Consider the following 57460-nt stretch of genomic DNA (forward strand, 5'->3'; position numbering starts at 1 on the left):
CTGGACGTCGACGGCGACGTGGTCGACGTGCTGCGGTTCCGTGCGTTGAACCGGCAGGCGCGCCAGGCGTCCGACGCCGGCCGCGCCGCCACGCTGTACGCGGAGGCGCTGGAGCTGTGGCATGGCGTGTGCGCGGCGGGCCTGGACGCCGATGTCCGCGCGCACCCGGTTTTCGCGGCGCTGGAACGGGAGTACCTGGCCACGGCGAGGTACGCCGCCGAGGCGGGTGTCCAGGCCGGGCAGGTGCATCGGCTGCTGCCGCTGTTGCGGGAGGCCGCGGTGCGGGCCCCGCTCGACGAGCCGTTGCAGGCGGGTCTGGTGCTGGCGCTGGCGGCGGCCGGTCAGCAGGCCGAGGCGCTCGCCGTCGTTCAGCGGGTCCGCGAGCAGCTGGCCGACGATCTCGGTGTCGATCCGGGCGCCGAGCTGACCGCGGCGTACGCGGCGGTCCTGCGGCGTGACGCCGGGCGAACGGATGCCGCGGTCGCGCCGGTGCAACGGCCGAGGCCCGCGCAGCTGCCGGCGGATCCGGCGTCGTTCGTGGGCCGCCGGACGGAACTGGCCCGGGCGCTGTCGTTGCATGCCGGCGGTGACGCGGCGGCGACGGTGGTGATCGGTGCCGTGGGCGGCATGGCGGGGGTGGGGAAGACGACCCTCGCGGTGCACTGGGCGCATCAAGTCGCCGATCAGTTCGCCGACGGCCAGCTGTACGTGAATCTGCGCGGATTCTCGGCGGAGCCGGAGGTCATGCGTCCGGAGCAGGCGCTGCGCGGTTTCCTGGACGCGCTCGGCGTCGCCCCGCAGAACGTCCCGGTCGAGGTGGACGCCCAGGCGGCGCTCTATCGCAGCCTGCTGACCGGCCGCCGGATGCTGGTCCTGCTGGACAACGCCCGGGACGTCGAGCAGGTGCGGCCGCTGCTGCCGGGGGCGGGTGGCTGCCTCGCGATCGTCACCAGCCGCAACGCGATGACGGGGCTGGTCGCCGCCGAGGGCGCGCAGTCGCTGACGCTGGACGTGTGGCCCGCCGACCAGGCCCGTGACTTCCTCGCCCGCCGGCTCGGCGCCGACCGGGTGGCCGCGGAGCCCGAGGCCGTGGAGCACATCGTCACGCTGTGCGCCGGGCTGCCGCTGGCGCTGGCCATTGTGGCGGCCCGGGCCGTCACGAATCCCGCGTTTCCCCTGGCCGTCTCCGCGGCGGAGTTACGGGAGGCGCACGGCAGCCTCGAAGCGTTCAGCGGCGCCGACGCGGGTACCAACGTGCGGGCGACGTTCTCCTGGTCGTACCGGACGCTCAGCCCCGAGGCCGCGCGGCTGTTCCGGCTCCTGGGCACTCTGGCCGGACCGGATGTCGGCCTGGCCGCGGCGGCGAGCCTGGTCGGTGCGCCGGTCCGGCAGGTGCGGCCGCTGCTCGCCGAACTGACCGCGGCCCACCTGCTCCTGCAGCCCTCACCCGGCCGGTTCGGGTTCCATGAGCTGCTGGCGGCGTACGCGGCGGAGCTGGCCGAGACGGTCGACGGGGTGGCCGAGTCGGATCTCGCCGGCCGGCGGATCGTCGAGTACTACCTGCGCGCGGTGTCGCGGGCGGACCACCTGCTGCTGCCGAAGCGGATACCCGCGCGGCTCGACCGGCCGCCGGTCGACGGTCACGTCGTCGACGAGCCGATGGCGGATCAACCCGCGGCGCTGGCCTGGCTGACCGCCGAGCGGGCCGTGCTGACCGCGCTGATCGAACGGACCGCCCGGGACGGCCGGCATGTCGAGACGCGGTCCCTCGCCGACCGCCTGGACGCCTTCCTGCACCGGCAGGGGCACTGGCACGACTGGGTCGCGGCCCGCCGCCACGCGCTGCTCGCGACCGAGCGCGGCGCCGACCGGGCCGCCCTGGCCGGCGCGTACCGCGGCCTCGGGCACGCGCTGACCCAGGTGCGTCGTCACGACGAGGCACGTGCCCAGTTCACGCTCGCCCTGGCCGGTTTCGACGGCACCGGCGACCGCACGGAGCAGGGCCATGTCTACCGCGGGATCGCGCGCACCTACGTGCACGAGGGCCGGTACGCCGAGATGGTGCGCCATTGCGAGCTGGCCGGCGACCTCTACCGGGCCGACGGCAACGACAACGGGTACGCCAAGGCGCTCAACGAGGCCGGTTTCGGGTACGCGCACCTCGGCGACTTCGCCACGGCGCTGCGGAACTGCACGGCGGCGCTGGCGATCTTCGAGCGGCTCGGCGACCGGCACGGCCAGGCGGCCACATTGGACAGTATCGGCTACGCCCACCACCGTCTCGGTGATCACCGGGTCGCCATCGAGTTCCTCGGCCGCGCGCTGCAGATGTGTCGCGAGGTTGGCGAACGGTACGGCGAGGCCGAGACGCTGATGCACCTGGGCGACGCGTGGCAGGCCTACGCGGACGGCAGGGCCGCCGCGGAGCACTGGCGGGCGGCGGAGGCGATCCTCGTCGAGCTCGGCCATCCCGATCTTGAGCGGGTCCGGGCCAGTCTCGCCGCGGCCGCGCCGCCCGCGTACCAGGGGGCATTGGTCACAGGCTCGTGATCAGGCCGCCGTCGATGATGAAGTCGGCGCCGGTCACGTTTCCCGCTCGGCCGCCGGCCAGCAGCAGGACGAGGTCGGCCACCTCCTCCGGTCGGGTGAACCGGCCGGTCGCGGACTGCCCGGCGGCCTGCCGCGCCACCGCTTCCGGGTCACCGCCGCCTGCGCGGGCGACGGTCGCCGCGACGCCCTCGGTGCCCAGCCACAGTGATGTGCTGACCGGCCCGGGGCTGACGGTGTTGACGCGGATACCGCGCGGCCCCACCTCCTTCGACAACGCCTTGCTGAAACTCAGCAGGGCGGCCTTCGCGGCGCTGTAGTCGATGACGAGCGGATCGGGCAGCCGCGAGTTCACCGAGGCCACCGTCACGATGGTCCCCGCGCCCCGGTCGAGCAGGACGGGCAGGGCCGCGCGGGTGGTGCGTACTGCGGCGAGGAGGTTGATGGTCAGCGTCGAGATCCAGTCGTCGTCGGTGACGGACAGGAACCCGCCGGTACGCGGCTGAACGGCGCCGACGTTGTTGACCAGAATGTCGAGGCCGCCGGTGGCGGAGGTCGCCTCGGCCACCAGGGTCGCCGGGCCGTCCGGTGTGGACAGGTCGACCGCCACCGGGTGTACGCGCCCGTCGGCGGCGAGCTGGGCCAGTTCGGGGGTGACATGACGGGCCCCCGCGGTGACGTGGACGCCCTCGCCAGCCAGCGCCTTCGTGATCGCGAGTCCGATGCCCTTGCCCGCGCCGGTGACAATCGCGGTCTTGCCGGTCAGCTGCAAATCCATGACGAGTCCTTCTCGGTTGCTTCTCGTGTCCTTCTCGTGGGCCGGCCGGCCCCGCGGTGGCGTCGCCATGCCGGGGCCGGCCGGTGGTGCTCGGTCGGTGCTGCTCGCAGGGTGCTGCTCGGACGGTGGATCAGAGTGGCGGGCGCTCAGGCCAGGAAGGTGAGCAGGAGCCGGGTGAGTTCGGCCGGGTGCTCCTCGTAGATCCAGTGGCCGGAGTTCGCGATCACGGCGCCGGTGACGTTGGTCGCGTACTGCCTGACCTGGGTTTCCTCGGTGTCGCGCAGGCTGCCGTCGGCGCCGATGGCCAGCACCGGCATGGTGAGCTTGACCTCGGCGTACGTCAGGTTGTCGGCGATGTCGGCGGGGAAGGCCCGGAACCATCCGAAGCTCGCCTTCAGATGAGCGGGGTCGCGCAGGTACCGGGCGAACTCGCGGACCTCGACCGGCCCGATGGCGTTCTTCTGGACCTCGAGCGAGTCGGTGAACCGGTCCACCCACACCTCCTCCCGGCCCTGGACGAGTTGTTCGGGCAGGCCGTTGGTCAGGGAGAAGAAGCCGAAATGCCAGGCACCCGGGCCCTTGTCCGTCAGGGACGGGAAGGTGTACAGGTTCGCGTCCGGGATGGGCGCCTCGCTGAGCACCAGCTTGGTCACCTCACCCGGGTGGGCGGCGGCATAGGCGTACGCGACCATGGTGCCGATGTCGTGCCCGACCAGCCGGATGTCGTGGTTCAGGCCGAGCTTCACGAGCAGGCGGTGGATGTCGTCCGCCATGGTCTTCTTGTCGTAGCCGCCGGCCGGGGCGTCGCTGCCGCCGGCGCCGCGCAGGTCGGGCGCGATGACCGTGTAGTGCTTGGCCAGCTCCGGCAGCAGCCCCCGCCATTCGTACCAGGTCTGCGGGAAGCCGTGCACCAGAACCAGCGTCGGGCCGCTGCCGCCGCGTACGTAGTTGATCCCGACGGTGCCGACGGAGACCTTCTGCTCCGTGAAGCCGTACGGCACGCGGCGTTCGCGGCCGTCGTGGGCGGCAGCGGCCGCGGGCAGCAGGAACACGAGGGCCGCCGCCATCGCCAGCCACCGCAGCCGGCCGTGCCCGGCGAGACGGGTGCTCACAGCGACTGCTCCTGGAGCCACGCCAGGCACGCGTCGGCGACGTCGCGCCAGCCGCTGTCGATGGTCAGCGAATGCGCCCGGTCGGGGAACTCCAGGATGTCGTTGACCGTGCTGGCGTGCCGGTACTGCTTCAGCGTGGCGCGGGTGACGGACTCGGGCACCGTGTGGTCCTTGCCGCCCATGATCAGCAGCAGCGGGCCGCGGGATTCGTTGGCGGTGTCCACCTTGGCCGGCGAGTGCGGGTTGAAGTTGGCCGCCGCCGCCTCGAACAGCGGCTTGCCGGGCGCGGGGATCGTCCACCGCTCGTACAGCTCCTGCGACTCCGCTTCGGAGACGGCGTTGCCGAACGCGAACCGGAACTGCTCCTCGGTCAGCGAGACGGCCTTGTGCAGGTTGCCGGGGTTCTTGAACACCGGCAGCGTCGCCCGCAACGCGGACAGCGGCAGCGGCAGGACGCCCTTGATCTGAGCGGCGTCGATGGCGATCGCGGCGGCGGCCAGGTCGAGGCCGAGCAGCTTCTGGGCGATCATGCCGCCGAACGAGTGCCCGATGAGGATCGGCTTGGTGTCGAGCTGCTCGATGATGCCCGCGTAGTGCTGGACCACGTCGTCGATGCCGTGGTCGGCGAGGCGTTCGGGGTGGGCGCGGGTCTCCTCGACGGTGTCGGCGTCGCCCGGCCAGCCCGGCGCGGCCGGAGCGTAGCCCGCTTCGCGGAACAGGTCGGACCATGGCGTCCACGAGGTGGCGTGCAGCCACAGTCCGTGGATGAAGATGACCGGTGTCGGCGTGTGCATGGTTCTCTCCCAGGTGAGCGTGGCGACGGTCAGGCCGTGGCGCGGGCGGCGGCGCGGACGAGGTCCACGACGAGGTTGGGGTGGGTGACGAAATACGCGTGCGAGGCGCCGGGGATCTCCACCGTGTGCGAGCCGGCCCGGGCGGCCATGGCGCGCTGGGACGCCGGCGGGATCGCCTGGTCGGCGCCCGACACCGCGTACCACGACGGGATGCCGCGCCAGGCGGGCTCTCCCGAGGGCGTGTCCAGCGCGGTCAGCGTGACGGGGCGCTGGGTGGCCGCCATCGCCAGCGCCTGCGCGGCGCCGACCTCGCTGATGAACGCCCGGCGGAACTCCTCCGGCCGGATGGAGAGCTCCACGTCGGTGCCGCCGCCCGCGATCGGGATCTGCGTGGCGGCGACCACGTCCGGCAGGGAGCCGCCGGCGCTGAGGGCGAAGGCGGACTCGCCCGCGTCGGGGACGAACGCGGCGATGTACACCAGCGCCTTGACGTTCGGGTTCCCGGTCGCGGCGTTGGTGATCACCGCGCCGCCGTAGGAGTGCCCGACGAGGACGACCGGGCCGGTGATCGAGGCGAGCACGGCCGAGACGTACGCGGCGTCGGTGGTCAGCGCGCGCAGCGGATTGGCCACCGCGACGACCGGGAAGCCGTCGGCCTGCAGGCGCTGGACCGCGCCGGTCCAGCTCGACGCGTCGGCGAACGCGCCGTGCACGAGCACGACGGTCGGCCGGGCGCGCCCGGCGGCACCGGGGCCGGCCGCGGCGGCCGCCTGCGCGGGGGCGGCGGACGCGACGATGCCCAGGCTCGCGGCGGCCGACACAGTGGCGAGTCCGGTCAGGACGGTTCTTCGTGATGCGGTGTTCATAGCGGTATGCCCTTTCAACGAAGAGTCCGCGCGGCCGTGATGATCACGTCCGCGACGGCGGTGGGCTGGGAGACCATGACGGCGTGCGAACCGGCCGTCTCGGTGATGTGCGATCCGGCGCGCCGGGCCATGTGGCGCTGGGCGTCGACGTGGATGGCCTGGTCGTCGGTGGCCACGAGGTACCACGACGGCAGCCGCCGCCAGGCGGGTACGCCCGAGGCGTCGGCGAAACCGGCCGCCGCGATCGGCCGCTGGCTCGCGGCCATGACCGCCGCGTCCGCCGGGGCAACGTCGGCGGCGAAGACCGCCGGGAACCGGGCCCGGTCGACGCTCAGGTCGACGGCCTTGCCGCCGTCCGCGGCGCGTACCACGGTCTGGCGCAGCGCCGGCCCCATGAGCGTCGCCGGGAACCGCTCGCCGATCGAGGCGAGGCTCTCGCCTTCCTCGGGGGCGAACGCGGTGATGAACACCAGCCCGACCGCCTGGGGGAGCTCGGCGGCGGCGTTGCTGATCACCGCGCCGCCGTAGCTGTGCCCGACCAGCAGTACCGGGCCTTCGATGTCGGCGACCATGTCCGCCACGTATCCCGCGTCCGCGGCCAGTCCCCGCAGCGGGTTGGCGACGGCCCGCACGTCCAGGCCGGCCGCGTGCAGCTGCCCGACGACGGCCGACCAGCTCGACGCGTCCGCGAACGCGCCGTGCACCAGGACGGCCGTCAGCCCGCTCTCGGTGCCCTGTGATTGCGTCACTGCTTCCACCTCCGTATCGATGTCGCCGTACGGTAGGCAGGAGCGGGTGCGGGATCAGTGACGAAAGAGTGACGACGCCCCGACCAGGGCAGACATGCCGGAGAGAGGGCGAGGCGGTCCGCGCCGAGGGCGGCAACCCCGGTGAGCCGGGCGGCTCTACGCGGTGAGGACGGGCAGCGTGTCCGTGCCGTGCTGGACGAATCCCCGGGCGCCGTAGCGGAACGCGAGCGGCCTGTCCGGGTCCAGTCTCAGCCCGGGGCAGGCGTCCAGCAGGACCGACAGCGCGGCTCTGGCTTCGATGCGAGCCAAGGGGGCGCCGACGCAGTAGTGGGCGCCGATGCCGAAGCCGAGGTGGGTGCCGCGGCGACCCATGATGAACGACTCGGGTTCGGCGAAGGCGTCCGCGTCGAAGTGCGCCGCCGCGATGGCCAGGTACACCATGCCGCCCGCGGCGATGGGCGTACCGGCGATCTCGGTGTCGCGCAGGACCAGCCGGTAGAGTCCGGCCGTGGGGCTGGCCCACCGCAGCGCCTCGTCGAACGCGGCGTCCATGGTGGACGGATCGGCGCGTACGCGTCGCATGGCCTCGTCGTGCAGCAGCAGCGACACCAGGGTGCCCGCCAGCAGCTGGATGGTCGTCTCGAAGCCGCCCAGCAACAGCCCGACCACCGCGACGGTGACCGCCTCGGGGGTGTAGCCGCCTTCGTCGAGGTGCGCCTTGATGATCTCGCCGAGCAGGTTGTCGCCGGGCGTGACGCGTTCCCGCTCGACCAGACCCGTGATGTAGTCACTCATCTCCTGGAACGCGCGCCCGCCGGGTTCGGCGAACTCCGGGTTCATCGGCGAGGCCAGCCAGGCCATGACCTCGCGTACCCAGATCAGGCCCTGGTGGCCGAGGTCGTCGGGGACGCCGAGCAGGTTGAGGAAGACGGTCATCGGGTAGTACGCGATGGCCTCGCTCATCAGCTCGGCGCCGGGGCGGCCGGCGAGCGGCCGGAAGGTGCGCTCGGCGAGCGGGCGGACCATCTCGGCGTAGCGGCGGCTGGCGCTCGCGCTGAAGAAGCGGTTGTGGATCCGGCGCTGGCGGGAGTGCTCCTCGCCGTCCTGGGAGATCATGACGCCCGCCATCGGGCCCATGCCGTAGAACCGCGTGCTGAAGGTGGCCGTGTCCCGCAGGGCCGCGGCCACGTCGCGGTAGCGCAGCACGAGGGGAGCGCCCATGGCCTCGTCGAACACGACGGGCTGCTGCCTGCCGAGGAGGGCCAGCGCAGAGCCGAACCCCGCCGGCGAGGGCGAGCTGTTCGCGAAGGGGCTGTCGGCGCTCGCAATCATGCGGCCAGTTTAGATTTGTCGATTGATGATCGGCCCTGCCGATCGGGCCGTGTCACTCTCCGGGGTGGTCGCGGGCGGGAAAGGCGATCTGGACCTCCAGCCCCCCGCCCGGCCGCGCGTACGCGGTGAGCCGTGCTCCATGGGCGTCGGCGATGGCCCGCACGATCGACAGCCCGAGCCCGTGCCGCCCGTCGTCGGCGACCCGGTGCAGCCGCTGGAACGGTTCGAAGAGCCGCTCGACCTCGGCCGCCGGGATCACCGGTCCTGTGTTGGCGATGCTGAGCAGCGCGGTCCCGTCGCCGGTCCGGGTACCGAGGGAGATCGTGCCCGGGGAGACGTTGTAGTGCAGGGCGTTGTCGTACAGGTTGGCGAGCAGGCGGGCCAGCAGCGCCGGGTCGCCGGGCAGCCCGGCCGGCTCCAGGCTGGTCGTGACCGTCAGGCCGCGCCGTTGCGCCTCGGCGGCGCGTTCGGCCACGACCGGCCGGGCGATCTCGGCGAGGTCGACCGGCTCCGTCGGGCCGCGCCCGTGCTCGCTGCCGGCCAGGGTCAGCAGCGATTCCAGCAGGCGGCCGCGCCGGCGGTTCACGACGAGCAGCCGCTCGAAGTTCGCCCGGTAGTCCTCGGCCGTCGCCTGCGGGTCGATGAGCGGTTCTTCGAGGAGCGCGTGTTCGACCGTCAGCGGCGTACGCAGTTCGTGGGCGGCGTTGGCGACGAACCGCTTGTGCCCGTCGAGGGCCGCCTCCAGCCGGCCGAGCAGGCCGTCGATCGTGTCGGCGAGATCCTTGAACTCGTCCCGCGGGCCGCTCATCGCGAGCCGCCGGTGGATGTTCGAGCCGGAGATCTGCCGCAGGTCGGCGGTCATCGTACGGACCGGCCGCAGCGTACGCCCGGCGAACAGCCAGCCGAGCAGGAGCGAGACGGGAGCCATGACGGCCAGGGCGATGCCGGGGACGACGAGCATGTCGACGCGGAACGCCCGGTACGCGGCCGGGACCGCCGCGGGGACGCTGCCCGGGCCGCCCGGCGGGGCGGGCGCGTCGGCGGGCGGCAGGTCGCGGGCCAGGAAGTAGACCAGGGCCAGCAGGATGACGGCGGACAGCACGGACATCGCGCAGTAGAGCAGGGTGAACCGCCGCCGCAGCCGGTGGGTGGGGGTGCTCATCTCAGATCCGGTAGCCGGCGCGGGCGACGGTCTCGATCAGTGCGGGCTCGCCGAGTCTGGCGCGCAGCCGGTTGATGGTCGCCTTGACGGTGGTGGTGAACGGGTCGGCGGCTTCGTCCCAGACCCGGTCGAGGAGTTCCTCGGCGGAGATCACCCGGCCCCGGCCGGCGAGGAGGTATTCGAGGACGGCGAACTCCTTCGGGCTCAGCGTCAGCCGCTCGCCGGCCCGGGTGGCCGTCCGCTGCGCGGGATCCAACCGCAGATCCCCGTGCACGAGGACCGGCGGGACCGCCAGGCGGGTACGCCGTGCGACCGCGCGGATCCGGGCGACGAGTTCGGCGTACGCGAAGGGTTTGGGCAGGTAGTCGTCGGCGCCCAGGCCGAGGCCTTCGACCCGGTCGGCGACGGTGCCCGACGCGGTGAGCATCAGGACGCGGGCGGGGGCCTCGGCGGCGACGAGGGTGCGGCAGACGTCGTCGCCGTGCACGCCGGGCAGGTCCCGGTCGAGGACGACGACGTCGTAGTCGACGACGCCGGTGCGTTCGAGGGCGGCGCCACCGTCGTACGCGACGTCGACGGCCATGCCCTCGCGGCGCAGCACCCGGGCGACCGAGTCCGCCAGCTCGGTCTGGTCCTCGACCACCAGCACTCTCATCGTCCGAGGTTAACCGGCCCGCCGTCACAGCCCGGTCACAGCCGGGCGGACCTTCCTGTGACCGTCCGCCCGCTAGAACTGGCCCGGCAACCAACGGCACGGCAACGAGAGGCAAGCCACTGCACAGGCAGGCGCCAAATCAGGCAAGTACCAGATCAGGCAAGCACCAGACTTGGAGGGGACGACATGACGCCGGTCATTGAGACGGCGGGACTGACCAAGCGCTACCGGCACACGACGGCGCTGGCCGACTGTTCGGTACGCGTACCGGCCGGGCGGATCGTGGGGCTGGTCGGGCCGAACGGGGCGGGCAAGACGACGCTGCTCGGGCTGACCTGCGGGCTGATCGCGCCGACGGCCGGGACGATCTCCGTTCTCGGGGACCGCCCGGCGGCCGGGGCGGCCCAGCTGGCCCGGGTCGGCTTCGTGGCCCAGGACGCCCCCGCGTACGCGACGCTGTCGGTCGCCGACCATCTGCGGCTCGGGGCCCGGTTGAACCCGCGCTGGGACATGCCGCTGGCCGAGGGGCGCGTCCGGCGGCTCGGCCTGGACCCGGCGCAGAAGGCCGGGCGGCTGTCGGGCGGCCAGCGGGCCCAGCTCGCGCTGACGGTCGCCGCCGCGAAACGGGCCGAGCTGCTCATCCTCGACGAGCCGGTCGCGGCACTGGATCCATTGGCCCGCAACGCTTTCCTGCGCGACCTGGGGGAGTTCGCGGCGGAGCTGGGGGTCACCGTCGTGCTGTCCTCGCACCTGCTCGGCGACGTCGAGCGGGTCTGCGACCACCTCATCGTGCTCGCCGCCGGACGGGTACAGCTCGCCGGCGACGTCGCCGACCTGCTCGCGGTCCACTACCGGCTGACCGGCGACCCCGCCGGCCTGCCCGCGGTCGCCGAGGTCGTCCACGCCGAGACCACCGGACGCGACCGGACCGCGATCGTCCGCTCACCAGAGCCCGTCCCCGGCGCCGAGCGCGCGTCGCTGGAGGACGTCGGGCTCGCGTACATGACCCGGGCACTGGAGGGACACCGATGATCTGGCTCACCTGGCGGCAGTTTCGCACCCAGTCCCTGGTCGCGCTGGGGTCGCTCGCCGCGCTGGCCGGCTACCTCGTGCTCCTCGCCCTGCAGTCCAGGCACGCGTACGCGACGGACATCGTGAACTGCGTACCGGCGGAGTGCGCGAGTGCCCGGCGGGCGTTCGCCGAATCGTTCGGCGGCCAGTTCACCGTTCTCGGCGGGCTGCTGGTGGTCGTGCCGGGGCTCATCGGGATCTTCTGGGGCGCCCCGCTCATCGCCCGGGAACTGGAGGAGAAGACCGACCGGCTCGTCTGGAACCAGAGCGTTCCGCGTACGCGCTGGCTCGCCGTGAAACTCGGCCTCCTCACGGTGGCCGCCGCGGCCGTCGCCGGGGTGTTCAGCCTCCTGCTGACCTGGAGCGCCAGCCGGTACGACCTGGTGATGGGCGAGCGGTTCGGCGTGCTCAACTTCGCCGCCCGCAACCTCGTCCCGGCCGGGTACGCGGCGTTCGCCTTCGTCCTCGGCGCGGTCGCGGGGCTGCTGGTGCGGCGTACGCTGCCGGCCATGGCGATCACCCTCGCGGTGTTCGCCGCGGCCCAGATCCTGATGCCGTCCCTGGTACGCGCCCATCTGATGCCCCCGGTGTCGGCGACGGTGACGTTCACCGAGGACACGATGGCGCGCTCCGATCTGATGGGCGTGAGCGACACCCGGGCGTGGATCGACGGGTACACGATGCCGGGCGCCTGGTCGCTGTCGTCCCGCAGCCAGATCTTCAACGCCGACGGCAGCGCCTTCACCGCGCAGCAGGCGCATCAGTGCGACGGGAACGGTCCGCAGGAGACCATGGCCTGCACCGCCCGGTTGAACCTGCACTTCGGCTACACGTACCAGCCCGCCGACCGGTACTGGCGGTTCCAGTGGATCGAGCTGGCGCTGTTCGGCGGGCTGACCGTGCTGCTGGCCGGGGTCGGGTTCTGGGCGATCCGCCGCTACTCCGGCTGAGGCGGGCGGATCGGGGCCGGCGTCGCGCGTACACCTGAGGCTGTTCGCTGCAGGACCACGACGCAGACGAGGACGATCATGGCCGTCACCACCGCCGCGGGGGTGACGGCCTCGCCCAGCAGCAGCGCCGACCAGCAGAGGGTGATCAGCGGCTGGGCGAGCTGGATCTGGCCGACCCGCGCGACGCCGCCGCGGGCGAGGCCGCCGTACCAGGCGAAGAAGCCCAGGAACATCGACACCCCGCTCACGTACGCGAACGCCGCCCACCCGCCGCCGCCGGTGTGCGGCGGGTGGGCGAGCGCGGAGGCGACCGTGATCGGCAGGCTGACCGGCAGCGCGACGATCAACGCCCAGCAGATGGTGCGTGCGCCGCCGAGGTCGCGGGCGAGCGCGCCGCCCTCGGCGTAGCCGAGTCCACACAGGACGTTCGCCGCGAGCAGGAACAGGTCGGCGCGGGTGAGTGACCCGCGGACGCTGCCCAGCAGGATCAGGAACGTCAGGACGGCCGCGACTCCGGTGAGGCTGGCCAGCCAGAACGGCCAGCGGGGGCGTTCGCCGGCGCGCAGCACCGCGAAGATCGCGGTGGAGGCCGGCAGCACGGTGACGACGACCGCGCCGTGCGCGGCGGTCTGCGTGGTCAACGCGAGCGACGTGAACAGCGGGAACCCGACCACCACACCGACCGCCACGATCGCGAGCCGCCACACCTGCGTACGCGTCGGCCGCTGGGCCCGCACGGCGAGCAGGTAGGCCGCGGCGAGGCCGGCCGCGACGACGGCCCGGCCGAACGCGACGAACCACGGGTCGAGATCGCGTACGGCGACCCTGGTCATCGGCAGGCTCATGCTGAAGGCGAGCACGCCCAGCAGGCCGAGGAGCAGGCCCGCCGTTATCGCCGGCGGCGCGGTAACGTTACTCTTGGCTCTCATGAATGACGGTAACGCACGGGACCGCGTTATCCAAGATCTCCGTACGCGGGTGGCCGGGTCCGGCGTCGGCGCGCGCCTGCCGTCGGTGCGGGAGCTGACCGCCCGGCATCAGGCGTCACCGGTCACCGTGGCCGCGGCGATCCGGCAACTGGTGGCCGAAGGCCTGGTGGAGGCACGCCCGGGCCAGGGAACCTTCGTCTCCGGTGCCCCAAGCCCCGGCCGGTCGGGTACGCCGGAGTTCTCGTGGCAGACCGTCGCGCTGGGGGAGCGGCGGGCGGGCGAGGACGAACTGCGCGCGTTGCTCGCGTTACCGCCCGCCGGAGCGATCCCGCTCTCCGGCGGCTACCTGGACGTCGAGCTGCAACCGACCGCCGCGCTGGGCGCCGCGCTCGCCCGGGCCGCGCGGCAGCCCGCCTCCTGGGCCCGCGGTCCGGTCGAAGGGCGGCCCGACCTGCGCGCCTGGTTCGCGCGCTCCACCGGCTCCGCCGCCGCTTCCGGGGGCGCGGGCGGCCTGCGGGAGGACGACATGCTCCTGTGCGCGGGCGGCCAGGCAGCGCTGTCCACCGTGGTGCGGGCGCTCACGTCCCCCGGTGACACGCTGCTCGTCGAATCGCCCACGTATCTCGGGATCCTCGCCCTCGCCCGCTCCGCCGGGCTGCGGGTCGTCCCGGTGCCGGCCGACGCGGACGGCGTACGGCCCGATCAGCTGGAGGCCGCCCTCGCGTACACGGGGGCGCGGCTCTTCTACTGCCAACCGTTGTACGCCAACCCTTCCGGGGCCACCCTCGCGCCCGGCCGCCGGGCCTCGGTCCTCGCAGCGGTACGCGCGGCCGGCGCCTTCCTCATCGAGGACGACTACGCCCGCGACCTGACGATCGACGGGGAGGCTCCGCCACCGCTGGCCGCCGACGACCCGGACGGGCACGTCATCCACATCCGGTCACTGACGAAATCGGCGGCGCCGGGGCTGCGTATCGCCGCTCTGGGCGCGCGCGGCCCGGCCGGTGCCCGGCTGCGGTCGGCCCGGCTGGTCGACGACTTCTTCGTGGCCGGGCCGCTGCAGCAGGCGACCCTCGAACTGGTCACCTCGCCGGGCTGGGACCGGCACCGCCGGGCGTTGCGGGCGGCTCTGCGTACGCGCCGGGACGCGCTGGCGTCGGCGCTGGCCCGCCACCTTCCCGACCTCGTCCCCTCGGTGTTGCCCCGGGGCGGACTGCACCTCTGGGTACGCCTTCCCGACGGCACCGACGACATCGGACTCTCGGCCGCCGCGGCAGCGGAAGGAGTGATCGTCTTCCCCGGCAGGCCGTGGTATCCCGCCGAACCGCAAGCGCCCCATCTCCGCCTCACGTACGCGGCCGCGGCCCCGGACCTCATCGAGGAAGGAGTACGGCGGTTGGCCCGCGCCATGGCGAAGACGTCATGATCAAGGCCCGCCCGGCGACGGTGAAGGATGCGTCGCCCCACTCACCTGGCAGTGGAGGCTCCGGAGCGAAGCGGAGAAGCCGGAACGGTCTCCCGCGCGAGGAGCGGAGGTGAGATCGACGAACCCGGGACATGATCTTGATCTTGATCGATTTTCACTGCCCGAATTGGCCAGGGTCGAGGTCGGCGGCGAGTTCGGCCGGCGCTCTCATCCGCCAGGCGTCGACGACGAGTTCGGCCAGCCGCTCCTCGCTGAGCCGTTCCAGCCGGGCCAGGACGAGCGGCAGCCCGTCGTAGGACTCGGTGGTGAAGAACAGTTCCGGCTCGCCGAGCAGCAGCGCCTGCTTCTCGGCCTCGTCCCCGACGTAGAGGACGGCGATGTCGGTGCGGATGACCCGCGGCTTGCCCGGATGCCGTTCGGGATACGACCAGACGAACCCCTTGTCGCCGACCCGGAAGTCGAAGCCCTCGCTGTCGATCTCGACGACGTGGGGCAGGGCGAGGGCCAGGCGGCGGACGTCGTCGGCGTCAGCCATGGCGGCCTCGTCGGTGGGTCGGCGGATTTCGCACGCCGTCCAGGGTACGGGCTGACGCCCTGCCTGCGCGGCAGCAGGCGGCAGGCGAACTCAGACGCCGCGACGCCCGCCGGCCGGTACCGCCGGAGCGTACCGATCGGCGGCCGCCGCACCTCTTCACCCCCGGGCCGACAGCAGGTCGCCGAGCCGCTGGAACATGTCCGGGACCTGCTTGCCCAGCTGCGCCTTGACGAGGTGCTCGGCGAGCTTGGGCACCCCGTCGAGTTCCAGCCGGAACGTCAGCCGGCTGCCGTGGGCGCCGTCCGGGCCGACCGCGTACGCCTGGGTGACGGCGGGCTGCGCGCCGGGGTCGGTCCGCAGGGTGATCCGCTCGCCGGGCGCGTAGTCGGTGACGGTGAGGGCGACCTCGGTACGCCGGCCCATCACCTTGCGGGTCTGGATCAGCCGGGTGCCGATGCCGACCGGCGCGGTGTCCAGGCCGGACACTTCGAGGACGTCCTTCTGCCAGGCGGGATAGCCGGCCAGGTCGGTGAGGGCGGCCACGACCGTCTCCGGATCGCTGAGGTACGTGGTGTCGTGCTCGACGACGATCATGTGCGGGCTCCTACCTGGTGGCGTACAGGAGTTGGGCGGTGAGGGGGTTGAGCTCGACGGGCGCGTCGTCGCCGATGACGACGGTGCCGCCGAGGTTCGCGAGCCGGCCGTTGACGACGGCGTTGGGTTCGAACGCGAAGGTCATGCCGGGGGCGAGCGGGAGTTCGCCGCCCATGGTGGGGACGTCGAACAGGCGGCCGTAGGCGCGGGCCTCGGGCATGCGGCGCAGGCCGGAGCCGAAGCCGCAGACGGGCCCCATCGGGTTGAGCGAGTGGATCAGCGGGTGGACGTTCCACGCGCCGGCGTCGCGCAGCGGTGCCTGCATCGCCTCGACGATGTCGCCGAACGTGTTGCCGGGCCGGGCGACGGCGAGTCCGGCGTCGTAGCCGGCCCGGGCGATCTCGGCGGCGGCCTTGATGTCGGGGTGGGGTTCGCCGACGGCGATCGCGACCTGGTGCTGGGTCTCCTTCATCCCGAACCGGCAGAACACCTCGGCCATGATCACGTCGCCGTCGGCGAGGACGCGCGGGGCCTGCGGGCGGTAGGACCAGACGGGCGGGCCCCAGGAGATGAAGCCGGGGCCGGTCGACAGCAGCATGCCCGGCGCCGCGACGCCGAGGCGGAACGCGGCCGCCATCCCGGCTGCGTAGACGTCGGCTTCGCTGACGCCCGGCCCGGCGGCGGCGCGCATCGCCTCGGCCATCGCGTCGCCGGCCGCGGCCGAGTACCGGATCACCGCGAGTTCCTCGTCGGACTGGCAGACGGTGGCGAACAGGTAGCCCAGGCCGACCGGTACGAAGGTGGCCTCCGGCAGCTCGGCGAGCACCTCCGTCCACATGCGATAGGGCAGGATCGGGTTGATGTGGAACGGGGGGTAGGGGTCGAGGCCGAGGACGCCGACGGAGGCCGCCTCCAGCCGGTGCTCCCGCAGCACCTCGACGAGGCCGGCGGCGTTCTTCGCGACCCGGATGCGGTCCGGGGCGATCCACAGGTCGTCGCCGCGCCGGGCGGCCTCGATGTGGTCGGTGATCGGCAGGTTCGACCAGGTGAGCTGGATCGGGTCGGCGTCCCGGCAGAAGACGACGATGGAGCCGGGGCGGTCGTTGGTGAAGTACGCGTCGGGCGCGAACGGGGCGAGGTCGGCGCATTCGTGCTCGCCGTAGGCGATGAGCGCGTCGAGCCCTTCGGCGGCCATGATGTCGCGGGCCAGGGTCCAGCGGCGGTCCCGCTCGGCCAGGCTGTACCGGGGTACGGAACTGATCATGTGGTCGACGGTAGGGATCGGCGGCCTGCCGGCGCGTCTGTCGCGTGACGGTACGCCGGTCGCGCGGGACGGGCCGCGCTTAGGTCATCGGCTCCGCCCGTATCAGTACCGCCGCGAGATCGGCCCTCGAAGCGACGCCGAGCTTCGGGTACGCCTTGTACAAATGGTAGCCAACCGTACGCGGGCTGAGGAACAGCTGGGCGGCGATGTCGCGATTGGACAGTCCGTTCGCGGCCAGCCGGACGACCTGCCGTTCCTGCGGTGTCAACGCCGTCAGCGGATCGGCGTTCGCGTCGCCTGCGGATCGCGGGGCGTACCCGGCGGCGCGCAGCTCGTCCCCGGCGCGGGTCTGCCAGCCGGCGGCCGCGAGCCGGTGGAACATCTCGTCGGCGGCGGTCAGCTGGACGGCCGCCTCGGCCCGCCGTTGCCGCCGCCGCAGCCATTCGCCGTACAGCAGGCGGGTACGGGCGTGCTCGATCGGGTACGCGTCGGCCGCGTGCAGCGCGAGCGCGCGTTCGTAGTGCGGTTCGGGGTCCGCCGCGAGCAGCGCCGCGCAGCGTTCGGCCACGGCCAGCGCCCACGGCTGCCGTGTCGCCTGCGCCCAGGCGGTGAACGTGGCGGCGGCCTCGCCCGCCTGTTCGGGGCGGCCGAGGCGGCCGGCGGCTTCGACGAGGTCGGGAAGCGTGTACAGCTGGAGGCTGACGCTGTGCCGGGCCGGACCGCCGGCCGCCGCCAGCAGACGGTCGAGCGCGCTGTCGTAGCGGCCCTGCTGCAGGTCGAGAATGGTCAGGGCGTGTTCGGCCCAGCCGGTGGCGGAGGCCCACTGCCGCTGCCCGGACGCGGCCAGGGCCTGCCGGGCGGCGGTCCGGGCGGCCTCGTCCCGGCCGTGGACGGCGTGCATCCAGGCGGTCAGCCCGGTCAGGTGGCCGCGGCGGTGGTGCTGGCGGGTGTCGGTGGCGATGCGCAGGGCTTCGTCCCGGGCGGCGAGGGCCTCCTCGGGTTCACCCAGCAGCTGGTGGGCGACGGCCAGCAGGCCCAGCGGCTGGGGCAGCAGCGTCGCCCGGCCGTCCCGGTAGCAGTCGGCGACCAGGACGGTGGCGAGCTCGCGGACCCGCCGGTGGTCGCCGAGCAGCAGAGCGGCGTGGGCGGCGGCCAGGCGCTGCGGCACCGGCACCCGCGGGTCGTCGGCCGCGTCCACATAGGCCGCCAGGTCGGCGACGGCGGCGGCCGGATCCCCGGCGGCGGCCCGGCGCAGACCGGCGACCAGCCCGGTCAGCGGCCCGCCGGCCGACTGCGCCAACCGGTCGAGGATCTCCAGCTGCTCGGAGCCGTGCGGGCCGCTCCAGGCGTACACGGCGGCGCGGGCGACGACCGAGGCCAGGAAGTCCGGCATCCCGGCGGCGGCCGGGACCGCGTCGTCGACGAGGATGCGCGCCGCGGCGAGGGGCGTGCCGCGTTCGAACTCCAGCAGTGCCCGGACCCCGGCCAGCCGCCGGATCGACGCCGGGTCGCCGTCGTGTCGGCCGGCCCGCCGGGCCAGCTCCTCGGACCGTTCCAGCTGGCCGGCCTCCAGCGCGGTGGCGGCCGCGTACCCGAGCCGCCGGAACCGGTCCACGGATGCGCCGGACAGGGTGGCGGCGCGCTCCGCCGTGGACGACGCGATGGACAGCGCCGCCCGCAGATCGGCCCGTTCGCACACCCCGTCGAGGGCCTCGGCCAGCTCGTCGTCGACACCGGTCGTGGCCGCGGCCCGGTGCAGCAGGCCACGGTCGCCGCCGGCGGTCTCGGCGAGCGCCCGGTGGGCGTCGACGCGTTCCTTGATGTCGGCGCCGACCTGGGCCGCGACCCGGACCAGCGGATGCCACAAGGCGATCCGCGCGTCGTCGGTCCGGATCAGCCGGGCCTGTTCCAGGAGCGCGAAGTCGTCGAGCGTGCCACCGGCCACCGCGGCAGCTGCCAGGATCGAGGGCCGGTCGTCGTCGCCCGCCACCGCCGTGACGAGCAGGCACCTGCGGGCCGCGGGCGGCAACGCCGAGATCCGGTCGCGGAAGCCGCGCAGCACCCGGCTGGGCAGCGTACCGGGTTCCACGAACGCCGGGGTCAGGGCCGCGAATCCGCCGGCCCGCTGCTCGGGGGTCAGCGACCGCGGCAGCTCCAGCAGCGCGAGCGGGTTGCCCTCCGCCTCCCTCAGCATCTGATCGCGTACGCCGAGCGCGAGGTCGGCGCTGTGTTCGGCGAGCAGCTGTTCGGCGGCGTCCGCGGGCAGTCCGGTCAGGTGCAGCTCGGGCAGTCCCGGCGTCTCGGTGAACCCGCCGTCGTCGCGGGCGGCGAAGACCACCGCGACCGGTTCGGCGTGCAGCCGGCGTACGGCGAACAGCAGCGCGTCGGCGGACTCGCGGTCCAGCCATTGGGCGTCGTCGACCAGGCACAGCAGCGGCCGGTCGGCGGACAGGTCGGCGAGCAGGGTCAGCACGCCCAGGCCGACCTGGAACCGGTTGGCGGCGTCGGCCGACAGCCCCAGCGCGCCGCGCATCGCCGTGCGCTGGGCCGGCGGGAGGGTGTCGATCCGGTCGAGGACCGGGCGCAGCAGCAGGTGCGCCGCGGCGTACGGCAGCTCCGCCTCGGTCGGCACGCCGGTGACCCGCAGCACGGCCAGGCCGGTCGCGGCGGTCTCGGCGAGGTCGTCGAGCAGGGCGGTCTTGCCGATGCCCGGCGCGCCGCGGACGACCAGGGCGGCGGACCGGCCGGCGCGGACGTCGCCGAGCACGGCCCGCAGCCGCGCACGTTCCTCGTCGCGTCCGCGCAAGGGCCCACCTCCAAGATCCGCGTGCGATGGTACGCGCCCGCGAGACCGGTTCGCGTTCCGCGGAAGACGACGCCCGGGCGACCGCGCATCCACTGTGGATGACGCGTCGGACCTGCGTGTTTGCGCGTTTCCCGGGTCGGGTCCGGGCATAATCCTCTGCGCGAGGTGACGCAATCGACTCCAGGGGGATGGATGCTCGCACGACGGGCGGTTCACGCGGCGGTCCTCGGGGCGCGGAAGCTGCTGTGGGGGACTCCGATCAGCCGCCTCGCGGTGACCGAGCGCCTCTACCGGGCGGCGATCCGGGCCATGTACGGCAGCGGTGAACGTGAAGCCCTCTACAAGGGACACCGTCTCACCGTCCCGTGCGCGGACGCGACGATCGTGCCGGGCATCCTCGGCGGCTACTACGAGTCGCTGGAGCTGGACATCTTCGCCGAGGCGTGCCGGGACGCGGCCACGGTCCTCGACGTCGGCGCGAACCTGGGCCTGTACGCGGTCCACGCCGCCCGCCACGCCCGCCCGGGTGCCCAGGTGCACTGCTTCGAACCGGTGCCGGCGAACGTGGAGCGGCTGCGGCGCAACCTGGCCGCCAACGGCGCGACGGCGATCGTCCACGAGGCCGCCGTCGGGGCGCGGCCCGGTTCGCTGGACCTGTTCCTGGCCCGCCACAACGTCGGTACCCATTCCGCGTCGGCGGAACTCAGCGGCGGTGCGGTCCGTTGCACCGTACCGATGATCACGGTGGACGGCGTGGCGGCCGATCTGCCCCGGGTGGACATCCTGAAGATCGACATCGAGGGCTACGACGGGTACGCGCTGCGGGGCGCCGCGGGCACGATCGAGCGGGACCGCCCGACCCTGTTCCTGGAGTACTCGCCCCGGGCGCTGCGCGCGTGCGGATTCGATCCGGCCGACTTCGCCGGGCCGCTGCGCGGGTACGCGTACTGCCTGGCGGTCGACGAGATCGGCCGGACCGTGCACGTGCTGGACGTCGACGGCCTGGACGACGTCCCGGCGCGGGCGGCGAATCTCGTGGTGACCGACGACGCCGATCTCGTCGGCCGGGCGCTGGCCCTGGCCGGATCGGCGCGGAAGGTGGACACGCCGATCACGCGGTAAGGATAGAAAAAACCCGTATTGCCCGATATCGCACCCGATTCCGCTACAGTACGTGTTGGTGCGAATACAGACAATACGGGGGTTTTCATGAGGCTCGGCCGCTCTGCGACGCCAGCTCACCGAAGTGCAGGATGGCAACCGAAGGTGGCCGCCGCGATGCTGTTCACCGGTGCCGCTCTGGTGCTGTCCGCGGCCCCGGCCGCCGCCCAGGCCGTCCAGCAGCCGGTCACCGGCGTGGCGGCGCTGGCTCCGGCGTACCCGGTGCAGAACGGCGACCTGGCGATCATCAGCGGCGCGCCCGCGTCCGGCAACACCATCACCGTACGCGGAAAAGGCTTCGCCCCCGGCTCGCAGGAGGAGCTCACGGTGGCGTCCCAGACGATCGCGCTGGGCACCTTCACCGCCAACGGCAGCGGGACCACGACCGCCACGGTCACCCTGCCGTCGCTGGAGGCGGGCACGCACACGCTGACGATGCAGGGCGCGCTCGCCGGCGGCGGCACCCTGATCCTGACCGCGGACTTCACGGTCGGGGAGTCCCTGCCGACGACCGGTTCCAACCTGCCGATCCGCCTCGCGGTGATGGGCGCCGGCCTGGTGGCCGTCGGCGCGCTGCTCGTGTCGCGGCGGATGCGGCGGCATGGCTGGTCCTGAACTGCTGGACGCCCGTACAAGTGACGACCGCCGGCCCGCGCCGGCGGTCGTCGCCACACCACGGTGCCCACCCGGCGGAGCGAAGCTGTTCTTCCTGATCTGCCTCGGCCTCACGGCCGTCGGCAACGCGGTCTTCCACGCCGTCACCAGCCGCGTGCTGGGCCCGGACGCGTACGGGGCCGTGGGTTCGTTCCTCGTCGTGATGGCCGTCCTGGCGGTGCCGGCCACCGTCGCCGAGACCCTGCTGACCTCGGCCGTGGCGCGCGCGTACCAGGCCGGGCGGCCGATCCGGGTGGCGCCTGCCGTGCTGCGGGCGGCCATCTGCGGCCTGGTGGTCGGCTCCGCCGTCTTCCTGTGCGCCCCGGTCCTCAGCTCCTTCCTGCACCTGGGCTCCCCGGCCTCGGTGTGGTGGCTGGCCGCGTACTGCGTACCGCTGGCCCTGGAGACCGTGCCGTGGGGCGTCCTGTGCGGACGGACGCGCTTCGGCGCCGCGGGCCTGGCCTCCCTCACCGGTACGCTCGCCCGGCTGGTCATCGTCGTCGCCCTGGCCGGGTTCGGGGTGCCCGGAGTCATCGCCGCGGTCGTGGTCGCCGACGTGATCCGGCTCGGCCTGCTGTGGCTGTACGCGCGCCGCCGCCCCGCCGCCGTGGCCGGCCCGGCCGAGACCCTCGACGTGCCCGCCGACCGCCTGCTGTCGGGCCTGGCCGCGCTCGGCGGCGGCTGGCTGCTGCTCGGCGCGGACACGATGCTGGCCCGGCACTGGTTCACTCCCACCGCGTCCGGCTGGTACGCGGCCGCGAGCACCGCCGCGCACGGCACCTTCCTGCTCGCCGGGATGGTGTGCCTGCTGGCCGTCCCGCAGTTCGCGGCCGGATCGCCGGTCGCGGCCCGCCGGACGTTGCGGCGTACCCAGGCGCGGGTCGTCGCCCTCGGCGCGGCCGCCGCCCTCGGCCTCGTCGTCGTCGGGCCGCTCGTCGTCGGCGCGGTCTTCGGGACTGGGTTCGCCGCGAGCCGTACGCTGCTGGCGCTGCTGGCCGTGGGGACCATGGGCATCAACGCGATCTGGTTGCAGGCCCAGTTCCAGCTGGCCCGGGCCGGCACCGGCACCCTGCTGCCGTGGCTCAGCCTCGCCCTGATCGCGGTCGGCGCCGCCGTCTGGCACGGTACGCCGACGCAGCTGGCGACCGTGGTCGCCGCCGGCTCGTGGGCCGGGGCGGCCATCGCCCTGCGGTACGCGTGGAGCGCCCCCGTCGAAGCCGTCCGGCCGCCCGCCACCGCGCCGGCGACCGTGGACCTGACCGTCGTCGTGCCGTACTACAACCCGGGTGATCTGCTGCGCCCCAACGTCGTCAACCTCCTGACGTCGCTGGGGGACTCCGGGGTCACCTTCGAGGTGATCACCGTCGGCGACGGGTGCACCGACGGCAGCCCGGCCACCATCGACGACCTCGACCCCGGCCTGGTCCGGCGGATCTCCCTGTCACGCAACGGCGGCAAGGGCAGCGCGCTGCGTACGGGGCTGCGGGAGGGGCGCGGGCGCTACATCGGGTTCATCGACGCCGACGGCGACCTCGATCCGCTGCACTGGCAGACGTTCCTGGAACTGATCCGGCTCTACCGCCCCGACATGGTCATCGGCTCCAAACGCCACCCGCTGTCCGAAGTGGACGCGTACCGGGGGGTGGCGCGGCGGCTGTGCTCGGCCGGCTACCAGGGCCTGGTCCGGGTGCTGTTCCCGCACCTGCCGGTCAGCGACACCCAGGTCGGCATCAAGGTCTTCCGCCGCGAACTGCTCGCCGAGGTCCTGCCGCGGACGGTCGAACGCGGCTTCGTGTTCGACCTCGAACTGCTCGTCGCGGCCCGCCGCGGCGGCTACCGGCGCATCCTCGCCGCGCCGGTCAGCGTCCGGCACAACGGCCGCTCCACGATCCGCTGGCACGCCGTGTGGCACATGGCCGCCGGCACCCTCGCCATCGCCCGGCGGCTCTACCTCGAAGGCCGCTACGACATCCCCCGACCCCCGGCCGCCGAGCGGCCCGCCGCCTCGCCGGCGCCGGCCGAACCCCCGTCCGCCGCCCGCCCCGACCTCCCGATGGGTACCCGATGAAGATTCTCATCCTCAACTGGAAAGACCTCGCCCACCCGGCCGCCGGCGGCGCCGAGATCTACACCCACGAGGTCGCCCGCCGCTGGGTCCGCGACGGCCACGCCGTCACCCTCGTCTGCGCCGCCGTCGCCGGGCGCCCGGAGTCCGAAGTGGTCGACGGCGTCCTGGTGCGGCGCATGGGCAGCCGCCTCGGCGTCTACGGCGCGGCCCGCCGCTGGTACGCCGACCACGGCCGGGGCCGCTTCGACGTGGTCATCGACGAGGTGAACACCAAGCCGTTCGGCGCGGCCACCTGGGCCGCCGGCACCCCCGTCGTCGGCCTGATCCACCAGGTGTGCCGGGAGATCTGGCACGCCCAGGTCAACCCGCTGCTCGCCCCGGTCGGCCGGTACCTGCTCGAACCCCGGTGGCTGAGCCGGTTCCGCGGCACCCCGGTGGTGACCGTCTCCCCGTCCAGCGCGGCGTCCCTGGCCGAGCACGGCCTGAGCGACATCACCGTCGTCCCGCCCGGCCTCGACCTGCGGCCGCGGCCCGACGTCACCCGGGCGGCCGCGCCGACGCTCATCTCGGTCGGCCGGCTCAGCCCGACCAAGCGGCCCGAGCACATCCTGGCCGCGCTGCGCCTGGTCCGCCGGTCCATCCCCGACACCGAGCTGTGGTTCGTCGGCGACGGGCCGCTGCGCGACCGGCTGACCCGCCACGCGCCGGCCGGCGTACGGTTCTTCGGCCGCGTCGGCGACGAGACCCGCGACGAGCTCCTCGCCCGCGCCCACGTCCACGTCATCACCTCGGTCCGCGAGGGCTGGGCCATGGTCGTCGACGAGGCCGCCGCCATGGGCACCCCCACCATCGGCTACGACCGGCCGGGCCTGCGCGACTCGATCCCGTCCGCCGCCGGCGTCCTGACCGCCCCGAACCCCGCCGCGCTCGCCGAGGAGATCACCGCCCGGCTGCCCGGCCACGTCGAGCAGCCCGCCCCCGCCGGCTGGCGCGGCGGCACCGCCGACTGGGACCTCGTCGCCGAACGGCTGCTGGCCGCGATCGCGTCGCGTACCGGGCTGGCCCTCACGCTGACCGGAGCCCGCCGATGAGCGCCGCCGTCACCGTCGTCGTGCCCACCCGCGACACCGCGCGTACGCTCGCCGCCTGCCTGGCCAGCATCCGCGCCCAGACCCACCCGGCCGTCGAGCTCATCGTGGTCGACAACTTCTCCACCGACGGTACGCCCGACGTCGCCGCCGAGTACGCGGACCTTGTCATCCACTGTGGACCGGAACGCAGCGCCCAGCGCAACGCCGGCCTGCGCGCCGCGACGGGGGAGGTCATCGCCTTCATCGACGCCGACATGGTCCTGGAACCGCCGTTGCTCGCCGAAGCCGTCGACCTGCTGGGCGCCGACCCGGCCCCGGGTGCGGTCGTGCTCACCGAACGCAGCTTCGGCACCGGATTCCTGGCGTCCTGCCGGGAACTGGAGAAGCGGCTCTACATCGGAGCCCGTGGCGTCGAGGCCAGCCGGGTCTTCCTGCGGGCGGCCCTCGACCAGGTCGGCGGCTTCGACGAGGAGCTGATGGCCGGCTTCGAGGACTGGGACCTCGACGACCGGATCGCCGCCGCCGGGTACGCCGTCGCGCGTACCACCGGCTTCGTCTGGCACGACGAAGGCCGGATCAACCTGCGCCACCAGTTCCGCAAGAAGCGGTGGTACGGCCGGACCCTGCGCGCGTACGCCGGCCGGCAGACCCGCCGGTCCCTGTCGCCGACCGCGCTGGTCTCGCAGCCCGGACTGCTGCTGCGCCGGCCGCACCACGCCGCGGGCCTGGCCGTCCTCAAAGGCGTCGAGTACGCCGGGCTGCTCGCCGGCGCCGCCCGCCGTGCCGGATGATCCGGCTGTCCGACCGGGCCCGCCTGCTCCTGACCGGCTACCTGCTGCCGGCCGGCCTGACGGTGGCGGCCTGCACCCAGTGGTTCGGCGGCGGCCGGTACATCGCCAGCGGCGACGTGGCCCCCTACGTCCGCGACGGTCTCGGCAGCGAACTCGCCAGCCTCTGGAACCATCAGAGCGTCCCGACCGGTTCGCCCTCCTACGCCGTCACCGCCGCCCCCGACGTGCTGCTGCTACGCCTGGCCGGCCTCGTCGGGCTGCCGGGCCCCGCCGCGCAGTTCCTCGCGTACGCGATCGTCTTCGCCTTCGCCGCCCTCGGCGCCAGCCACCTGGCCGCCACCTGGGTACGCCGCCCGTGGCCCGTCGCGTACGCCGGAACGTTCGGGGCGGTCAACGCGTACGTCCTGGTGAACCATCCGAACCTGCTGCCGGTGCTGGCGATCGGCCTGGCGGGACTGCTGGCCGGGCAGTTGCTGCGGGCCGCCCGCGGCGACGAGGTACGCGCGGCGCCGCTGGCGCTGCTGACCGTGGCGACCGCCTACCTGGCGCAGAACCCGCCGCTGGTGCTCATCGTCGCCCTGGTCGCCGTCGCGTGCCCGGCGGTCGGGGCATTGTGCTGGGGCCGCCCGGCGCTGCGCCGGACCGGCCGGCTGATCCTGCGGGCGGTGCCGCTCGCGATCGTCCTCAACCTCTGGTGGCTCGTCCCGTACGCGGTCACGCTCACCGACCCCGGCGACGGGCTGCGGTTCACCGCGCAGACCGACGTGGCGCTGTGGGCCTGGACGCACGTGCGGGCCAGCTTCGCCAACGTGCTGACCCTCAACGCCCACTGGGGCTGGGACTACCCCGAGTACTTCCCGTACGCGAAACTCCTCGACGCCGGGTGGTGGGCCTGGCTGCGCTGGATCCCGGCGGCGCTGGCCATCGCCGGAGCAGTGTCGGGCCTGGCCGACCGACGCACCGCGCCCCGCCGCGCGAACCTCGTCCTGGCCGTAGTCCTGCTCCTGGTGGCCGTGTTCGCCACCGGTACGCACGCCCCGTTCGGCCCGGTCAACCTGTGGATCTTCGAGCACGTCCCGGGAGCGTGGCTGCTGCGCGAGCCGATGAGCAAGCTCGGCGTCGTCATGGTCCTCGGCTACGGCGTCCTCGGCGCGCGCGCCCTCGCGTGGCTCGCCGACACCGTCCCGCCACGCTTCGCCACACCGGCCACCGCCTGGCGGTCGCTGGCCGCCGACACCGCCCTGCCGCTGGCCGTCCTGTCCGCCGTCGCGGCCGTCGCCTACCCGTGGCCACTGTGGACGGGAGCGGTCGTGCCGCAGACGCGGACCGGCCTGCCCGGCTCGCGGGTGGCGGTCCCGGCCGACTGGCACCGGATCGCGGACATCGTGAACAAGGCCCCCGATCAGGGGCGGGTGCTGGTCCTGCCGGTCAACGACTACTACCAGGTGACGACCAGCTGGGGATACCACGGCGTCGACCAGATCCCCGTCCAGCTCCTGCGCCGCCCCGCCCTCCAGCTGCTGCCCGGCGGCTACTTCGACGCGCAGCCGGCGGTCGGCGCGCTCGTGAACGCCGTCCAGGACGACCTGCTCGCGGGCGACTTCACCGGCGCGTACGCGGCGCTGGGCCGGCTCGGCGTCGGCCACGTCATCGTCCGGTCCGACGTCACCCCGGCCCTGGCCGCCCCGAAGATGCTGCCGCAACGGCTCAGCGACGCCCTTTCCCGACTGCCCGGCAGCGAACTCGAAGCCCGGTACGCGGTCGCCGACGCCTACCGCACGACAGCGGCCGACAGCCCGGTACGCGTAGCGCAGCGGTTCGCGCAGGTGCACGCGGATACGACCGGACGGGCGCTGCTGGGATTGCCGGCCGACACGGCGATCGTCGGCACCGGCGGTGGTTCGGCTTCTGCGGACTCCGGACCGCGTGGCGCGCAAGGGAACGTCGCCGCAAGTCTCGCCGACGGGTCTACTGCAGGTTTCGGCGACGGGGGAGAGGACGCCGGGCTCTTGCGGGGCGGGGTGTGGGCGATCGACGGCCAGGCCGGCACCGGCACCATCGACCTGCCCCGCGCCGGCGCCGTGACCCTCAACCGGCCCGCCGCCACCGATCCCGTCTACTGGGCCCGCACAACCGGCAAGACCCTCCGGCTCACCGACGCCGAGAAGGTCACAGTGGACGGACGCGCCCTGCCGGCCCGCCCACCGCTGACCATCCGGCTGCGCACACCCGGCGCGGTCGCGCTCGCGGTGAACGGCCTCCCGCAGCCGCTGCCCGCCGCCGGAACCCCGGTCCGGATCGGCGCCGCGACGACCGTGGGCGCGTACGCACCCGTGCCGCACGGCACCACCCAGGTCCGGTTCGGCCCGCTCGGCGACTGCGCCCGCGGCGCCGCCGACCCCCGGCTGTCGATGACCCGGCCCGACCCGCGCACCCTGCAACTCGCCGCCTCCGCGGACGCCGCCTGCGTCAGCGGCCCCGTCCGCTCGGTGGCGGGCGCGGCCGCGTACCGGGTCCGGCTCGACGTCCGCTCCGTCAGCGGCGCCCCGCCCCGCATCTGCCTGTGGCGCGACGACACCGGCTGCGTCACCACCGACCAGCCCGCGTACACGCCCGGCGACGGCTGGCGGCAGTTCCAGACCGTCGCCCTGCTCGCGCCGAGCGCGTCCCCGATGCAACTCTTCCTGTACGCCGACGGCGCGGGCACCCGTACCGTTGTGCAGTACCGCAACGTCCGCGTCGACGGCCTCGCCCTGACCGGCCGCGCCACCCTGACCGGACAGGCCGCCCCATCGAGCACCCTGCGGCTGCCCGCCGGCAGGCACCAGGTGACGTTCGGCGCCGAACTCGCCGGGCAGTCCCTGGGCGCGTTCTCCGCCCTGCAGGACTGCTTCGCCGACGGCAAGGCCGACCAGGGCCGCGCGTACTCCATCGTGGACGGTGCGATGCGGCTGGCCGCGCGTACCGGAACAGCGTGCGTCCGCGCGGGCATACTGGGCACGATCGTTGCCGGCACCTACCAGATCAAACTCGACTACCGCACCGCCACCGGCCAGCCGCCGCGCATCTGCGTCTGGCAGGAAGGCCCCGACCGCTGCGCGCCCACCCCGGCACTCACGCGCTCCACCGGCTGGCAACACCTCGACACCACCCTCCGCGTCGAGCCCGGCACCCGCCACCTCTTCCTCTACCTGTACGCCGACGGCGGCGCGGCCGACACCACCACCGTCGAATACCGCGCGCCGATCCTGCGACCGTCCCTGTCGACGGTGCTCGTCGCCGCGCAGACCGACACCATCGGCCCGACCTCGACGACCACCGTGACCCCCATGGCCGCCAGACCCGACCGCTTCCAGGTACGCGTCCGCGAACTCGGCGGCACCCGCGTCCTCGTCCTCGCCGACAGCTACGCCGACGGATGGCACCTCGACGGCCTGCCCGCCGGCTGGAAAGCCACCCACGTCGTCGCCGACGGATACGCCAACGGCTGGATCCTCACCGGCGACGGCGATGCCACGCTGACACTCACGTACCAGCCCGCGACCCTGGGATACCTCGCCCAACTCGCCTCGGCCACCGCGGCCCTGTGGCTCCTGGTCGCCGGCCTGGTTCGCCGGGTCCGCAGGCGCGTACCGTGACTTCGTGACCTTGGTCGATCCCGACGCCCGCGCGCTGGCCGAGAACCACTTCGCCTTCATGGCCGCCCAGCGGGGCACCCTCCGGCGTACGCCCGACACGGTCGAACTCGCCGGCCGGGCCGAGTTCCTGTCCTGGTGGACGCCCCTGACCGAGTCAGCCGAGATCCCGCCGTCGACGGGCTGCGTACGCGTCTTCCCGTGGAACTCCTCGTGGGCGTCCCGGCTACCCGATCTCGGCTTCCGCGAGGCCGGGCGCCTCTCATACATGACGGCGCCGGTTCGCGTCGTTGAGCTGCGGCTGCCGGAAGGGGTCGTGATCGAAGCCGTCGACTCCGACGAGGCAGCCGCTGTGTTCGCCCAGACCCAGGCCGCCGGATTCGCCGACCCCGGCGACTCCGCCGACGACGCGGCCTGGTGGGAAGAACTCTTCCGGCAGGTGGTCGTCGACAACTACGACGACCCCGAGCAGACCTTCTACCTGCTCCGCTGCGACGGTACGCCGGCCGCGGTCACCCTCACCGTCTCGACCGACCACGTCACCGGCGTGTACGCAGTGGCGACTGTTCCGGCGTACCGGCGCCGGGGGTTCGCGAATCTGCTGCTCCAACGGGTGCACGAAGACGCGTACGCGAGAGAGGATGCCTGGCTCACGTTGCAGGTGGAGCCGGGCTCGGACGCCGAGCGGCTCTACCTGGCGGCGGGTTTCACGGTGAGCTTCGCCTCCCAGCTGTACGCGCGGCGCGTGCTTGACGGCGGCGTGTGAGGCTTTGTCGCCTTGCGGTCATTGTGGGGGATAGCGGCGCCAGAAGGTGCTCTGACCTGCGGTGACGACTGTCCGCGACACGAACCGGATACCCGTTGTGCATGATCACCCGTGGCCGTGTACAGTAATCCCTCGTGCGGCTGAGCCGGACACCAAGGACATGATGTCCCTGGTGGGCGGGCAGTCGGACACCACCGGTCCGGGTGGCGGAATGGCAGACGCGCTAGCTTGAGGTGCTAGTGCCCTTAACGGGCGTGGGGGTTCAAGTCCCCCCTCGGACACTCACACACGGGATACACGCCGGTTTTACGAACCGCGTGTCCGAGCGCACTTGGACACGCGAGACCAGCACCAGGCACCCCTCTTGCGGGGCACAGGTCACCCTCCGGTGGCTGTCATGACCCGCTCACTTCCGAAGTTGGCGCCGCTGCTGCTCCCCTTTGGCGACACCGGCAGCGACCTCCGTGCACCGGGTGGCGAACTCGGTGCACCGAGTTCGGAGCGGCCGGAGCGGCCACTGGGACCGCCGCCCGCGATGGTTCCGCTCATCCGTACCGATACGAGTGGCGTTCGATACGACTTCGCCCATGCCGACCGGGACGGACGCCTTGCGATCCGAGCGACCGCTGAAACGCTGGGCTGGTCGGGCGACACTCGCCTGTCTGCCGACGCCTGCGACCTAGGGATCCTGGTCTCAACCAGTCCCTCCGGACGTCTCAGACTGCGCGCCGGCGGACGCCTACGGATACCAATCGCTCTGCGCAGGCGAAGTGGCTTGGCCAGCGGAGCACCAGCGCTTCTCGTCGCTGACTCCGGTCGCAACCGGTTGACCATCTACTCGATGACCGCCTTGGACGCCATGATCGCCAGTTGGTCGGCGGAGAAGGGCGGTGATCAGCGGTGACCGCAACACCCAGCGTCTCGGACATAGCTGCGGCTCGCATGCTTCTGGAGAGGCTCAACGTGAGCCTGGACGACCTCCTCGCCGACGTGGACGGCACGTCGGAGCGGAAGGCCGTTCCTACCTTCGCGGAGTTCATCCCCGACGCACGAAGAGCGACGAGCGCCGGTTCTCTCAAGGCATACGACACGTACTGGAAGAGGCTGGAGGAGAAATGGCCTGAGCGACGGCTGAGCGAGCCGTCGACCATGGAGTTCATCCAACTCGGAGAATGGTTGAAGGCCAACCGTACCGTTCGCCGCACAGACCGGGGAGGCGACGGAGTGATCGAAAACTTCGTAGGAGCGGTGCGCCGGTTGTACCGCCTCGCACGTGCCGCCGGTCACATCGAGGAGCGGCGGGATCCCTCCCTCGCGCTACGCAAGCCCGACCGTCCCGCCTCGCTTCGTCGACCGTTGGTACATGAGCGGCTGACGGCACTGGGCCACGTCGCGGGCTCGACTGGCGACGACCCCGAACTCGACGTCCTGATCATTCGGCTGCACAGTGAGACTGCCTGCCGACGAGGCGGAGCCCTTGCCCTGCGACCCAACGATCTCGACCCCGAACAGTGCCTCATTCTCCTGCGCGAGAAGGGCAAGTCCGACCGATGGCAGCCGATCTCCAGGTCTCTCATGGACGGGCTCCGGCATCACGCCACCACCAGGCACGCACCGTCCGACGGTCGTCTTCTGCGATACAAGGACGGATCGGCTATCACGCATCGTCGGTGGGACGGCTTGTTCGTGCGGCTCGGCAAGCACCTTCCATGGGTTCTGCGGGAGAACGTCAACTCGCACTGGATCCGTCACACGATCCTGCAATGGGTGGAACGCAACTTCAGCTACGCGATCGCACGTCGCTACGGTGGCCACGATCGCCGCGCCAGCAGCGATCGGTCGAGCATCGGCAGCACGATCGTGTACGTGAAAGCGACCCTGGAAGAGATCGCGGCAGCACTCTCAATCCTTACCGGAGAAGAGCATCCGCTGGCTGACCGGCGGCTCCTCGACCGATATAGGTCCGAGGCCCCACAAACGACCACTGTGTAGCAGGTCGCGCGTGCGGCGAGCTTACGACCGCCGCACGCGCGCCCCTGGCAGCGCATCTCATCGCCGTTCGCGCCATCTCCGGCTACGTCGGCCCCCGCCGAGCCCATCCAGCATCGTCGTGCGCCAACAGCGGGTGATGTTCCCGTGTCAGCGCGGAGAGCGCCGCCGCCACCTCGTAGATGTCCGCCCGAACGTAGGTCGTGGTCGTTCCGGCGTTACTACGGCGGTCGTTGTGGCCGGCATACGCTCTGGCAATGGCGTAGCTGAAGGTCCGCTCGACCCAGGTCAGCGTCGTCGTTCTCAGCCAGTGCGTACTGACTCCCTGAGCCCGCACCCACGGGATCTCCTTGCCGAGCCGGTTCCAGAGGTAGTCATAGCGCCGCCGAGTGATGGGCTTGCCGTTGCGCGTGCGAAGCAGCTGACCTTGCTCATCGGCGTTGCCGCGCTGCTGAGCATGACGCACGAGAGCGGCCATGAGCGTTGGCGACACCGGCTGATCACGTTCCGTTTCACCCTTCTCCCGCAGCCGGATCAAACACAGTTGCTGGTTGAGGTCAACCGGCCGCAAGGCCAGAGCCCCGCCGCGCCGGCACGCCGTTTCCTCGTGCAGGCGTAGCAGTAGGCTGTCGAGCTGTGGATCGTTTCCCGTCGCGGCCGCGACTTGGTTCACGTCGGCGAGTTGAGTGGGTGTGAGGGCGTACCTGTTACTGGGCAGACGTCGAGGCTTCTCCACACCGCCTGCCGGGTTATCCGCGGTAGCGAGGTAGCCGTCGCTGATTGCGAAGCTATACAGGCAGCGGAATGCGGCGACCATGTGTTCCATGGCCGTTCGCCCGCCTCGCGCGTTCCGACGAACCACCACCTGACTCTTGATGTCCAGGACGAACTGCTTGACTTCGGTGTGGGACGGCTCGTCGATAGTCCGGTGTCCCCACGCCAGTTTCAGCTTGCGCCAGTAGGTTCCGTACACACGGAGGGTGCTGGCCGGCACGGCGGTGGAGACGCGATCCACATACTCTGCGAACGTCGGCACGGTTCGAGGTGTCTTCGTGGACAGGAGCTGCTCGGGGCGGACTCCGAGCCGGTCTAGAAGCGCCTGGATAGCCTCGATGTCAGCGGCCGCGCCTTGGATTTTGTCCATCACTGACCCGTTTCGCGCTGCTCGTAGCCGTAGCGGATCCACCGCTGAACGGCGTAAGGCGCAAACGCCAGAAGCGCAGCACAATCTGGCGGAACGACCAACAAAAGTTGTGTGCTCACCGCGAGGTCGCATGCACGCCGCGTTGCAAGCGGCAGCCGCAGCAGCCCCTTCGCGGTTATTGCCTGCGGACCTCCGGCCGTCACAACGAGGGCGCCCGCCGGCGGGTCGGCCACGACGGTGACACGTCCAGTCGTCCACCCTAGATGGCGAGCAGCGGCGCGTACGGAGATCCGTCCATCGCTATCCATGATGACCGTCGACAACCAGATCGCGTCGCCGTCGGTTCTTGGAGTCACGTCGGCCACCGGAAGCGCACCAGGGATCGCATCGGCCGGCGGAGCCAGCCCCTCGACGAGCGACCTCGAACCCAGGACGTCGAACGTGAGCGCTGGCACGATCGCCGACGGTTCGCCGTTATAGCTCATCGGATCCTCACTCCCCGAAGGAAGTAGTTGAGCTCCAACAAGTAGGCGACATGCTGCAGAGGCGTCCAACTATGCAGTTCGCCGGCGTGCCGGTCGAGCATCGCGGCGACGTTCCGAGGGTTGATCAGGTGCAGGATGGGTGAGCGGGGGGTGGCCAGGACGTCGCGGAGCTGCTGCCATAGCGCGTCGCGGTAGCCGGTGGTGACGCTGGCTGGGTAGCCGCTCTTGCGTCTCCAAGCGACCTGGGTTGGGAGCAGGTCGGCGACCGCCTCCCGGAGGACACCCTTCTCCATGCGCCGCGATGGGCGCATGTCGGCGGGGATGTTCCAGGCATATTCGACGAGCCGGTGGTCGAGAAACGGGACTCGGGCTTCGACGCCAGCGCGCATCGAGAGCCTGTCCTTGCGCCGCAACAGGAACGGGAGGTAGAAGACGACGGTCAGCCAGTCCGTCTCGCGTTGACGGCGGTCACGGCCAATCTCACCGGCGGGTAGCGGCATCTGTTCCAGGGCGGCGCGGCGCCGGGTGGCAATATGCCGGCTCGGGCGCAGGGCGCGCAGAGTGTCGCGGTTGAGTAGCGCGGTGAGCGGTTCATATGTGCTGTGCCAAGGGAAACGGCCCGGCTGATGGTCGCCGGCGTCGAGATCATGCCAGCGATACCCGCCGAACAGTTCGTCCGCGCCCTCACCGGACAGCACTACACGCCGGTCACGGCTGATCCCGATGAACAGGTGCAGCAGCGAGGCGTTGATCGGCGTGAGGCTCGGCAGGTCCATCGCCTGCCGGGTCGCAGCGTGCGCGGCGAGGAGGTCGGCGGTGGACGCGGTGATCGTGCGGTGCTCGCTCTTGATGTGCTCGGCAGCCAGCAGTGCCGCAGGATGGTCGTCGGAGTTGTGGAACGACGACGCGGCCCGTGCGGGCTCGGCGTGCATCAGGTCGTAGGTCCATAGTTGCTCGCCGCCGAGGTACTGGGCGGCGAGGGCCGCGACGGCGGAGGAGTCGACGCCGCCGGACAGTAGCGAGCCGACTGGGACGTCTGCCTTGATCTGTTCGTCGACGGCCGCGGCGAGGAGTTCGCGTACGCGGCTGATCGTCGTTGCGCGGCTGTGTTCGTGGCGGTGGCTCGTCAGTTGCCAGTACACGGTCCGGGAGAGTCCTTGCCGGTTGTAACGGACGATGGTCGCTGGAGGCACCTCGTGGATCTGGCGCAGGATTCCGTGGCCGGGTGTTGTCATGGGGACCATGGCCAGCAGCTCAGTTAGTCCGTCGTCGTCGATCTCGGCCGGGAGCATCGGGTGTGCGAGCAGCGCCTTGTGTTCGCTGCCGAAGATCAATTCCCCGCCGAGTAGAGCGAAGTAGAGCGGCTTCACGCCGAGCCGGTCGCGGACGAGTAGCAGCGTGTTGGTGGAGGTGTCCCACAAGGCGTACGCGAAGATGCCGCGCAGATGTGTCGGGGCCTGAGCGCCCCACTGCTGGTGGGCGTGCAGGATGACCTCGGTGTCGCTACGACTCCGGAAGGTGTGCCCGGCCGCGCGGAGTTGGCGACGAAGTTCGTCGTGGTTGTAGATCTCGCCGGAGAACGACAACACAAGGCTGCCGTCGCCGCGGTCGACGGTCATCGGCTGAGTGCCGCCGGCGAGGTCGACGATCGCCAGGCGGGTATGGCCGAGAGCGGCTCCGTTGTCGGCCCAGACGTCGGCGGCGTCTGGGCCTCGGTGTTCGAGAGTCTTGATCATCGCGGTGACGGCGATGCGATTGCGAGTGGGCCCTTGCCACTGAGTGACGAGGCCAGCGATGCCGCACATGGGTTTCCCCCGTTGGGAACGAAGGCTGCGCACGCGAGCGTGCGCCGCAGGTGGGTAAGTCGTGGTCGGAAGAGCTGTCAAGTCGCAGCGTGGGAGCAGCCACTGACCGTTCGGCGGTCCGCGATGAAGGCGCCGGCTTGATCGCAGGTGACTGGTTCAAACGCCAGCCGGCCGGGCGCATTTGTGCAGATGTCAGCCGCCGGGGTGGGAGATCGTGTCGCAGCCGCCGCCATACGCGATATGTCGCATGGCCAGAGCGGTCTGCGGACCGTAGATCCCGTCGCGGTGGATGTGCAGCCTGCGCTGGACGCGCAGCAGGGCGGTCTGCGTACGGGGGCCGAAGACTCCGTCGACGCGCAGTCGGGCTCCAATCACTGCCGGGTAGCAGGTGTTCATGGATCGCTGGAGTGCGGCGACGGCGGTCGAGTGGGCGCCGCGTCCCATGTAGCAGCGCCAGCCGCTCGGAGCCGCGGGCACGAGGATGGTCCGGCCGGCGGTGCCTTGCCAGGTGCTGGTCCGGCAGTACGGCGTCGACGCCGACGCGGGGCTGGCGATCGTGACCAGGAGGCCGGCGATGAGCGCGAGCAGGATTGCGGCCGCGGTGCATCGGCGTCGGGTTGCGCGAGGTGTGCGTGCAGGCATGCGACTGTCTCTTTCGTGTGGGGCCGCCGGGCCGGGCTCGGCGCCGTCAGCTCGGGTGGTCAGCCGCCGAAGGGGTGGCAGAGGGGGCCGGTGCCGAACCCGCCGCCATAGCCGTAGCCCTGGTGGCGGATGGTGGTAGCGGTCGTCGGGCCGTAGATCCCGTCAGCGGTGATGCGGTGGTACTGCTGGACGCGGATCAGCGCCGCGCGGGTCGCCGGGCCGAAGTCGGCGTCTTCGGCCAGGTGCAGGCCGAGGTTGACGCCGCCGGACTGAGGCTGGGCCCCGTAACAGGCGTTGATGGTCTGCTGCAGGGTCAGCACGGCCACGTTGTGGGCGCCGCGCGACAGCAAGCAGCTCCACCGGTAGGAGCCGTCGCTGTAGCGGGCGGCCGGGGTCCAGATCGCGTACTCCGACGACCCGGAACCCAGGCGGGGATCGCCGTTGGCGTCCAGAAGATTCCACTCGTGCACGGTCGTGCACTGTGGGTTTCCTGCGGCGTGCGCCGGGGCGATGGCGGTGCCGGCCAGGCCGAGAAGGACCACGGCGATCGCGGCGATCAGCCGCCACCGCAGCGGCAGCGACGGGCGCGCGTGCGCCGGAACGGTATCGGCAGTCGGTGCCGCCGGACGCAGGACCGGGCCGGGACGATGCGCGGTGATGTGGTCGTCGGGCATGGTTTCTCCCCTGTGGTGGTGGGCCGCCGGGCCGGGGAAGTGGTCCGGCGGCCGCGTTCGAGCGGTCAGCCGGGCATGTCTTCGCAGATGGGCCCGGTGCCGGTGTCGCCGCCGTTGGACCAGGCGTTGTGCCGCATGGTGGTGGCGGTCTGAGGTCCGTAGACACCATCGGCGGTGATCTTGTGAAACTTCTGGATCTTGACCAGGGCTGCCTTGGTGGCCGGCCCGAAGTCGCTGTCTTCGGCCAGATGCAGCCCCAGCGCGACGCCGCCCCAAGTCGGCGAACTGCCGTAGCAGGCGTTGATCTCGGATTGCAGTTCGTAGACGGCGTCGTTGTGTGATCCCTGTGCCAGCAGGCAGTTCCAGGTGTACGAGCCGTCGTTGTTGCGGGCGGCCGGGGTCCAGACGGTGAAGTCGATGAAGCCGGGTTGCAGACCGAGGAATCTGTCGCCGTAGTAGTCGTATCGGTGCCAGCTGTGCTGGGTGGTGCATCGCGGAGCCGACGCGTACGCCGGGGTGCTGGCCGGTACGACGAACAAAGCGGCGACGAGCAGCACGGCGGCCAGGCCGGCGACCAGGTGGCCATGTCTGCGCGGCAAGCGCCTCACCGACGGCGGCCCGCTACCTGCGCTTAGGCCGCTGGTCGCGATCGTCGTGGAGTCGTTGGTGGACATGGGATCCCCCTGCAACAGCCCCCGGCGGGGCAGGTCTGTGGACGAGTGGCCGGTAGCCGCCTGGCCGCGTTGGATCTCAGCGCGGCCAGGCGAGAGGTCAGCGCACACCGGCTTCGGCGGTCGTGACGCACGTGATGAAGTAGCCGTAGGGCGTACGCATCAGGCCGCGGTGCCAGATCTTGGCGGCGGTCTGGGGCCCGTAGACCCCATCGGCGGGGATCTTGTGGAACTTCTGGACCTTCGCGACTGCGGCCTTGGTCGCTGGGCCGAAGTCGCCGTCCACGGCGAGAGAGACGCCGAGGTTCACGCCGCGGCTGTTGCCGTAGCACCAGTTCAGGCCACGTTGCAGTTCAGCGACCCCGGGATTGTGATCGCCGGATCGCGAGATGCACTTCCAGGTGCCCCAACCATCGTTCGCGGCGGGCAGGTAGACCTCTTCCTGCGGCAACTCGGCACCGGAGACCACCCGCGCCCAGTTGTCGCATCGTGGGGTCGACGCGCTGGCCGGTGTGGCGACCGACGCGGCTGCGACGCCGGCGAGCAGTACTGCGATGAGCCCGGCGGCGGTCCAGCAGCGCCGCCAACGGCGGCCTGACGGAGCCTGCGATCGCTCCGCCCTTCCCACCGGGCGACTGGTGGATGTGTTGGTGGACAACGGTTCCCCCCGTTCTTGCCAAAGCCGATCAGTGTTTGAGCCGTGATCGCTACGCCGGGCGCCGGTCAACGGTCGGCCCCAGCCGGGTGATCTGACTCGCATGTGGAGGCAGGTCGCAGCCGGATCAGTCCGGCCGCACGACCTGCGCGCGGCGAAGCCGTCTCGTAGATGTGCGGCTAGCGGGTCAGGTGGATCGGGTAGCCGCCGTGGGTTTCCAGCCAGATCTGCCGCGGGTCGCGGTGTGTGGTCCAGCGCCGTCCGAGGCCGTTGCGCTGACCGCGGAATCCGACACGGCTGGCGTAGCGCCACCGGATCAGGGACATGGTTGGGCCCTCCCTCGATACGAAGTGGAGGCGGCCCCCGTCGCCCGACTTAAACACACTAGCGTGTTTACTTAAACGCACCAGTGCGTTTAGTGTGTGATGCGGGCGGGCGCCTGTCAACCAGCAGCTCGCCGGCCCGGTACCACGGCACCTCGGCAACAACGAGTCAGGCGAACGCGCCGCAGACATCGCTAGGCCGTCTGTGTTGCAACGGATTCCGCGCCGCCGGAGTCGAGGCCGCCGGTCACTATCCGCGTCCAATGAGGGGGATCATTGTGACAACCGTTCTCGTCCTGTCCAACCACACTGACGTGCTCGAACAGGCTCTCCTGGCCCGCGGGCACGATGTGATCGCCGTCATGACCCGCCCGGCGTACCAACTGCGCCACCGCGCCGACGACCGTCCGCCATACCGGGTGCGGGTCGTGGAGTCCTGGCAAGCGTTCGAGGACATCGCCCGCGTGGGCAACCTGCTGCGCGGCGACGTCGAACGGGTCGCCACGACCTGGGAAGGCGCCGTCGTCGCCGCCGGATTCCTGCGCGACCTGCTCGACCTGCCCGGCATGAACATGCACACCGCGGTCGGCGTGACCGACAAGGCCGTCATGAAATGGCGCCTACAAGACGCCGGGATCAACGTCGCCCGGTTCCGGTACATACGCACACCGGCTGACGTCTACGAAGCGGCCGCGCACGTCGGCTGGCCGATGATCATCAAGCCCTATAAGGGATTCGGCTCCCTGGGCACCTTCAGCGTCGACACCGCGGCCGACCTGCGCGCCGCCGAACAGCGCCTGTTCCACGTCCCGCTCGGCACCTCGCCGTTCTTCAGCGCCGAACCCACCGTGCGGGCCCTCGCCGACCAAGGCGGCTTCCTCATCGAGCAGGACCTCCAGCCCGTCGCCGAGTACCACATCGACCAGCTGTGGGCCAACGGCGAACCGCTCTACAACGCCGTCGGGCTCTACAACATCCCGCCCTTGCAGGGCATGGGCACCTCGATGGGATCAGTCCTGCTGCCCTACGGCAGCGACGAGGCGATCCGCCTGTCCGGCCTCGCACAGCGGGCGGTACGCGCCCTCGCCGTCCGCGACGGGTTCACCCACACTGAGATCCTCGTCGACCGGCAGGGCCGCCTCTACGTCGGCGAGGTCGCCGCACGGCCCGGCGGCGGCGGCATCCAGCGCCTGCTGCACCACGCCTACGGCCTCGACGTGCCGTCGCTGCTGGCCCAGCATTCCGCCGGTGAACCCCTCACTGTCGACGTCGAGCCCCGGCCGGGCGTGTTCGGCTGGATCGGCCCGTACGCACCCGACGGCCGCATCCGCGAGATCGCGACCGTGTCCCGGATCATGCGCCAGCCGGGCGTCCTGGAAGCCACCGTGGTCGCCAAGCCCGGCGACAGCGGCGGCATGGCCGGATCGACACTGTGGGCCGGCGCCGTCGGAACCGCGATCGTGCACGCCGGCAGCATCGAGCAGGCCTTCGCGCGGATGACCGACGCCGCCGACGCGTACGGCATCGTCGTCGACCAGACCGTCACCGTGAGCCGGTGACCGCATGAACACACTTGCAGTCTCCACACCCGACAGTCCGCCTACCGACCAGCGGGGGACCGGCGGCCCAGCCGCCGCCCCCGCCGTGCGGCGCCTGCTGGCCACGCTCGGCAGTGTCCGGGTCGGGTTCGTCGTGGTCCCGCTGATGTCGTACTGGCTGGCCGCCGGCCACCACCTCGGCCCGCGTACCGTCGCGCTGCTGATGGCCGGGTTCGGCGCCGGGTGGGCGATGTCCGCGCCGGTCGGCGGGTGGCTGGCCGACCGGATCGGCGCCCGCGCCACCATCACCACCACCAGCCTGATCGCCGCCGGTGCGTACCTCTTCCTCGGCGCAGTCCACCAGCCGGCCGCGCTCGCGGCCGCCGCGGTTCTCACCGGGGCGACGTTCGACGCCTACCGGCCGCCGCTGCAAGCCGCCCTCACCGCACACAGCCGCGGCCCGGCCGACTCGGCCGCCGCGCAGCGGTGGCTTTACCTCGTCCTCAACGCCAGCCGGATCCTGTCCTGCCTCCTGGGCGCGGCGCTGCTCGGCTGGTCCTGGACGGCTCTGTTCCTGGCCAACGCCGCCGCGAACCTCGCCCTCGCCGTCCTCACGCTCGCCCAGCCTGCTCGCCTGTACCCGCGCACCGGCCCGGCCGCAGAGACGCCCCGAGCGGGCGTTCTGCGCGATCGGCGCCTGATCGCGATCACGGGCCTGACGTTCGCGTTCTGGCTGGTCCATCTACAGTCGACGGTCAGCCTGCCGGTCCTCCTGAACGCGCACGGCAGCACCCCGCGCGGGTACGCACTCTTGCTGGCCCTCGACCCGGCCGTGGTCTTGCTCGTCTCGGCCATCGCCGGACGGTGGCTCGCCCGCGTACCGGCGCTGACCGGCTGCGCGCTCGGGACGGGCCTGGTCACCCTCGGCCTCGTCGCCGCCGGGCTGACCGGCACCCTCCAGGCCGCCGCGTGGACGCTGCCGATCTGGGTCACCGGCGAGCTGCTCACGCTGACCGCCGCGCCCGCCGTCGTCGCCGCGATCGCCCCACCAGACCGCCGCGGGTCCTACTTCGGCGTATGGGCCGCGACCCAAGGCGCGGGTGCCGTGTGCGCTCCGCTGCTCGCCGCCGTGGTGCCGGGCCGGCCGCTGTGGCTGCTGACCGCCGCCGTCGGCGTGGCCGCCACCGCCGGATTCCTTACCTGGCAGCACCTCACCCGCTGACGGTGACCACACCCGATCCCGACCCGGGCATTTCCATGCCCGCCAACGGATCCCTTCCCGCATCCCTCGGCGAAACCCTTGGCAGGCAAACGATGCGCAAAGAAGCACGGCTCTACACCGACATCTGGGACGACGACCCCGACTGGACCGCGCTCACCTTCGCCGCGCAGTGGGCGTACACGATGCTGCTCTCGCAGCGCGACCTCGAACACCACGGCGGCATCGCGCTGCGCATCCCACGCTGGTCGCATCTGGCCAGCGACATGACCGAACCCATCCTCACCCAGGCCATCGACGAACTCGAAGAACACCGGTTCGTGATCCTCGACCGCGCTTACGGCGAGCTGTTCGTCCGCTCCCTCGTCCGCGGCGACCGCGTTTACAAGCAGCCCAACGTCCTGCGCTCGGCCGCCGACCGGCTCAGCGAAGTCCGCAGCCCCGTCATCCTCGCCGCCATGCACGCCGAACTCCAGCGCGTCAACGACCTGCCCGACCTGACCGAGAACTGCCGCCTCATCGTCAAGGAGATGCTCGAAGCCACCTCGCCCGGCGCGCCGCGCCCGGTCCGCCGGCCACGCCGCCGCCCCGCAACCGCGTCCCAGTACCCTTCGGGCGACCCCGGCGCGATGGCTACCGGCGACCCTTCCGCTGGGGCTAGCGAGAACCCTTCCGGAGAGGACACACCGAACCCTTCAGGCCGCCCATCCGGCAGGCGTGCTGCGAAGCCGACTTCCAAGGCCGCCCCAAAGGCTTCCTCCAAGAACACCGCGAAGGGTTCCCGCAACCGTTCCGCCAACCCCGACGGTGAAACGTCGGCGAAGGCTTCCGCCTACCGAACCGGCAAGCCGTCCGCCCAGCCTGCCGCCGACGCGACACCGGTCGCGGCAGCGACGCCAGACGCCGCGCCCCCGGCACCCCCGGCGGCCCCGCTCGATCCGCCTTCACGGGGATCGGGAAACCCCGCGCCCATCCCTTCCGCCAACCCTCCCGACGACGGACTGCCGCAGCCTGACCCGGCCGCAGGTCCCGCGCCAGCACCGCACGGCCATCGGGCGATCATGGGTGCCTGGCTGCGCAGCACCGGCGACCGGGTGCCGCCCGCAGACCTTGTCGAACAGGTCGGGCGCGTCCTCGCCGATGCCCTTCAGGTCAGCGGCTCGGCACAGCGCACAGCCAAGGTCCTCGCCCGCTGGCAGGACGAGGACGGCACCGATCCGGCCCGACTCGCGGCGATGATCGCCAACGCCGCGCCGCCTGATGTCGCAGCCGCCGCCGAGGCCGCCAGCCCTACCGCGACCGGCGCCGCGCCTTTGGACGCCGAGTTCCGCGATCCGTGGGACTCCGACGCGCTCGCCGCCGCCACTACAGCCATCACCCAACCGTGGCTGCACGCTCTCACCGACCAGCCCACTGCCGAAGCGCTCAGGGACATCGAGTACCACGTCACCCGGGCACTCACCGACGGCTATTCGCCCGAGCACATCGCCGCACATCTGGCCGCGTGGTACGCGTCCGGCAGCGACGATCCGTGGCAGCTCACCGACCTCATCGAGGGCGTCGCAGACGCCACCCCGCAGCAAGGCCACCCGGTGAGCGCCGTACCGCCGATCAGCCCAGCCACGACAACGCCCACCGACGACGACACACCGGCCAACGCCGAAGAATGGCTCGCCACCGCCAAGGCCCAGCCATGACCCGCGACGAGATCCGCGACCTCCTGCGGGCCGCTCGCGCCCGCGACAACCGCAAAATCACCGACGACCTGATCACCGCGTGGCAGCAAGACCTCGACGACCTCCCGTACGCCCTCGCCGAGGCCGCGCTGCGCTGGCACTACCAGCACAGCCACGAGTGGCTCATGGCCGCCCACATCCGCGCCAACGCCGCTCACCTCCAACGCGAACGCCTCCGCGCCCAATACCGCCGGCGCCAAGCCGAAGCCGCCCAAGCCGATCGCGCGAACCGCGACACCCGGCCGCTGCGCGACCGCAGCGCCGACATCCAGGCCCTCGTCCACGAGATGGCCGCCCGGCTCACCACCCCGGCATCGTTGGCCATCACCGCCGCCTGGCGCGCCCGGCGCATCACCGCCGGCCCCAGCCGCCCGGCGCCGCCGCCCCCAGCACCACCGCCGGCCGACCTGTCCGATACTGACCGGGCCGCCCGCGAAGCCGAAGCGATCCGGGCACTGCACAAGGCCGGTCGCCCGTGCGGATCACCGAACTGCGCCCGACCTGAGTGCGTCGACGCGTGACCACGAACCATCTGCCGACCCGTTACCTGAACCATAGTCGATCAAGTTGTGCACACTCGTCGGTCGTCCACAGATCCACCACCGCATCCGTTGCACCACAACCGATCCCGATGGAAGCTGCGGCTGTGAACGTCATTGAGATGGCCGCCGGCCTTTCCGAACAGGTAGGCGCCGAAGGCTCCACCAGCACCGCCGTCCTCGTCGGGCTGCACCTGACCGTCGCCGTCTGCGCCGCCGCCGCGCCGCCCGACATCGACGCCGAACTACGCTGGGGCCAAACCGCCGTCGCCATCCGCGGCATCCTCGACATGCTCGACCCGCGACCCGACCGCCGCATTGAGCTGCCCGCCGACCTAGCGTCTGAGCTTGACCTCACGGTCATCGCAGCCGCCCTGGTCGGCCTGTTGACCGCCATCGCCGACGCGTTCGCCTTCACCGCTGACGGCTATGGCGACCAGACCCTGCGATACGAGTACGCCTGGTACCGCGTCGCAGAGCAGGATCTGCGCGCCGCGGCCTCCGCGTTGTCATAACCACTGGCCGATGGCTGGACGTCGCGCCAGCACCGGCAGGCAGGGGACGGCCAGCCCCGCACACCCGTGCAAACGTCGCCACCACACCGCGGCAGCAGACCCTTCACTGAACCCGTCCGGGACGGCCGCCGAGCGGCTCCGGATCGGTCGAGGCGCACCGACTCAGTCTTCCCGGGCCGCACGCGTCGTGGCCCTTGCCCGATCCCCTGCGGTAACCCTTCCGGCAAGGGTCACCCCGACGGCCGTCGTCAGGGTGCGCGCTACCGATAGGGCAAGCCTCAAACCGGCTGGTCGCAGGGGGTACGCCGTCACGAGAGCGTGTTCGGCGCGCGGTTCCGGGAACGTGATCGACGCCGCCGGCGGTCGCGTTTCGTGGGGGTCGAGGCGATGCACGGCGACCGCCGCGCGACGGCATGCGGTATGGCTACGGCCGGGCCCTGTGTCGAGGCATAAGCGAACCCTCCGCGCATGTCCTCCTTGACTCCTTGTGCGAACCCATCGCGAAAGCCTCCGCACAAGCCATCCGCCCACGGTTCTCGGCAGGGATCGCAGAAGACGTCCTGGGGAATGGGGGTGGTTACGGTCGTGACCAAAGTGGTGCCCCAGACCCCAAACTCCAAACCCCATGTGGGTGGACGCTCTTGGAGATCAACTCACTACGCGCGCGGGCGCTCACGCGCCTCCACACACCCGGGCGCGCAAGGATGCCAACCATTGTGGGCTGCGGCAACGCGACCGTCGTCACAAACGTCACCGTCGCCACCGCGCCGCCGATGCGCTACCGCCCACATCGAGCACTGCCACCATCGGGGGGAGCTGGGCATGATCACCAACCGCGACGCGGCACCGCCTCCCGTCACGGCCCCGACTCGCCGCACGATGCCCCACCTGCCGCCGACCGTGGCCGTTGTCGCGTTCGGCCTGCGCCGGGCCGCCGGATCTACGCCGATGCCTGGGAACGGCCAGCGGACCATGCCGGTACGGCCCCACCTGTGGGCAGTCCAGGCCGAGCACGCCGACTCCGGCCGGCATGCCGCCTTTGACAGTGACCGCGAACCGTTGCCGTGCAACGGTTTCACACCTTCGGTCGTGTCTCCTCACCACCTGCGTCATCATCGCATTTTCGGCACCTGACCGGCGGACACGACTGCGGGACGGCACCGACCGCCGCCCTCGTGCGCAAGCGGGTCGCCGGCCGGGCGGCCGAGGCGTATCGTCCAAATCGGATCGTCTGGGGGGAGGCTGATCAGCTTGCGGCGGACCAAAGTGCGGCGATGGACCAGGGGCCTGCACGACCGGCTCTACATCTCGACTATCCCGACAGGCGCCGAGCCGTCGATCGACATCGGCTGGTTCGACCTGCGCACCCAACGACAGCAGCTGATGATCCCCGGCATGATGGCTGAGTTCGACGCCGCGATCACCTGGTGGCGGCACCTGCCCAAGGGGCAGCAAGCAGCCGTGCTCGCCGACGAGACCGCCGACCTCGCCGCCACTGCCGCCGGCACGCAGGCCCGCGAGCGTGCCCAGCAGGTACGCCCCGGCCTGTTCGGCCGCACGCTCGCCCGGCTCACCGGCCGGCCGACCCCGGACCAGTCCTGGCGTGTCGGCGCTGCGGGCGAGGACGCCGTCGCAACCAAGCTCGACACCCTCAACCGCCGCGGATGGCATGTGCTGCACAGCATCGACACCGGCGCCGGCGACATCGACCACCTCGCCATCGGCCCCCACGGCGTCTTCGTCATCAACACCAAACACCACCGAGGCTCCCGCGTCGATGTCACCGACCGCGCCGTCACGGTCAACGGCTACCGCCAGCAGTACCCGGCCGAGGTGTCCCGCGAAGCCGCCCTCGCTCGCGCCGCGCTCGGCCAGGCATGGGGCCACGCCGTACACGTCACCCCGCTGATCGTCGTCCACGGCCACACCAGCATCACCGGCTGGCAGCGCCACCATCCCGGCGGCGTCCGCGTCCTGCCTTCCCACGCCCTCACCGCCTGGCTACGCTCACCCGGCCCCACGATCCACAACACGGCCGACGTCGAGCAGCTCTACGCCGCCGCCCGCCGACCGACGACCTGGCGCACCGCAACCGCTCGCCCCGCACCCGCGTGTACGGCCACAGCCCGCGAACACGGCGGTTCCGCGCCGGCCGCGATGCCCGTCGCCGCGCCCGCATTCGACCCGCGTACGCCGCACTGGCGCGCGCGCATCGAACACGGCGACCCGTACGAGCAGTTCACCGACGCCCAGGCCGCCGCCAAACTCGGCCTGCCCCTCGCCGAATTCCTCCACCTGGTCGTGGTCAGCCAGCCTTTCTGGGACCACCCCGCCTGGGGCCGTCCGCCCCTGCCACTGCCCACCGTCATCACCATGGGCAGTACCCACCGTCTCTGGGCCCGCTGGGGCCTCGCCGAGCACTTCGGCGCACCGCCCGCACCGCCCACCGAACTCGAACAACCCCTCACCGCCGAATAACAGCCGCCTGCGGGGTGGTCTCGGCCAGTTGGCCGGGACCACCCCGCCCTGTGCGGTAGCGTGACCGCTCGTCCGCCGGCCTGCAGAGGAAGCGCCGATGAACACTCGCGTCCGCTGGGACGACCTACCAGAACAGCTGCGCCGACTCATCGAAACCGAAACCGGCCCCTTCGCCGACGCCCAACAGATGACCTCGGGAAGCAACTGCCTGCTCGGCATGGCCATGCAAACAGTCCACGGCGACCGCTACTTCCTCAAAGGCGTACCCGACGATCATCGCCGGGCAATCTGGACACAAGCCAACGAGGCCCTGATCAACCCCAGCGTGCGCGACCTGTCCGCACCGCTGGAGTTCCATATCAGCGCCGTCGGCTGGGACGTCCTTGGTTTCCGATTCCTCGCCGACCACCGTCAAGCCGACCTCACACTAGGTTCACCTGACCTACCCCTCATCGCCGACACGCTGCGTCGACTGGCAGCGAAACCGGCCCGCAAGAGGTTGCCCTGCGAACCATGGCGGACCGCTTCACCACCTACGCCGGCGCCCACGCCTCACTGATGGACGGCACCACCATCGCCCACACCGACATGCAAGCCCACAACATCCTCATCGGCCCCACCGCCCGACTCGTCGACTGGGCCTGGCCCACCGTCGGCGCCGCCTGGATCGACACCGCCTACCTGGCTCTGCACATGATCCGCGCCGGCCACCACCCCAAAGACGCCGAACTCTGGGCCGAAACCCTGCCCGCGTACGCCACCGCCCACGACGACGCAATCTCCGTCCTCGTCGCCGCCAACGTCGCGATCTGGGAAGAGATCACCGCCGCCGACCCGCAACCCTGGAAAGCCGAAGTCCGCGACGCCGCCCGACGCTGGGCCGCACACCGAGGCTTGTAACCCCGACACCATCGACGCCAATGAGGGAAGGCATCCCCCACAGGAGCGGCCGCCGAACCGTCATGGCCGGAAGACCCTAAAAGACCAGTTCAAAAGCATCATTGCCCATGTCCGCGGCTGGCCCGGACCGTTGCTCCCGCGGGCACCGGACGCACCGGCCAAACCCGGGCCGGCACGCCCTGCCAGCTGATCGTCTGGTCACCACGAACACCCCGCCGGCCTCACCCCGCCGCCGACCGGCGCGAGGTCAGAGCGGCCAGGCGTGACCGCCTGGCTAAGGACCGCCTTCGGCGGCCTGCCTTTTAAAGCCGCACCCGGCTTACGGCCCCGACCCTCCCGGTCAAGGCCACCTCCAACATCCTTTCCGGGCAAGAACGGCCCGAAAAGCATCTTGGAGCCTCCAACCTTGACCGCGAGCCTCTGTCGGGACCTAGGGCGCCGAGTACGGGCGGCGGCAGGTGCCGCCGCCCCGCCCAACGGGCGCGGCAAACCCCCGCCCCGCCGCCGGTCCGCACGTCCACAGCGGACAGAAAAACAGGGATCAAAAGACAAGAAAATCCCTGGTCAGACTACCTTTTTCCTTGCCTAGTCTGGTAGGATGTTACATATAAGGAAGAGGGAAACCGCAGGAAGGAGAGCCCCGATGTTCACCGACGCAGAGACCGCCCGCGAACTCCAGCGGTGCACGGCGTACGACGTCCCCGAGGTCGCACCCGTGACCCACGAGGAGCACTTCTACACCGCCACGCGGGAGATGGCGCAGGCCGCCTGTCAGGAACTCGGCGGGAAGACGTGGGAGGCGCACGCGGTCATGCCGCGCTACTGGCGCGACGAGAACCACCAGACCGACCAGGTGATCATTCTCGACGACGCTCTGTTGATCGTGTTCTCCCACATCGTGAAGCACGGTCAGCGCGACCGCCTGCGGCTCACGCTCAACGGCACACCGGTAGCGCACCGCCCGCTGCGCGGCGTGATGGCCTGGCATCACGACGCCGCCGTGCGCAGCCTGTACCTGCACGTGCGGCTCATCGAGCCGGACCCGTGCGACGCGTTCACCTGCCGCAAGGCCCCCGAGTGGACCGGGCTCAACGGCGTGGCCTACTGCGACGAGCACGCCGCCCTTTACCTCTAGTCAGTCTGTCAGGATGTTACTTAAGGAGCAGTCTTCGTGATCATCGCCGCCCAGCCCACGCCGTACTACCTCGGGACCTGCAAGACCTGCAACCGCCCGGTACGCGTCACCGTCGAGACTCCCGCCAACGATCACCGCACGATCGGGTGCCCCGCGTGCGGCGAGGACGTGGCCGCGCAGCGCCTGTACGCGACTACCACGGCCGAGATCTGCCACCCCCGGTGCCACAACGCGACCGGCCGTGACTGCGACTGTGGCTGTGGAGGTCACAACCACGGTAGGACGTGGGCGACCAGCACGAGTGAGGCGGTAGCCGACGAGGTCGCGGCCTGGCGCGAGCGCCAGGCCCAGGCCGAGGACCGCCGCGCCCGAGCCCACGCGAGCAAGGTTCGCGCGTTCGAGCAGTGGGCCGCCGACACCGAGTCCGGCGACGTCGTCGCGTGGCTGGCCAGCGACGATCGGCCCGCGTCGGAGTTCCTGGACTCCCTGGCCGAACGTGTGGCCGAGTACCGCGCGCTCAGCCCCGCCCAGGTCAACGGCGCGCGTCGGTGGATCGAGGCCGCCGCCCGTCGCATCGAGCGCCGCGCCGCCGCTGTGGCCGCCACCCTGGCCCGCGCCGCCGAGCGCGTCGCGCTCGGACTGTCCGCAGTGCAGCCCCTGCCGACCGGTAAGGGGGTCGAGGTCACGGGCGTGATCGCGGCGACGGCGATCCGTGACAACCACTTCGCCCGCAGCGGTGCCGCCAGCTACCGCATGCAGGTCCAGGGCGACGGATGGGAGCTGTGGAGCACCGTCCCGGCCGCCCTGCTCAGCGGCAGCGAGCCCCTGTCGGCCCTGCGCGGCCGGACGGTGCGGTTCATCGCCGACGTCGAGGCCGACGCCGCCAACCCCGCCACCGGCCAGGCCAAGCGCCCCCGCAAGGCCGCCCTGATCGAGACCGCGCAGCCGGTCGCCGCCTGACAACCCCGGGGTACGCCCGGCCCGACCGCCGGGCGTACCCCGCCGCCGAAAGGAGAACCACGATGTCCCAGGCAGCCGCCGACAACACGATGCGCGCGGAGCTTGCCCGCGCCGCCGTCCGAGCGTTCACCGCCATCGCCTACAGCCACGAACGCCGACCGATGTCCGACCCCGAACTCATGAGGATGTACGCCGACCACGCGTACGCGGCCATGGTCGCGTTTTCGATCGCGGGCGGCAATGGCCCCATGGTCCTGATCCCGAGCATGGAGCCGGGCGACGACCAGCCCGCCAGCTCTCATGAGATCTGGTGCTCGGTGCAGTGCGACATTGACGAGACGGTGCGCGACTTCCTGTGCAACGTGCGCCACATGCTCGCACAACACGGCCTCACCATCGAAGACGTCGAGGCCCGCCGCCTGCCCGTGCTGCCCGTCCCGCATCACACCGAAGCCCTAGCGGCATTCGCCCTGCTGGCGTGCCTGCGCGTCTACACCGCCGCTGCATGGCTCGATTACGACCTCATGGACGAGATGGCCGCCGCCAACTACGCCGAAGAGACCGCCGAGGCCGCCGACGACGCAGCCATGATCGCCGCCGCCGCCGCCCTGGCCGCCGCCACCCCTGACGAGATCGGCCGGGCCGCCGCCCGCCTGGTCTGAAACCCCCGGTGCGCCCGGCAAACCCGCCGGGCGCACCCCACCCGAGAGGAGCGCCCCATGTCCACCCAGACCGGCGGCCGCAAGACCGCCCGCAAGAGCGGCAGCAAGACCAGCCGCCGCAGCAGCCGCTACACCCCCGAGGAGATCGCGCAGTTCAAGGCCAACGACCAGGCGTTGAAGGACCGCGCCGACGCGGCACTGTCCGACCCGGACGGCCGCATGGTCGCAACCGTGGTCGAGTACGCCACGACCGCCCGCCTGTCGCCCCGGTTCTTCACGTACTCGCTGCGCAATCAGGCCCTGATGATCCAGCAGGCCGAAGACCTCGGGATCACGCTGTCCGATGTCGGCAGCCCCAGGCACTGGCGCGAACTCGGGCACACCATCACCGACAACCGCCCGATGCGCATTGTCCGGCCGCGTGGCCGCACCGCCGCCCAGGAGGACCAGGCCGACAGCGCCGAAAGCACCGAACCCGAAGGCGGCGAAGGCACAGACGGCAGCGAAGGCGATTCGGTGCGGTTCCGCATGATGGCCGTCTACGACGTATCGCAAACCGATGGACCCGAGTTCGAGCCCGCCGACCCCGACGAATATCTGGTCCCGGCAGCATTCCGGGGGGTCGACGACACCGCCTCGGAATGCCCGCAGTGCGGCCAGACCGAATGCGACCCGCTCAACTTCGCGTGCCACAACGACGCCCCGCCGACCCCGGCCGAGGCCCTGGCCTACTCCCTGCGCGTGCAGCTGGAGCGGGCCGGATGGACCCTCACGCACGAGCCCGCCGCCGAGGCCCGCGCCGACGACGAAGCCCGCGTGATCTACGTGCACGACGAGGCCACCCCGCAGGCCCTGCGCGTCATGGCCGACATCGTGGCCCGCCTAACGACCACCCAGAACAAGCCCTAGCAGTCTGTCAGGATGTTACGTCAATCGGTCGGGGGGTTGCAGCCCCCGACCGGGACGGCGGGCGCGGATCGCGATCCCGGCGGCATCGAGCCGCCCGGCTCGCGGCCCCGGTGGTCACCGCCACCGCCCGCCACCGGACCTGAAAGCCCCAGGCCGCAACGAGTCCCAGCACCGCCGCAATGCCCACCCGAGGACCAGCGCCATCTACGAAGGAGACACCTGCAATGAGCACCACGAAGACCGCCCGCAAGCGCAACACCAAGACCACCGCCCCGGCCGCCGCCGTCGACCTCTCCCGTGCCGAGCTGGTCTACGTCGACCCGGCCAAGCTGATCATCGGCAAGAACGCCCGCACCACCGTCGACCTTGATCCCGCGTTCCTGGACAGCCTCACGGCATTCGGCGTTCAAGAGCCGATCACCGCTTGGACCGTCGACGGCGAGACCTACGAAGTGGTCAAGGGTCAGCGCCGCACCCTCGGCGCGCTCAAGATCGGCTTGCCGGAGGTTCCCGTACTGGTCCGCCGCGCCCCGACCGACGAGGCCATGCGCATCCAGTTGCAGATCATCGAGAACGAGCGCCGCGCCGCCTTCACCACCGAGGACAAGGCCGCCGCGTACGTGCAGCTGACCGCGTTCGGTGTGGCCGCCGGAGACATCGAGAAAGCGGGCGTTGCCCGCGCCGCCGACGTCGTGGCCGCCGTCAAGGTCGCAGCCAGCACCAGCGCCCAGCGAAACGCCGACCTGTACGGGCTCACCCTGGAACAGGCCGCCGTCGTCGCCGAGTTCGAGGACGACGACGAGGCCGTGACCAAACTGACCGACGCCGCCACCACCGGCCAGTTCGAGCACGTCACGCAGACCCTGCGCGACGCCGCCGAGCGCGCCAACGCCGAGGCAGCGTTCCGGCAGAGCCTGGCCGACCAGCTCACCGCCGCCGGAGTGCGGATCATCGACGAGCCGCGCACCTGGATTCAGAACAACACCGGCCGGGTCGAGGACCTGTACGACCGCGACGGCAACAAGGCCGACCCCGACCAGCACACCCAGTGCCCCGGCCACGCCGCCTACATCACCAGCACCCACTACGGCGACGCCGACCCGTACCGCATCGGGTACGCGTGCGCCGACCTGGCCGCCAACGGCCACTACCCCAGCAAGCCCACCAAACTCCGGCCCTCGGACATGACATACGCCGAGCGCGAGCAGGTCAAGGCCGCCCGCAAGGACGTCATCACCTCCAACCAGGCGTGGGAGTCCGCCGAGAAGGTCCGCCGAGCGTGGCTCAAGAAGCTGTTCGCAGGCAAGACCGCACCCAAGGGCGCGGTGAAGTTCATCGCCGAATCCCTCGCCCGCGCCGACCACGAACTGAGCCAGGCCATCAGCGGCAACAACGAACTCGCGCTGACCCTGCTCGCGGTCAAGACCACCGGGAACATGGCCGGGTGCAAGGCCCTGGCCGCCCAGATGGCCCGCGCCACCGACGCCCGCGCCCAGCTGATCACCCTCGCCCTCATCCTGTCGGCGTACGAGGCCCGCACCGGCAAGCACAGCTACCGCAACGTAGACAACGCCACCTCCCGCTACCTGCTGTTCCTCCAGTCCATCGGATACGCCCTGTCCGACGTCGAGACCCGCGCCACCGTCACCGCCAACCCGGCCGAACCGGCGCAGGCCGCGCCCGCCCCGCCCGAGCAGGACGACGACCGGGACACCGAGGCCCCGACCAAGGCCACGGCCGCTCCGCAGGAGCCCGATCACCGCGCCCAGGACGACGAGGACCGCGACGACGAGGACCCGGAAGACGACGGCGACCACCTGGAGAACGCGTACGCCGCCGAGCTGGACGCCGACACCGACGACGCCGACCGCTACGCCGCCGAGCTGGAGTAGCCCACCCCACGGGGCGGCCCGCCACCAGGGCCGCCCCACCCGCCGCGCGCGGGACGCGAGCCGGCCGGCATCGAGCCGACCGGATCGCGACCGGGGCGGCCGGCCCGCGCGGGCCGGTCACCCAACCCGGCGCCCACGCCGGGAAACCCAACACCTCACCGAAGGAGCACCCCATGCCCACCACGACCACCCCCGCCATGGACCCCGCCGACGCCGCGCCGGTCAGCACCACCGTGGACCAGATGACCGCCGAGGCTGACGCCCAGCAGCCCGAACACACCCAACTCGACATGGACCTCATCGCCGATCTGCTCAAGCACGCCGGCATCGAAGCCTTCACCCTGAACAGCGGCGGAGGCTGCGCCGTCATCTACATCGGCCACGAGATCCCCCACCCGATCGAAGAGGGATACACCGCCTACGAACTGCTCGCCGGACCCGGCTGGTTCGAGAAGGACAACGACGACCGGTGGCGCACCTACGGCAGCACAGCTGAGTTCTACATCAGCCCCGACGACTACGGCACAAGCCCGGGGTGGGACTGCCCGCCCGGCGTCTCCGAGGCGTACGTCAGCGCTTACATCATCCACACCATCACCCAAATCCGCGCCCAGCAATCTGCATAGATGCAGTTCAGATAGTCTGGTAGGATGTTACATATAAGGCCCGGTCGACCGGCCGGGCCGCCTCGCTCCGGAGGGGAGTGTCATGACGAAGGCCCGGACGCTGCGCGAACTGCTCGACGGCTGCACCGAAGGCGACCGCGTACCGCTGCACGTGCTGGCCGATCACGCGGCTCAGGAACAACTCGGCCCCACAGCCGCCGCCCTCGTTCGCTGGAGCGTCTACCCGACCAAGATCGGCGAGTACGGCGAGCGCCTGTACGGGACCATCACCGGCACTGATGCCGAGGTCACCGTCTTCCACGAGGCCGGCGAGCCCGGGACGGCCTGCATCTTCCTGCGCGTGCCGTGCGACGAGGACGAGCGCTGCACCTACGCCTTCCATGAGCTGACCGACCTCGGGCCGATCTACTGCCTGCTCGACGGCTCTGCGCTGGAAGACCCGCACTGCCACGCCCACAACTACTGACCGCCCGCCGGGGGAGCGGGCTCCCCGGGCCCCACCAACGGAGATCCCCATGCGCAACAGCGCACTTGTCGCCTACGGCTACGACCTGGCGACGCTGCTGCACCGCAGCGCCACCGCGGACGGGACCGAGCAGGCCCGCCGCAGACTGCTCACCGCGGCCGGCCACGAGCTACCCGGCAACCAGGACGACCCGTGGTACCTCGTGACCCAGCTCAGCGAGCGGTGCGGCCTGCACATCCTTACCTACGGCCGCTTCGGGCACTGGCGCTCGTTCCTGGCCGCCTGGACCCGATCCGTCCGCGACCCCGCCGCGCAGGTCTTCCCGTTCGAGGACCAGGACGGCGCCGACCGCCGCCTCTCGGGCGCACTGCGAACGCTCGCGGCACAGCCCGACCACCTCGAACCCCGATTCCTGCTCCTGGCCGAGCAGCACTGACCGATCAACCGCCGGCGAGACCGCTCCCCGGCCCAACCCCGAAAGGGATTTCCATGGGCTACACCCACGCATTCGAGATCAACGACACCGACCCGGCGTACGCCGCCGCCTGGCCCGGCCTGGCCACCGACGCCCGCCAGATCCTCACCGCCGTCCGGGCGCTCGGCATCGTCATCGCCGGGCCGCTCGGCACCGGCGACGTCGTCGACGACGACGACGGCATCCGCTTCAACGGCGACGCCGAGACCGACGACGACTGCGAGACCTTCTGGCTGCCCACGCCCGCCACGACCGGTCCCCGGACTCTCCCCCCGCGCAGCTACTGCAAGACGAACCGCAACCCCTACGACCTGGCCGTGGCGGGCATCCTCCTGCGCGCCCGCCTGCTGCTGCCCGGCGTCGTGCAACTCCACAGCAACGGCAGCTGGGACGAGGAATGGGCACGCGGCGCGTACCCGCACCCCAGCATCCCGGGCAGCGACGTCGCCCCGCGCCAGCTCATCACCGACCTGTTCGGCCCGATCCCCGACGTCAGCCCGTTCGACGAGCCCGACTACTGCTTCTAACCCGCTCGCAATCTGTCAGGATGTTACGCCGCCGGGGGAGTCCGCTCCTCCGGCCCGGCCCCGGAAGGCATCACGATGGCCACCCTCAACCTCTACGAGCTCCCGCCGCTGGCCGGCCTGCCCGACCTGACCGGCTACGACTGGATCATCGTCAACAGCAGCGGCGGCAAGGACTCCCAAGCCCTGCTGCACGCGGTCTACCTCGCCGCCCGCGCCGCCGGAATGCTGGACCGCGTTGTGGTCCTGCACTGCGACCTCGGCGAGGTCGAGTGGCAGGGCACCCGGCACCTGGCCCGCCGCCAGGCCGCCCACTATGGATTCCGGTTCGAGGTCCGCAAGCGCCTCGGGGCAGAGCTGCTGGCCTACATCCGCGCCCGCCACCAGCAGCGCTGGCCCCGCCTCGGGACCAGGTTCTGTACGGCCTCGTTCAAACGGGACGTGGGCGGCCGGCTCATCACGGAGCTGGTCAAGGAACTGCCCAAGGAGCAACGGCGCGTACGCCGCCCGCGCGTGCTGTACGTGATGGGCATCCGGGGCGCCGAATCCTGCGGCCGGGCCGGGATGAAGCCGTTCGAGCAGCACGCGAAGTTCACATCACCGCGCCGCGAGGTGGACCAGTGGCTGCCCATCCACGGCTGGAGCGAGGCCCAGGTGTGGGAGTGCATCCGCGCCGCCGGCACCCCGGCCCACCCGATCTACTCCCACGGCCTCACCCGCGCATCCTGCTCGTTCTGCGTACTCGCGTCGGGCGCCGACCTGATGCGCGCCTGCCAGCTGCGCCCGGACCTCGCCGCGGACTACCTCGACGCCGAGCGCGAGATGGGCGACGACTTCCAACACCGCCGGCCACTGGCCGTCATCGCCGCCCAGGCCGCCGCCGACCCGCACCCGCTCACCCCGATCAAGACCTGCCTGCCCTGCCGAGGTGCAGGCGAACGCCCCGGCCAGACCACCGCCTGCCCGTCCTGCGACGGCAGCGGCGGACTGCGCTCCGCGTACCGCCTGGCCGCCTGACCTCCACCGACCGACCCGGCCGGGACCGATCGGCGGTCCCGGCCCCACGCCCCGGAGTCCACCGTGTACCAGCAGCTCTCCCTGTTCGAGCCGGACGCCTGCCAGCGCTGGCAATCGGGCACGCCCACCTGGCGCCGCCCAGAAGACGGCGGATTCACCGCCGCCCGCTACCACGTGGTCGAGATCGACACCCCGACCGCCCGCCGGTTCGTCATCACCCACCACTACAGTCGCAGCTATCCCGTCGACCGCCGCCGCTACGGCCTGATCGAGGGTGACCAGCTGCTCGGCGTCGCGGTGCTCGGCGAACCCATGCACCCCAAGGTCACCGGCAAGGTCTTCCCAACCCTGGACCGGCGCACCACCGCCGAACTGTCGCGGTTCGTCCTGCTCGACCAGGTCCCCAGCAACGCCGAGACCTGGCTGCTGCGCCGCGTGTTCGGCCTGGCCGCCGCCGGCGGCCTGCGCGGAGTGGTTGCGTTCCCCGACCCGATGCCCCGCCACAACGCCACCGGGCAACTGATCATGCCCGGCCACGTCGGGCACATCTACCGCGCCCACGGCGGAGGCCGCTACACCGGCCGAGCCACCCAGCGCACGCTCACCCTCATGCCGGACGGCCGGGTGCTGTCGGACCGGTCCCGAGCCAAGGTCACCGGCAGCGAGTCCGGCGCGGCCGGGGTGATCCGTGGACTCGTCGCCTATGGCGCGACCCCGCCAAACCCGGCCGCCGAGCCCCGCGTCTGGCTCGCGCAGGCCCTGGCCGAGATCGGCGCCCGCCGTCAGCGCCACCGGGGCAACCACCGGTTCGCCTGGACCCTCGGCAGCTCACGCCAGCGCCGGCGTACGCCGATCGCGCTGCCCGCCCTGCCGTACCCCACCACTCCAGACGCGACGGTGTGACGTGGACGCCCTGGACGGATGCCCCTACGCGCCCGCCGTCGACCCGTCGACCGGCATCGCCGACTGCCCAGCGTGCGGCTTCCACGGCCGCGCCGTCGTGCACCTGGCCTACTCCCTCGCCCGCGCCGCCGGCGCGAGCCCGGCCCGCGCGACCGCCTTCGCCGCAACCCAGCACCAGACCCTCACCCGCGCCGCCGCGACCGGCCGCAGCCGAGCCGAGGTCACCAGCCTCCTACGCCCCCGCGCCCGAGCCTGCGCCAACCGGCGTCCCGCCACCCGCCGAAATTGACACACTGACCACTTCAACAAGCCTGTTAGGATGTTACGCATGTCTCAGTCGTTCACCCTCGCCCAGCGGACCGCGCTGGAGGTCCTCTGGCGGTTCACCCGCCCGACCACCGTCGCCGAGCTGCACGCCAACGGCGTACGCCTGGACGTGATCCGCCGCCTGTGTACGCGCAAGCTCGCCTTCTGCGCACGCGATTGGGGCAACGACCCGGGAACGACGTTCGCGCTCACCGAGGCCGGCCGCGAGGCCGCCGCGCAGGTGATCCCGTGACCACCTACCGCCGCCGCCTGCCCGGCACGTACGGGCGGCTCACCATCGTGGAGTCCGTCGACGTCGACCGGGCCGAAGTCACCTACCGCGTACGGGCACCCCGCGTGACCGGCGTATTCGTCGCAGTGCCCGCCTGGACCCGCTTCAACAGCAGAGATCCGATGCCGGACGGCCTGGACCTGCACATGGGCACCGGCCCGGCGTACGTGTCGGGCGAGCGCCGCGAAGATCTGCCCAACGTCAACGGAATCCCGCTGGTCGGCTGCGTCATGGTCGATCCCGT

The 57460-nt window shown here is 71.7% G+C and carries 56 protein-coding genes and 1 tRNA gene (2 of these 57 only partly in view); 36 read left to right on the top strand and 21 right to left on the bottom strand.

The genetic code is table 11. The annotated features are described in order from the left end of the window. Positions 1-2550: the 3' portion of an AfsR/SARP family transcriptional regulator gene (locus G401_RS0132550; RefSeq protein ID WP_027345770.1), read on the top strand. 297 nt of this gene lie to the left of the window's left edge; only the last 2550 of its 2847 coding nucleotides appear in the window; the start codon falls outside the window, past its left edge; its stop codon occupies positions 2548-2550. Here the strand turns inward: G401_RS0132550 and G401_RS0132555 are convergent. From G401_RS0132555 to G401_RS0132590, 8 genes are all read right to left on the bottom strand, one after another. Beyond that, positions 2537-3325, bottom strand: coding sequence for an oxidoreductase (locus G401_RS0132555; RefSeq protein WP_027345771.1), 789 nt, complete (start codon positions 3323-3325; stop codon positions 2537-2539). The two genes, G401_RS0132550 and G401_RS0132555, sit on opposite strands and share 14 nt — an antisense overlap. A 146-nt stretch (positions 3326-3471) precedes the next feature. Next, positions 3472-4437 (bottom strand): alpha/beta fold hydrolase, encoded by a 966-nt coding sequence (locus tag G401_RS0132560; RefSeq protein WP_245601910.1) that lies wholly within the window; start codon positions 4435-4437, stop codon positions 3472-3474. After that, on the bottom strand, positions 4434-5231 hold the full coding sequence (locus tag G401_RS0132565) for an alpha/beta hydrolase (protein WP_027345773.1): 798 nt from the start codon (positions 5229-5231) through the stop codon (positions 4434-4436). Before G401_RS0132565 ends, G401_RS0132560 begins: the two co-directional genes overlap by 4 nt. Before the next feature lie 29 nt (positions 5232-5260). Further along, positions 5261-6097, bottom strand: a complete 837-nt coding sequence (locus tag G401_RS0132570) for an alpha/beta fold hydrolase (RefSeq protein WP_027345774.1) — start codon at positions 6095-6097, stop codon at positions 5261-5263. Positions 6098-6111: 14 nt separating this feature from the next. Continuing rightward, the gene (locus G401_RS0132575) at positions 6112-6846 is read right to left on the bottom strand and encodes an alpha/beta fold hydrolase (RefSeq protein ID WP_027345775.1); all 735 of its coding nucleotides are present in this window, start codon (positions 6844-6846) and stop codon (positions 6112-6114) included. Between the two features lie 156 nt (positions 6847-7002). Next, positions 7003-8178, bottom strand: a complete 1176-nt coding sequence (locus G401_RS0132580; RefSeq protein WP_027345776.1) for a cytochrome P450 — start codon at positions 8176-8178, stop codon at positions 7003-7005. A gap of 52 nt (positions 8179-8230) precedes the next feature. Beyond that, positions 8231-9340, bottom strand: a complete 1110-nt coding sequence (locus G401_RS0132585; RefSeq protein WP_027345777.1) for a sensor histidine kinase — start codon at positions 9338-9340, stop codon at positions 8231-8233. 1 nt (position 9341) lies between these two features. Beyond that, the gene (locus G401_RS0132590; protein WP_027345778.1) at positions 9342-9995 is read right to left on the bottom strand and encodes a response regulator transcription factor; all 654 of its coding nucleotides are present in this window, start codon (positions 9993-9995) and stop codon (positions 9342-9344) included. A 186-nt stretch (positions 9996-10181) separates the two neighbouring features. Here G401_RS0132590 and G401_RS0132595 point away from each other — a divergent pair, with 186 nt between their 5' ends. Both G401_RS0132595 and G401_RS0132600 read left to right on the top strand, forming a co-directional pair. Continuing rightward, a complete protein-coding gene (locus tag G401_RS0132595; RefSeq protein WP_027345779.1) occupies positions 10182-11027 on the top strand; it encodes an ABC transporter ATP-binding protein in 846 nt (281 codons plus the stop codon). Next, positions 11024-12016: a hypothetical protein gene (locus G401_RS0132600; protein ID WP_027345780.1), complete on the top strand. Its 993-nt coding sequence runs from the start codon at positions 11024-11026 to the stop codon at positions 12014-12016. The genes G401_RS0132595 and G401_RS0132600 overlap by 4 nt, the downstream gene beginning before the upstream one ends. On the opposite strand, the gene G401_RS50035 is transcribed toward G401_RS0132600, so the two are convergent. Continuing rightward, on the bottom strand, positions 12004-12945 hold the full coding sequence (locus tag G401_RS50035; RefSeq protein WP_051367474.1) for a DMT family transporter: 942 nt from the start codon (positions 12943-12945) through the stop codon (positions 12004-12006). The two genes, G401_RS0132600 and G401_RS50035, sit on opposite strands and share 13 nt — an antisense overlap. Between G401_RS50035 and G401_RS0132610 the strand changes: the two genes are divergently transcribed. Further along, positions 12944-14371, top strand: coding sequence for an aminotransferase-like domain-containing protein (locus tag G401_RS0132610; protein WP_027345781.1), 1428 nt, complete (start codon positions 12944-12946; stop codon positions 14369-14371). The two genes, G401_RS50035 and G401_RS0132610, sit on opposite strands and share 2 nt — an antisense overlap. A gap of 154 nt (positions 14372-14525) precedes the next feature. On the opposite strand, the gene G401_RS0132615 is transcribed toward G401_RS0132610, so the two are convergent. The 4 genes from G401_RS0132615 to G401_RS0132630 form a co-directional block, all read right to left on the bottom strand. Beyond that, on the bottom strand, positions 14526-14906 hold the full coding sequence (locus tag G401_RS0132615; RefSeq protein ID WP_027345782.1) for an MmcQ/YjbR family DNA-binding protein: 381 nt from the start codon (positions 14904-14906) through the stop codon (positions 14526-14528). A gap of 156 nt (positions 14907-15062) precedes the next feature. Next, positions 15063-15500 (bottom strand): SRPBCC family protein, encoded by a 438-nt coding sequence (locus G401_RS0132620; RefSeq protein ID WP_027345783.1) that lies wholly within the window; start codon positions 15498-15500, stop codon positions 15063-15065. Positions 15501-15510: 10 nt separating this feature from the next. After that, complete coding sequence (locus G401_RS0132625; protein WP_034593846.1) at positions 15511-16764, bottom strand: M24 family metallopeptidase; 1254 nt, start codon at positions 16762-16764, stop codon at positions 15511-15513. 79 nt (positions 16765-16843) lie between these two features. After that, positions 16844-19570, bottom strand: coding sequence for a helix-turn-helix transcriptional regulator (locus G401_RS0132630; protein ID WP_027345785.1), 2727 nt, complete (start codon positions 19568-19570; stop codon positions 16844-16846). A gap of 192 nt (positions 19571-19762) precedes the next feature. On the opposite strand from G401_RS0132630, the gene G401_RS53655 reads away from it, so the two are divergent. The 9 genes from G401_RS53655 (at position 19763) to G401_RS50050 (ending at position 31728) form a co-directional block, all read left to right on the top strand. Further along, positions 19763-20692: an FkbM family methyltransferase gene (locus G401_RS53655; RefSeq protein WP_051367475.1), complete on the top strand. Its 930-nt coding sequence runs from the start codon at positions 19763-19765 to the stop codon at positions 20690-20692. 144 nt (positions 20693-20836) lie between these two features. Beyond that, entirely contained in the window at positions 20837-21346 is a 510-nt protein-coding gene (locus tag G401_RS0132640) for a hypothetical protein (protein WP_027345786.1), read from the top strand. Beyond that, positions 21333-23453, top strand: coding sequence for a glycosyltransferase (locus tag G401_RS0132645; RefSeq protein WP_027345787.1), 2121 nt, complete (start codon positions 21333-21335; stop codon positions 23451-23453). The genes G401_RS0132640 and G401_RS0132645 overlap by 14 nt, the downstream gene beginning before the upstream one ends. After that, entirely contained in the window at positions 23450-24544 is a 1095-nt protein-coding gene (locus G401_RS50045; protein ID WP_027345788.1) for a glycosyltransferase family 4 protein, read from the top strand. Before G401_RS0132645 ends, G401_RS50045 begins: the two co-directional genes overlap by 4 nt. Continuing rightward, the gene (locus G401_RS0132655) at positions 24541-25335 is read left to right on the top strand and encodes a glycosyltransferase family 2 protein (RefSeq protein WP_027345789.1); all 795 of its coding nucleotides are present in this window, start codon (positions 24541-24543) and stop codon (positions 25333-25335) included. The genes G401_RS50045 and G401_RS0132655 overlap by 4 nt, the downstream gene beginning before the upstream one ends. After that, positions 25332-28973, top strand: a complete 3642-nt coding sequence (locus G401_RS0132660) for a hypothetical protein (RefSeq protein WP_027345790.1) — start codon at positions 25332-25334, stop codon at positions 28971-28973. Before G401_RS0132655 ends, G401_RS0132660 begins: the two co-directional genes overlap by 4 nt. A gap of 4 nt (positions 28974-28977) precedes the next feature. Further along, positions 28978-29736 (top strand): GNAT family N-acetyltransferase, encoded by a 759-nt coding sequence (locus G401_RS0132665; RefSeq protein ID WP_027345791.1) that lies wholly within the window; start codon positions 28978-28980, stop codon positions 29734-29736. A gap of 197 nt (positions 29737-29933) precedes the next feature. Further along, positions 29934-30017 (top strand) — tRNA-Leu (locus G401_RS0132670). Between the two features lie 682 nt (positions 30018-30699). Then, positions 30700-31728 carry a tyrosine-type recombinase/integrase gene (locus tag G401_RS50050; protein WP_245601911.1) on the top strand — a complete coding sequence of 343 codons (1029 nt, stop codon included), beginning with the start codon at positions 30700-30702 and terminating at the stop codon, positions 31726-31728. Between the two features lie 82 nt (positions 31729-31810). Here the strand turns inward: G401_RS50050 and G401_RS58010 are convergent, their stop codons facing one another. From G401_RS58010 to G401_RS56320, 8 genes are all read right to left on the bottom strand, one after another. Then, positions 31811-32869 carry a tyrosine-type recombinase/integrase gene (locus tag G401_RS58010; RefSeq protein ID WP_051367485.1) on the bottom strand — a complete coding sequence of 353 codons (1059 nt, stop codon included), beginning with the start codon at positions 32867-32869 and terminating at the stop codon, positions 31811-31813. Further along, positions 32869-33354, bottom strand: coding sequence for a hypothetical protein (locus tag G401_RS0132685; RefSeq protein ID WP_027345792.1), 486 nt, complete (start codon positions 33352-33354; stop codon positions 32869-32871). The genes G401_RS58010 and G401_RS0132685 overlap by 1 nt, the downstream gene beginning before the upstream one ends. Continuing rightward, a complete protein-coding gene (gene asnB, locus G401_RS0132690) occupies positions 33351-35159 on the bottom strand; it encodes an asparagine synthase (glutamine-hydrolyzing) (protein WP_027345793.1) in 1809 nt (602 codons plus the stop codon). Before asnB ends, G401_RS0132685 begins: the two co-directional genes overlap by 4 nt. 192 nt (positions 35160-35351) lie before the next feature. Beyond that, positions 35352-35801: a peptidoglycan-binding domain-containing protein gene (locus G401_RS0132695; protein WP_027345794.1), complete on the bottom strand. Its 450-nt coding sequence runs from the start codon at positions 35799-35801 to the stop codon at positions 35352-35354. Between the two features lie 59 nt (positions 35802-35860). After that, positions 35861-36475, bottom strand: coding sequence for a peptidoglycan-binding domain-containing protein (locus G401_RS0132700; protein ID WP_027345795.1), 615 nt, complete (start codon positions 36473-36475; stop codon positions 35861-35863). Between the two features lie 65 nt (positions 36476-36540). Next, a complete protein-coding gene (locus G401_RS53660) occupies positions 36541-37074 on the bottom strand; it encodes a peptidoglycan-binding domain-containing protein (protein WP_027345796.1) in 534 nt (177 codons plus the stop codon). Positions 37075-37246: 172 nt separating this feature from the next. Beyond that, positions 37247-37774, bottom strand: coding sequence for a peptidoglycan-binding domain-containing protein (locus tag G401_RS55215; protein WP_211240910.1), 528 nt, complete (start codon positions 37772-37774; stop codon positions 37247-37249). Between the two features lie 206 nt (positions 37775-37980). Continuing rightward, a complete protein-coding gene (locus G401_RS56320; RefSeq protein WP_157546662.1) occupies positions 37981-38127 on the bottom strand; it encodes a hypothetical protein in 147 nt (48 codons plus the stop codon). 275 nt (positions 38128-38402) lie between these two features. Between G401_RS56320 and G401_RS0132720 the strand changes: the two genes are divergently transcribed. The 23 genes from G401_RS0132720 to G401_RS0132820 all read left to right on the top strand — a co-directional run. Further along, on the top strand, positions 38403-39683 hold the full coding sequence (locus G401_RS0132720; protein WP_027345798.1) for an ATP-grasp domain-containing protein: 1281 nt from the start codon (positions 38403-38405) through the stop codon (positions 39681-39683). 4 nt (positions 39684-39687) lie between these two features. After that, on the top strand, positions 39688-40884 hold the full coding sequence (locus G401_RS0132725; RefSeq protein WP_084557887.1) for an MFS transporter: 1197 nt from the start codon (positions 39688-39690) through the stop codon (positions 40882-40884). 2 nt (positions 40885-40886) lie between these two features. Beyond that, complete coding sequence (locus tag G401_RS0132730; RefSeq protein WP_157546663.1) at positions 40887-42578, top strand: hypothetical protein; 1692 nt, start codon at positions 40887-40889, stop codon at positions 42576-42578. Further along, positions 42575-43138, top strand: coding sequence for a hypothetical protein (locus G401_RS53665; RefSeq protein ID WP_051367476.1), 564 nt, complete (start codon positions 42575-42577; stop codon positions 43136-43138). The genes G401_RS0132730 and G401_RS53665 overlap by 4 nt, the downstream gene beginning before the upstream one ends. A gap of 125 nt (positions 43139-43263) precedes the next feature. Next, a complete protein-coding gene (locus G401_RS0132740; RefSeq protein ID WP_034593848.1) occupies positions 43264-43671 on the top strand; it encodes a hypothetical protein in 408 nt (135 codons plus the stop codon). Positions 43672-44493: 822 nt separating this feature from the next. After that, positions 44494-44805, top strand: coding sequence for a hypothetical protein (locus G401_RS56325; protein ID WP_157546664.1), 312 nt, complete (start codon positions 44494-44496; stop codon positions 44803-44805). A 117-nt stretch (positions 44806-44922) separates the two neighbouring features. Continuing rightward, on the top strand, positions 44923-46149 hold the full coding sequence (locus tag G401_RS53670) for a nuclease-related domain-containing protein (RefSeq protein ID WP_157546665.1): 1227 nt from the start codon (positions 44923-44925) through the stop codon (positions 46147-46149). Positions 46150-46246: 97 nt separating this feature from the next. After that, positions 46247-46708 carry a hypothetical protein gene (locus G401_RS56330; RefSeq protein WP_157546666.1) on the top strand — a complete coding sequence of 154 codons (462 nt, stop codon included), beginning with the start codon at positions 46247-46249 and terminating at the stop codon, positions 46706-46708. Continuing rightward, complete coding sequence (locus tag G401_RS50080; RefSeq protein ID WP_034593850.1) at positions 46663-47049, top strand: hypothetical protein; 387 nt, start codon at positions 46663-46665, stop codon at positions 47047-47049. The genes G401_RS56330 and G401_RS50080 overlap by 46 nt, the downstream gene beginning before the upstream one ends. Positions 47050-47692: 643 nt before the next feature. After that, positions 47693-48184 (top strand): hypothetical protein, encoded by a 492-nt coding sequence (locus G401_RS0132755; RefSeq protein WP_027345802.1) that lies wholly within the window; start codon positions 47693-47695, stop codon positions 48182-48184. Positions 48185-48220: 36 nt separating this feature from the next. After that, positions 48221-49144: a hypothetical protein gene (locus tag G401_RS0132760; RefSeq protein WP_027345803.1), complete on the top strand. Its 924-nt coding sequence runs from the start codon at positions 48221-48223 to the stop codon at positions 49142-49144. 62 nt (positions 49145-49206) lie between these two features. Beyond that, entirely contained in the window at positions 49207-49806 is a 600-nt protein-coding gene (locus G401_RS0132765; RefSeq protein WP_027345804.1) for a hypothetical protein, read from the top strand. Positions 49807-49863: 57 nt separating this feature from the next. Beyond that, entirely contained in the window at positions 49864-50715 is an 852-nt protein-coding gene (locus G401_RS0132770) for a hypothetical protein (protein ID WP_027345805.1), read from the top strand. A gap of 224 nt (positions 50716-50939) precedes the next feature. Then, positions 50940-52607, top strand: coding sequence for a ParB/RepB/Spo0J family partition protein (locus G401_RS50085; RefSeq protein WP_051367478.1), 1668 nt, complete (start codon positions 50940-50942; stop codon positions 52605-52607). A gap of 173 nt (positions 52608-52780) precedes the next feature. Next, entirely contained in the window at positions 52781-53233 is a 453-nt protein-coding gene (locus G401_RS0132780) for a hypothetical protein (RefSeq protein ID WP_027345806.1), read from the top strand. An 82-nt stretch (positions 53234-53315) separates the two neighbouring features. Next, positions 53316-53699 (top strand): hypothetical protein, encoded by a 384-nt coding sequence (locus G401_RS0132785; RefSeq protein ID WP_027345807.1) that lies wholly within the window; start codon positions 53316-53318, stop codon positions 53697-53699. 49 nt (positions 53700-53748) lie between these two features. Beyond that, positions 53749-54135, top strand: a complete 387-nt coding sequence (locus G401_RS56335) for a hypothetical protein (RefSeq protein ID WP_027345808.1) — start codon at positions 53749-53751, stop codon at positions 54133-54135. Positions 54136-54188: 53 nt separating this feature from the next. After that, entirely contained in the window at positions 54189-54701 is a 513-nt protein-coding gene (locus G401_RS0132795) for a hypothetical protein (protein WP_027345809.1), read from the top strand. 75 nt (positions 54702-54776) lie between these two features. Then, positions 54777-55715, top strand: coding sequence for a phosphoadenosine phosphosulfate reductase domain-containing protein (locus G401_RS50090; protein WP_064741907.1), 939 nt, complete (start codon positions 54777-54779; stop codon positions 55713-55715). Positions 55716-55778: 63 nt separating this feature from the next. Beyond that, a complete protein-coding gene (locus G401_RS0132805) occupies positions 55779-56618 on the top strand; it encodes a Mom family adenine methylcarbamoylation protein (RefSeq protein WP_051367479.1) in 840 nt (279 codons plus the stop codon). A gap of 1 nt (position 56619) precedes the next feature. Continuing rightward, positions 56620-56907 carry a hypothetical protein gene (locus G401_RS0132810; protein WP_027345811.1) on the top strand — a complete coding sequence of 96 codons (288 nt, stop codon included), beginning with the start codon at positions 56620-56622 and terminating at the stop codon, positions 56905-56907. 39 nt (positions 56908-56946) lie between these two features. Beyond that, positions 56947-57177, top strand: coding sequence for a hypothetical protein (locus tag G401_RS0132815; RefSeq protein ID WP_027345812.1), 231 nt, complete (start codon positions 56947-56949; stop codon positions 57175-57177). Then, positions 57174-57460, top strand: partial view of a hypothetical protein gene (locus tag G401_RS0132820; RefSeq protein WP_027345813.1) — the beginning only. The gene runs 355 nt beyond the window's last position; only the first 287 of its 642 coding nucleotides appear in the window; it begins with the start codon at positions 57174-57176; its stop codon lies beyond the right edge, outside the window. Before G401_RS0132815 ends, G401_RS0132820 begins: the two co-directional genes overlap by 4 nt.

Origin of the sequence: Hamadaea tsunoensis DSM 44101, from assembly GCF_000428945.1 — a bacterium.
In the GTDB taxonomy this organism is placed as follows: Bacteria; Actinomycetota; Actinomycetes; order Mycobacteriales; family Micromonosporaceae; genus Hamadaea; species Hamadaea tsunoensis.

Bases quoted from the DNA above. Each gene is read 5' to 3' on its own strand.
- G401_RS0132555 (WP_027345771.1), bottom strand. From the start codon at position 3,325: ATGGATTTGCAGCTGACCGGCAAGACCGCGATTGTCACCGGCGCGGGC.
- G401_RS0132565 (WP_027345773.1), bottom strand. From the start codon at position 5,231: ATGCACACGCCGACACCGGTCATCTTCATCCACGGACTGTGGCTGCAC.
- G401_RS0132570 (WP_027345774.1), bottom strand. From the start codon at position 6,097: ATGAACACCGCATCACGAAGAACCGTCCTGACCGGACTCGCCACTGTG.
- G401_RS0132580 (WP_027345776.1), bottom strand. From the start codon at position 8,178: ATGATTGCGAGCGCCGACAGCCCCTTCGCGAACAGCTCGCCCTCGCCG.
- G401_RS0132585 (WP_027345777.1), bottom strand. From the start codon at position 9,340: ATGAGCACCCCCACCCACCGGCTGCGGCGGCGGTTCACCCTGCTCTAC.
- G401_RS0132590 (WP_027345778.1), bottom strand. From the start codon at position 9,995: ATGAGAGTGCTGGTGGTCGAGGACCAGACCGAGCTGGCGGACTCGGTC.
- G401_RS0132595 (WP_027345779.1), top strand. From the start codon at position 10,182: ATGACGCCGGTCATTGAGACGGCGGGACTGACCAAGCGCTACCGGCAC.
- G401_RS0132600 (WP_027345780.1), top strand. From the start codon at position 11,024: ATGATCTGGCTCACCTGGCGGCAGTTTCGCACCCAGTCCCTGGTCGCG.
- G401_RS0132610 (WP_027345781.1), top strand. From the start codon at position 12,944: ATGAATGACGGTAACGCACGGGACCGCGTTATCCAAGATCTCCGTACG.
- G401_RS50035 (WP_051367474.1), bottom strand. From the start codon at position 12,945: ATGAGAGCCAAGAGTAACGTTACCGCGCCGCCGGCGATAACGGCGGGC.
- G401_RS0132615 (WP_027345782.1), bottom strand. From the start codon at position 14,906: ATGGCTGACGCCGACGACGTCCGCCGCCTGGCCCTCGCCCTGCCCCAC.
- G401_RS0132620 (WP_027345783.1), bottom strand. From the start codon at position 15,500: ATGATCGTCGTCGAGCACGACACCACGTACCTCAGCGATCCGGAGACG.
- G401_RS0132625 (WP_034593846.1), bottom strand. From the start codon at position 16,764: ATGATCAGTTCCGTACCCCGGTACAGCCTGGCCGAGCGGGACCGCCGC.
- G401_RS53655 (WP_051367475.1), top strand. From the start codon at position 19,763: ATGCTCGCACGACGGGCGGTTCACGCGGCGGTCCTCGGGGCGCGGAAG.
- G401_RS0132645 (WP_027345787.1), top strand. From the start codon at position 21,333: ATGGCTGGTCCTGAACTGCTGGACGCCCGTACAAGTGACGACCGCCGG.
- G401_RS50045 (WP_027345788.1), top strand. From the start codon at position 23,450: ATGAAGATTCTCATCCTCAACTGGAAAGACCTCGCCCACCCGGCCGCC.
- G401_RS0132655 (WP_027345789.1), top strand. From the start codon at position 24,541: ATGAGCGCCGCCGTCACCGTCGTCGTGCCCACCCGCGACACCGCGCGT.
- G401_RS0132660 (WP_027345790.1), top strand. From the start codon at position 25,332: ATGATCCGGCTGTCCGACCGGGCCCGCCTGCTCCTGACCGGCTACCTG.
- G401_RS58010 (WP_051367485.1), bottom strand. From the start codon at position 32,869: ATGGACAAAATCCAAGGCGCGGCCGCTGACATCGAGGCTATCCAGGCG.
- G401_RS0132685 (WP_027345792.1), bottom strand. From the start codon at position 33,354: ATGAGCTATAACGGCGAACCGTCGGCGATCGTGCCAGCGCTCACGTTC.
- asnB (WP_027345793.1), bottom strand. From the start codon at position 35,159: ATGTGCGGCATCGCTGGCCTCGTCACTCAGTGGCAAGGGCCCACTCGC.
- G401_RS0132695 (WP_027345794.1), bottom strand. From the start codon at position 35,801: ATGCCTGCACGCACACCTCGCGCAACCCGACGCCGATGCACCGCGGCC.
- G401_RS0132700 (WP_027345795.1), bottom strand. From the start codon at position 36,475: ATGCCCGACGACCACATCACCGCGCATCGTCCCGGCCCGGTCCTGCGT.
- G401_RS56320 (WP_157546662.1), bottom strand. From the start codon at position 38,127: ATGTCCCTGATCCGGTGGCGCTACGCCAGCCGTGTCGGATTCCGCGGT.
- G401_RS0132725 (WP_084557887.1), top strand. From the start codon at position 39,688: ATGAACACACTTGCAGTCTCCACACCCGACAGTCCGCCTACCGACCAG.
- G401_RS53665 (WP_051367476.1), top strand. From the start codon at position 42,575: ATGACCCGCGACGAGATCCGCGACCTCCTGCGGGCCGCTCGCGCCCGC.
- G401_RS56325 (WP_157546664.1), top strand. From the start codon at position 44,494: ATGATCACCAACCGCGACGCGGCACCGCCTCCCGTCACGGCCCCGACT.
- G401_RS56330 (WP_157546666.1), top strand. From the start codon at position 46,247: ATGAACACTCGCGTCCGCTGGGACGACCTACCAGAACAGCTGCGCCGA.
- G401_RS50080 (WP_034593850.1), top strand. From the start codon at position 46,663: ATGGCGGACCGCTTCACCACCTACGCCGGCGCCCACGCCTCACTGATG.
- G401_RS0132755 (WP_027345802.1), top strand. From the start codon at position 47,693: ATGTTCACCGACGCAGAGACCGCCCGCGAACTCCAGCGGTGCACGGCG.
- G401_RS0132765 (WP_027345804.1), top strand. From the start codon at position 49,207: ATGTCCCAGGCAGCCGCCGACAACACGATGCGCGCGGAGCTTGCCCGC.
- G401_RS0132770 (WP_027345805.1), top strand. From the start codon at position 49,864: ATGTCCACCCAGACCGGCGGCCGCAAGACCGCCCGCAAGAGCGGCAGC.
- G401_RS50085 (WP_051367478.1), top strand. From the start codon at position 50,940: ATGAGCACCACGAAGACCGCCCGCAAGCGCAACACCAAGACCACCGCC.
- G401_RS0132780 (WP_027345806.1), top strand. From the start codon at position 52,781: ATGCCCACCACGACCACCCCCGCCATGGACCCCGCCGACGCCGCGCCG.
- G401_RS0132785 (WP_027345807.1), top strand. From the start codon at position 53,316: ATGACGAAGGCCCGGACGCTGCGCGAACTGCTCGACGGCTGCACCGAA.
- G401_RS56335 (WP_027345808.1), top strand. From the start codon at position 53,749: ATGCGCAACAGCGCACTTGTCGCCTACGGCTACGACCTGGCGACGCTG.
- G401_RS0132795 (WP_027345809.1), top strand. From the start codon at position 54,189: ATGGGCTACACCCACGCATTCGAGATCAACGACACCGACCCGGCGTAC.
- G401_RS50090 (WP_064741907.1), top strand. From the start codon at position 54,777: ATGGCCACCCTCAACCTCTACGAGCTCCCGCCGCTGGCCGGCCTGCCC.
- G401_RS0132815 (WP_027345812.1), top strand. From the start codon at position 56,947: ATGTCTCAGTCGTTCACCCTCGCCCAGCGGACCGCGCTGGAGGTCCTC.